Here is a 52,578-nt window from a genome sequence, read left to right on the forward strand (position 1 = left end):
TCGCTGGTCAAGGGCGGCCGTCCGCTGCTCTCGAAGGTGAAGATGGGCCTCGGCTGGGAGCCCGCCTACCGGGGCAAGGACATCGACCTCGACGCCTCGGTGATCGCCTACGGCCCGAACCGCAATCATCTGGACAGCTGCTACTTCGGCAAGCTGGCGATCCTGAACGGCTCGGTCAAGCACTCGGGCGACAATCTGACGGGTGAGGGCGCGGGCGACGACGAGGTGATCGTCGTCGATCTCGGCCGCCTTCCTGCCGAGGCCACCGGCCTGGTCTTCACGGTGAACTCGTTCTCGGGACAGAAGTTCACCGAGGTCGCCAAGGCGTACTGCCGGCTGATGGACGCGGCCACCGGCGAGGAACTGGTCCGCTTCGACCTCACCACCGCCGAGCCGCAGACCGGGGTGATGATGGCCAAGCTGATCAAGCAGTTCTCCGGGGAGTGGGAGATGACCGCCATGGGCGACTTCGTCAAGTCGCGGACCGTGCGCGGCATGGTGAAGCCCGCCGGTCAGGCGCTCTGACCAGTCGGTCCAGTCGGTGAAGACCCGGTCGAGAAGGTCGGGCCGGTCGGGCCTGTGAAACCGCCGGGGCCCGCTGCCGTCGTCATACGCGGCAGCGGGCCCCGGCGGAAGCGGACCTCAGAGCTTGGCCAGTTTGGCGAAGGGGCTGGCGATCCTGCCCCTTCGTCCGGAGAAATCGACGAGCACGGCGGCGTTGTCATGCTCCACCGCGATGATTCTTCCCAGGCCGAATTGATCGTGCGAGACCCGGTCGCCCACCGTGTACTGCTCGATCGGCGGGGCTGCCGGGGCGTTGCGGTTGAAGGGACTGGACGGCAGATGTCGCCGGGATCCGGCTGATTTCGTCATTACCGTGAGTATGACCTCTCCCGCCGCATGATGACAGCGCACAGGGGGGACCGTGGTCAGATCGCAACCGGATCCGCACCTCCATTTGCGGCTGAATGCCTGGTCAGCGACGCGCCAGGACCGGTTTCACGGAATCTCGGTCAGAACAGCGCGCTGTAGGCGTTGAGGGCGGGTTGCCCGCCGAGATGGGCGTAGAGCACGGTCGAGCCGGACCCGATCTCGCCCCGGCCGACAAGGTCGATCAAGGCCGCCATCGACTTGCCCTCGTACACCGGATCGGTGACCATGCCCTCCGTACGGGCCGCGAGCCGCATCGCCGCCAGGGTCCGCTCGTCCGGGATGCCGTACACCCCCGCGTGGTAGCGCTCGTCCAGCTCGATGTCCGTATCCCGCAGTTCGCGTTCCACCCCGATGAGGGACGCGGTGTTCCGCGCGATGCGGCTGATCTGCTCCCGGGTGCGCTCCGGCGCGGCGGACGCGTCGACGCCGAGGACGCGCCGGGGCCTGCCGCCCGCCTCCTCCAGCGCGGCGAACCCAGCGATCATCCCGGCCTGGGTGCTGCCGGTCACCGAACAGACCACGATCGTGTCGAAGAAGACCCCCAGTCGGTCCTCCTGCTCGGCCACCTCGTACGCCCAGCCGGCGAAGCCGAGCCCGCCCAGCGGATGGTCGGAGGCCCCGGCGGGAATGGCGTAGGGGCGACCGCCGCGCTCCTCGACCTCCCGGAGCGCCTGCTCCCAGCTCTCTTTGACTCCTATGCCGAAGCCCGCGCGCACCAGCCGGACGTCCGCGCCGGCGAGCCGGCTGATCAGGATGTTGCCGACCTTGTCGTAGACCGCGTCCGGCCAGTCCACCCAGCTCTCCTGGATCAGTACGCAGCCGAGCCCGGCGCGGGCGGCGACGGCGGCGACCTGACGGGTGTGGTTGGACTGGACCCCGCCGATGGAGACCAGGGTGTCGCAGCCCTGGGCGAGGGCGTCGGCGACGAGATACTCCAGCTTCCGCGTCTTGTTGCCGCCGTAGGCGATGGGCGAGTTGCAGTCCTCGCGCTTGGCCCAGAGCGCGGCGCCGCCGAGACGGTGGGTGAGCCGGTCGAGCCGGTGCACCGGGGAAGGACCGAACAGCAGCGGATACCGCTCGTACGACAGGATCGACACACTCAGCTCCTTCGGTTCGGATTCCGCCGTCGGGTGATCGGCGGAGCGTGATCGGCGGACGGTGATCGGCGACCGTGATCTGCGGGCCGTGCCCGCCGGACCCGCCGGCACAGCGGGGTCACCGCCGGGGCCGGACCCGCCGGCACGGCGAGGTCACCGCCAGGGCCAGTCCCCGTCCAGGCCGCTCTCCAGCAGCGGCACCATCCGGAAGGCCGCGTCCGTCAGCCCCCCGAAGGTGTGCCGGCCGGGCGTTCCCGAGGCCGAGTGGCCCGCCGGGTAGCCCGCCAGATTCCAGGTGTAGACGGGGACGTCCGCCGGGACCTGCTCCCCCGGGTCGCCATGGGCCCAGCCCGCCGCCTGCTCATCGGTGATGATCAGCACCCGGTCGTGATCGCGGTAGCGCTCGCCCACGGCCTCGGCGGTATGGGTGCCGCCGAGGCTGTCGAAGCGGCCCAGGACCTTCAGCACGGAGTCGCCCCGGCGGACCCTCACCCGGGCGCTGGACGAGCCGAACTGCACCAGATCGGCCTCCTGCGCCCGCATGGCGACCGCTATCCCGAACACGGCGGCGGCATCGGCCTTGTTGAGTGCGGAGCGGTCGGAGAGCGGCGACCACATCGAGCCCGAGCGGTCGACCAGGATCAGCGTCCGGCCGGGCAGCGCGGGCACATTGGCCAGCGAGTGGCCGAGCGCCGTCTCCAGCGCGTAGGACCAGCGCAGCGAGGGAGCGTGCTGGTACGCGGCGAGATAGCGGAAGGGGAACTGACGGGCGCGGGCGATCTCCCCGGGGTCCGCGATCCGCGCCCCGACCGCCGTGGCGACCTCGTCCGAGACGCCGGCCCGGTCGAAGTTGCGCAGATTGCGCAGCAGCGCCATCGGCCCCATGGACGGGATCATGGCCTCCCAGGCCGCCGCGTCCAGCGGCCCCTGGAGCCAGCCCGCGAGCGCCTCCCAGGTGATTCCGGCCTCGGCGAGCCGGTCGGCCCCGCCGGGCGAGGTGAGCACCGAGCGCCGTTCGGCGACGGGGAGCGCCATCAGCTCGCGGTGGGCGATCAGGGTGCGCTCGGCGATGGGCGGCACGGCGGCGTCGGGGTGATGGCGGCGGTCGAGCGCGTACCGGAACAGCTCGCCCTGCCATGGCTTGGCGGGGTGGGGCGGGGCGTGCACCAGATTGAGGATGTCGCCGAAGCGGTAGTGCTTGGCGGCGGTGTCGTACGTCAGCAGCGCCTTTCCGTTCCAGAGCCGGGCCACCGCGTCGGCGATTCCGCGTTTGACGGGCTTGGGCACATTCCGGCCGTACCGAGAAGTCCAGTAACCGAGCAGTTCACCCGGTTCATCCGGGCGGCGCAGTACCGAGTCGATGACGCTCCGGTTCGATGGCCCTATAGCCATGGACGCGTCAATACGCGCCTTCACATATTCGGCGGCGGCGACCAGCGACGCGGTTCGCATATTGCCCTCGGCACGCAGCCAGCCGATCAGTCCGGCGGTCCACTCCGGGTCTTCGAGGGCGAGTCTCCGCACCAGTCGGATGAATCGGTCGTCACGGTCGTTTCCGGATTCGTAAAACGTCTGCTGGGAGACGAAGTTGGCGACTGCCAGCAGAAACAGCTCGGAGCGCGCATCGCGCTCCCAACCAGGGCCGCCTTGGCGGTTGCGGAGCTCACAGCCGGTCGACAGCACAGGCGAGATGGACCGCGCTTTGCGTGCGCGGACATTGAAACGTGCCACTCAATTCCCCCCGTCACAGGGGACGCACAGCGCGAGGGCGCCCAAAGGCGCCCTCGCATTGAGCCTCCCGAGATCAAAGTAGCGGCGGCTTGATTCTTTGCAGGAAGTAGCCGCAGCCAGCGCACCGGGAGGTGCGCCCATCATAAGGCCAGGATCCAGAGAACACGTCCGGCGGAACCGAAGCCGCTGCCGGGACTCTAACCCTGTGACCGCCGCGTCTCGAATGACGGCTGGTCATACCTTCACATCCGGGTGGGAATCGCTGCCGGGAAATCCCGGATCAGTCGCGGTGGGAGTGCCGCCGCCATGGCCCGGTGATCGCGAACATGATCCCCGGGGCCTGCATGCTCGCGTACAGCGTCCGCCCGTCGGGGGAGAAGACGACTCCGGCGAACTCGCTGTAATCCGGCTTCTCCTCGGTGCCTATGTTCCGCTCGTTGCGGGCGATGGGGTAGATACGGCCCCGGTCGGTCGCGCCGAAGAGATGCTGGGCCCCGGCGCCGTCCTCGGCGACGACCAGCCCGCCGTACGGCGACACGGTGATGTTGTCGGGTCCGTCGTAGCCGTCGTCGACGCCGAGGATCACCTTCAGGGTGAGGGTGCGGCGCCGGGGGTCGTAGAACCAGACCTGGCCGTTGTGCTGGGCGGGGCTGTCGGCACGGGCGTAGGAGGAGACGAAGTACGCGCCCCCGTCGCCCCACCACATGCCTTCGAGCTTGCGGCCCCGGGTGATCGCGCTGTCGGCGAACTGCTGCCGTACGGGGGTGGTGCGGGCGTCCCGGTCGGGTACGTCGGTCCAGTCCACGCCGTAGACGGTGCCGGCCCTGGTGGCGCGGGAGAGGTCGTCGACGAGCCGGCCCCGGGAGTCGAAACAGCGGGGGGCCTGGAGCACCCCGGCGTCGTCCGCGAGGCCGCGCAGCCTGCCGCGCCCGTGCCGGAAGCCCTGGGGCGGCACCCAGCGGTAGAAGAAGCCGTTGGGTTCGTCGGCGTCCTCGGTGAGATACGCGTGACCGCGCCGGGGGTCGATGACGACGGCCTCATGGGCGTACCGGCCGAGGGCCTTGACCGGCCGGGGGTCGCGGTTGGCCCGGCGGTCGTAGGGGTCGACCTCGAAGACATAGCCGTGGTCCCGGGTCATGCCGTTCTGGCCCGCGAGCTCCTCGCTCTCCTCGCAGGTGAGCCAGGTGCCCCAGGGGGTGCCGCCGCCGGCGCAGTTGGTGGAGGTCCCGGCGACGCCGACCCACTGGGCGACCTCGCCGTGCGGGCGGACCTCCACCACGGTGCAGCCGCCGGACGCGGCCGGGTCGTAGACCAGTCCCTCGGTCAGCGGGACCGGGTGGCGCCAGCGGGAACGGACGCCGCGCAGCTCATGGTTGACGACGAGGAGGGTGACGCCCCGGGGGCCGGCGAAGGCTGCGGCGCCATCGTGGTTCGAGGGGGTGAACTCGCCCGACTCCAGGCGGGTGACCCCGCTGTGGGTGAGGACCCGGTAGGAGAAGCCCTGGGGGAGGGCGAGCAGCCCATCGGGGTCGGGGAGCAGCGGACCGTAGCCGGGCCCGTCGTCGTCCGTGCCCGCCGGGTCCTCGGCGGCGAGGGCGCCGGGGGCGGTGGCGAGTGCGGCGACGCTGCCGGTGAGGGCGAGGCCGGCGCCGGTGAGGGCGGAGTGTCTGCTGAATTCTCGGCGGGTGAGGGTCATCGGCTGTCTCCTGAGGGGGCCTGATCGTCCTGAGGGAGTTCTTTCCCGTGCTGCCGAAGGCGAGCACACGATTCCTCCCTCGCGGGACGGTGGTTTGAACACCGGACGGCCCGGGACTTGGGAAACCGGCCATTCCTATGGCCGACTTACCATGGGGTCGCCCAGCCGCGCCCACCAGGGAACCCTCGCCGTCGGACCGCGGCGAGGGCCTTCCGCGCCCCCGGGGTACGGGAGCGGGGTACAGGAGCCCGGGGTACGGGACCGGCTCCGGGAGCCCGGGGTACGGGACCGGGCCCGTGAGCCCGGGCCCCGTGCCCCGCGAGCGCTCAGGACATACCGGCGCCGCTCTGTCCGCCCTGCCGGGAGCGGGCCTTGAACGCCGCCTTGCGGGCCTCCTTCGCCGACTTCTTGTCGGGGTGGATGCGGCCCATCGCCTCCAGAACGTCCGCCGTCGCCGGGTGGTCCACCCGCCACGCCGCCTCGAAGAAGCCGCTGTGCTGTCCGGTCAGCCCCGCCACCAGGCTCCGCAGCTCCTCCGACTCCCCGTCCGCGTCGAGCTGCGCCGCGATCGTGTCCACCGAGAGCCAGAAGACCATCGACTCGGGCGGTGCGGGCACCTCCGCCGCTCCCCGCTCCGCCAGCCAGACCCGCGCGAGACCGCCCAGCTCCAGATCGTCGAGGACCGCCCGGACCTCCGGCTCCGCCTGCGCGCCCACCAGCGTCAGCGCCTGCTGGCAGTGCAGCCGCCGCAGCGGCCCGCCCTGGTCCGCGCCCCGCGCCGCGGCGAGCAGCTCATGCGTCGCCGCCGCGGGCTCGCGCCGGGCCAGCCACTGCTCGGTCTCGGCGCGGGCGGCGGCCTCGGGGTAGTGGGCGAGCCCGTCGAGCAGCGCGTCCGCGCCCTTGTCGGCCAGCTCCCCGACCGCGGGGGCGTCCACCCCCGCCTCCAGCATCCGCGCCCGGACCCCGTACAGACCGAGCGGGGTCAGCCTGACCAGCCCGTACCGGGAGACGTCGGTGTCGTCCACGGCGGTCTCGGCCTCGGTCCCGGTCTCGGCGGGCCCGTCGCCCTCCTCGAACATCAGCGACTCGTCCATCGGCAGATACTCGACGAGACCGATCGGCTCCAGCAGCCGGAACTGGTCGTCGAGCCGGACCATCGCGTCCGAGACCTGCTCCAGCACATCGTCGGTGGGCTCGGACATGTCATCGGGCACGATCATGGACGCGGCGAGCGCGGGCAGCGGCACCGGCTGATCGTCCGCGCCGCCGTCCGTGACGGTGAGCAGATACAGATTGCCGAGCACCCCGTCGAGGAATTCGGCCTCGCCGTCCGGGTCCCAGTCCAGCAGCCCGTAATCGATCTCGCCGTCCTCGCCGATCGCCTCGGCCAGATCGTCCAGCACCGGCGCGATCGCGTCGGCGTACACGGCTTCGAGGGCCTCCTGCCAGATGGCGAGGATGTCCTGCGGCCCCCCGGAGACGATCAGCGCGAGGCTCTCGCCCGCGCGGGCCGTGCCGTACTCGGCGTCGGCCGACTCCGGGTCCTCGATCTCGATCAGGCCCGCGTCCACCGCGGTGCGCCATGCCTCACTGGCGTACGCCGGTCCGTCGTCGTCCGCGCCCAGGCCCAGCGCCTCGGCCGCCTCGGGCAATTGCTCCTCGATCAGCTCACCGCCCGCGCCCACCCGGGTCTGCGGGCCCGCCCAGCGGGCGAGCCGTACGGCCCTGGTCAGCAGAGGGGCGGCGAGCGCCTCCCGCGCCAGCTCCGCGTCCGAGGGCAGCCGCACGGGCGGCAGGGTGGGACCGTCGTGGGACATCAGGCAGCTTCTCCTCGGGGGTGCGTACGGGGCCCGTGCATGGCCCCTGGGCGGCCTCCAGCGTAGACGTATATCACCGGGTTTCGCCGCCCGGTCGGCAGACTCCGGACACTCTCCGCACCGCTGTCCGGCCAGGGCGCGCGCCCCCGCCGGACCTGCCCGGGACGCCCCCTCGTGCCCCGGTTCATCCCCTCGTATATCTCCGTACATCCGGCGTGTCTTGACAAGGCCCCTGCCCAGCAAAGAGATTGACGCGCGTAGAGCACCCGCCGTGCCGAACCGGAGCACCCCCCACGGGCGCCCGCCGGGCACGCGTCCCTGCCGTCCCGTCCCGCACCCTCCTCGATCCCGGAGAACCCGATGTCTTCCTCCGTCGTACCGAGAACCGCCGCCCTCGCGGCGCTCGTCGCCGCCGCGCTCGCCGCCGGACTGCTGGCGGGGTCCGCCGCGTCGGCCGACCCCGCCACCGGCTCCGCCGCCGGCTCAGGCTCCGACTCCGCTGCCGCCGACCCCGCCGCCGCCGTCCGGATCCATGACATCCAGGGCGCCACCCGGATCTCCCCGCTGGTGGGCAAGCCGGTCGCCGAGGTCCCCGGCATCGTCACCGGCGTCCGGGCCTACGGCTCGTCGCGGGGCTTCTGGTTCCAGGACCCCCAGGCCGACGAGAACCCCGCCACCAGCGAGGGGATCTTCGTCTTCACCGGTCAGGGCTCCACCCCCACGGTGAAGACGGGCGACGAGGTGCGGGTCTCCGGCACGGTCGCCGAGTTCGTCCCCGGCGGCGCCTCCTCGGGCAATCAGTCCCTGACCCAGATCTCCCGCCCCACGGTCACGGTGGTCTCCTCCGGCCATGAGCCGCCCGCCCCGGTGACCGTCTCCGCCCGCTCCGTTCCCGACGCCTACGCCCCGGCGGGCGACCCCGCCGCGGGCGGCAGCGTCAACGCCCTCACGCTCCGCCCCCACGCGTACGCCCTCGACTACTACGAGTCCCTGGAGGGCAGCAACGTCCGCGTCGGCACCTCCAGGATCGTCGGCGCGACCGACCCGTTCTCCGAGCTGTGGGTGACCGTCAAGCCGTTCGAGAACCGGAGTGCGCGCGGGGGCGCTCTGTACAACTCGTACGCCTCCCAGAACACCGGACGGCTCCAGATCCAGTCGCTGATCCCGATCGCCGAACGGCCCTTCCCCAAGGCCGACGTGGGCGATGTGCTCACCGGCGGCGCGGAGGGCCCCCTCGACTTCAACCAGTTCGGCGGCTACACGCTGACCGCGCGGACCCTCGGCACGGTCACCAGCCGGGAGCTGGAGCGCGAGTCGACCCGCCCGCAGCGCCGTGGCGAGCTGGCCGTGGCCACGTACAACGTGGAGAACCTCGACCCGTCCGACCCGCAGGAGAAGTTCGACGCCCTCGGCCGGGCCGTGGTCGGGAATCTGGCCTCGCCCGACATCCTCGCCCTGGAGGAGATCCAGGACGACAGCGGCCCGAAGAACGACGGCACGGTCGACTCCGACGCCACCGTGCGGAAGTTCACCGAGGCGATCGTCGCGGCGGGCGGCCCGGCGTACGACTGGCGCTCCATCTCCCCGGAGAACAACAAGGACGGCGGCCAGCCCGGCGGCAACATCCGCCAGGTCTTCCTCTACAACCCGGAGCGGGTCTCGTTCACCGACCGGCCGGGCGGCGACGCCGTCACCGCGACCGGTGTCGCACGGGAGCACGGCCGGGCGGCGCTGACCCTGTCCCCCGGCCGGGTCGACCCGGCGAACAGCGCCTGGGAGTCCAGCCGCAAGCCGCTCGCGGGCGAGTTCGTCTTCCGGGGCCGGCCGGTCATCGTGATCGCCAACCACTTCGCGTCGAAGGGCGGCGACGAGGCCCTGACCTCCCACCGCCAGCCCCCGAACCGCTCGTCCGAGGTCCAGCGGCTGGCGCAGGCGCGGTCAGTGAACACCTTCGTGAAGGAGATCCTCCGCACCGACCGCCGCGCGGACGTCCTGGTCGTCGGCGATGTCAACGACTTCGAGTTCTCGGCGACGACCGAGGCGCTCACCGACGGCGGCGCGCTGTACCCGGCGGTGAAGTCGCTCCCGAAGAAGGACCGGTACTCCTATGTCTACCAGGGCAACAGCCAGGTGCTCGACCAGATCCTGACCAGCCCGTCCATCCGCGACTTCAGCTACGACAGCGTGCACATCAACGCGGAGTTCGCGGAGCAGAACAGCGACCACGACCCGCAGGTGCTGCGCTTCCGCCCGTAACGGCCGCCGGCCCTGCACGCCCGGGCTCAGCCGCCGCGCCGTCCGCCCGGGCTCAGCCGACGGGGCCCTGCACGCCCGGGCTCAGGCTCGGCCCGGGTGTGCAGGGCCCCGGCCGCCTCGGCTCAGTCCCCGTCCGTATGGCGCGAGAGCTGGGTCTGGAACCAGTCGAGCCGGGCCTGGAGCAGGGCCGCCTCGGCGACGAGCTCCGGCACGGACGGCGCGCGCGGCGCGAACCGCCGCCCGCCCGGCGCGGCGCGCGCCCGCAGCCCTTCGCCTGCGACTTCGGCGAACTCCGCGAGGGTCAGCGCCGTACGCCGCCGGACACAGCCGCCGCAGGCGGCCTCCAGCGCATGCCAGCCGGGACGGCCCCACCCCGCGTCGGCGAGCAGCACCGCCGGGACGGCGCAGGGGCAGTCGCCGACGGTCATGGCGCGCACCCGCTGGCGGGCGTAGCGGAAGCCCAGCTCGAAGCGGATGTACGCGCCGAGCACCGTCACTTCGAGCAGTACGGCTCTGCGGTGCTCGGCGGTGCAGGTCAGCCCGAGCGCCTCGGAGCGCTCGGCGAGCGCGTGGAAGCCGCAGTCGCAGAGCCGGGAGGGGACCCGGTGCCGCCGCCCATAGGCGCAGCGCGCGTCGTCGAGCACTCCGTACGGCTCCCGGCCGCCGAGGGAGACGCCGAGGAATCCGGCCCTGGCGCCGTCCCCCGAGAGCACGGGGTGGGCGATCTTGTAGCCGACGGGCGGCTCCACGGGGCGTTCCTCGGGGAGCCGCAGTCTCATCGGGCGGCGACCGCCGCTACGGGCGGCGCGGACGCGACGGTCCGCTCGGGCGCCGGGGCCGCTTCGGGTTCGGGCTGGGCGCGCTGTTCCTCGGCCAGGGGCTGTTCTTCGGCGAATCCGGTGGAGAGTGCTGTGCCGAGCCTCATGACGACCTCCGTCTGAGCGGATACCGGTTCTGCCATCGTGACGCATGGAATGCCGCCCGGCCAGACCGTATCCACGCACAACTCTCCAGAACTCCTTAACAAAAAGCTGAAGAACATCTAAGTAGACCTTGATGACGGCGGGGGCGGAGACTGGTGACCCATGACCACACCGCACCCTTTCGGCCGGGCGCTCTGCGCGATGATCACCCCCTTCACCCGGGACGGCGAGCTGGACGCCGAGGCGGCAGCGCGCCATGCCCTCAGGCTGACCGCCGACGGCTGCGACGGGCTGGTGCTCAACGGGACGACGGGCGAGTCCCCCACCACATCGGACGCCGAGAAGACGGCCCTGGTCCGGGCGGTGAGGGAAGCGGTCGGTCCGGATGTGCCCGTGGTGGCGGGGGTGGGCAGCTCCGACACCCGCCATACGGTGGAGCTCGCCCGCGCGGCCGAACGGGCGGGCGCGGACGGGGTGCTGGTGGTGAGCCCGTACTACAGCCGCCCGCCGGCGCGGGCGGTCGAGGCGCACTTCCGCAAGGTGGCGGACGCGGTCGGCGTGCCGCTGATGCTGTACGACATCCCGGGCCGCACCGGCGTCCGGATCGGCACGGAGAGCCTGCTCCGGCTGGCCGGGCATCCGCGGATCGTGGCGGTGAAGGACTGCGCCTACGACCTGCTGGGCTCCTCCAAGGTGATCGCGCGCACCCCGCTGGCGTACTACTCCGGCTGTGAGGAGCTGAACCTCCCGCTGTACGCGGTGGGCGGCGCGGGCTACGTCAGCACGGTCGCCAACGCGGCTCCGGGGCCGCTGCGCGCGGTGCTGGACGCCTTCGACGCGGGCGACACGGCCGAGGCGGCGCGGCTGAACGGGCTGCTGCTGCCGCTGACCGAGCTGATGATGGCGTCGGGGCTGCCGGGCACGGTGACGGCGAAGGCGCTGCTGGACGCGGGAGGGGTACGGGAGCCGCTGCTGCCCGCCGACCGGGAGACGGCCGGGCGGCTGCGCGAGGCGTACGAGACGCTGCTGGCCGCTGTCACCGCTCGGGGGCCCGCGGCTGCGGTGGGGCCCGTGCCCGCCGGGGCCCGGGTCGCGCCGTGACAGAGACAGAGACAGAGCCGTCCGCCCGGCCTGTGCTCCGGGCGGACGGCTCTGTCACGAGGGGAACTAGTTGTGGCTGTGGAGCACGTCGTTGAGACCGCCCCACACCGCGTTGTTCGGCCGCGCCTCGACCGCGCCGGTCACCGAGTTGCGGCGGAAGAGGATGTTGCTCGCGCCGGAGAGCTCGCGCGCCTTGACGATCTCTCCGTCCGGCATGGTGACCCGCGTGCCGGCGGTGACATACAGCCCGGCCTCGACCACGCACTCGTCGCCGAGGGGGATGCCGACGCCCGCCTCCGCGCCGACCAGGCAGCGCTCGCCGATCGAGATGATGACGTTCCCGCCGCCGGAGAGGGTGCCCATGGTGGAGGCGCCGCCGCCGATGTCGGAGCCGTCGCCGACGACGACCCCGGCGGAGATGCGTCCTTCGACCATCGAGGTGCCGAGCGTTCCGGCGTTGAAGTTGACGAAGCCCTCGTGCATCACGGTGGTGCCCTCGGAGAGATGCGCGCCGAGGCGGACGCGGTCGGCGTCGGCGATGCGCACGCCCTTGGGGGCGACGTAGTCCGTCATCCTCGGGAACTTGTCGATGCTGGTCACCTGGAGGTGCAGGCCCTCGGCACGGGCGTTGAGACGGACCTTCTCGACGTCGTCCACGGCGACCGGGCCGAGCGAGGTCCAGGCGACGTTGGCGAGCAGCCCGAAGACGCCGTCGAGGTTCTGGCCGTGCGGCTTGACGAGACGGTGGGAGAGCAGGTGGAGGCGGAGGTAGGCGTCGTGCGCGTCGAGCGGCTTCTCGCCGAGGGAGGAGATGACCGTGCGGACGGCGACGACCTCGACGCCACGGCGGGCGTCCGGGCCGATCGCCTTGGCGGCCCCCTCGCCGAGGAGTTCCACGACCCGCTCGGCGGAGAGCCGCTCGGTTCCGGCGGGCCCCGGGTCGGCGCTGAGCACGGGGGCGGGGAACCAGGTGTCGAGAACGGTCCCGTCGGCGGCGAGCGTGGCGAGGCCGGCGGCGACGGCGCCGGTGGTACGAGGAGCGGTGGTGTCGGTCATAAGGAGAACCTAACGCGGCCCCGGCCACCTGTGCGAACTGGTCTCTTCCTCCGGACGACGGACCCTGACCGCTCCCGCACCCGGGCCGGTCCGGCACCCCGAGCAGGGCCCCGCACCCCCGCCCGGCGGCGCCCCCGCCCGCCCGGCCTCACCCCAGGATCCGCGCCAGCATCTCCCTCGCGTACTCCTCGTCGTACGCCGTGTCCGTCAGCAGCACCTGGAGACAGATCCCGTCCATCATCGCCACCAGCGCCCGCGCGGTGACGACGTCGGTGTGGCGCGAGAGGGCGTCCATGACCCACTGGGTCCACTCGGCCGCGACGGGCCTGAGGGCGGGACGGCGCAGGGCGGCGAGATAGAGCTCGCACTCCAGCTCGGCCCTGGCCCGCTCCCCCGTCAGCCAGTGCCCCATCACCCGGGCCAGCTCGGCGGCGACGCCGGGCCCGGGGGCCGTGGGGGCCGTGGACGCGAGGGTGCCGCGTACCGCCGTCGCGAAGTTCTCATTGGCCTGCCGCAGCGCCGCGATCAACAGCTCGTCGAGGGAGGCGAAGTGATACGTCGTCGAGCCGAGCGGCACATCGGCCTCGGCGGCCACCGTGCGATGGCTGAGCCCGGCGATCCCGTCGCGCCCGACGATCCGGAAGGCCGCGTCGATGATGCGCTGCCGGCGCTCGGGGTCGTAGCGCCGGGCCATCAGTGCGCGCCGCCCATGTTGAGCACCACGACGCCCGCGATCACCAGCAGGATCCCGGCGAACTTCGCCGGACTGGCCGACTCGCCGAGGAAGAGCATCCCGATCGCGGCGACCGCCGCCGTGCCGACGCCCGCCCAGATGGCGTAGGCGGTCCCGACCGACATGGTCTTGAGCGTCTGCGCCAGCAGCGAGAACGCGAGCAGATAGCCGACCACGGTGAAGACCGAGGGCCAGAGCCGGGTGAACCCCTCGCTGTACTTCATGGCCGTGGTCCCGGCCACCTCGGCCGCTATGGCGGCGGCCAGCAGTCCATATCCCATGCGTACGAGTGTACATATCGCTGTGTACACCCGTACACATCGATGCGGTGATCGGTCCAGGAGTGTGGCCTTGGGCCGCAGTACGCGCAGTTCATCGCCCTTGGGATGGCTCTGGACCTCGCTGCCCGGAACTGTCTGTAGCTCGATCGGGCGGTTTGCTTCCCTTCTGAGGCCCGTCCCGTCACGGGGTGCGTAGAACGTGGTGGCATGGGACTCGGAGACCGGCATCAGAAGAAGGATGTTGAAGCGGCACTGAAACGCGCGGAGCGGGCGGGCCTCAAGGTGACGCATAAACAGAACGGCCACGACTGGGGTGCCGTGGTCTGCTGCCCCTGCAACGAACGTGTCGTGGTGCACTGCACGCCCCGGAGCCAGGGAAACGAGGCGAACAAGATTGACCGATTCACAGAGAGGCACCGGAACTGTGCGTAATTGGTACTTCAATCTCGTGCTGGACGCCCCGCTCACAGAGGATCAGTCCAACACTCTGGCCCATCTCGACCGCTTCAACGACGGGCGCATCGGCCTGGCGGTGCGACCGGGATACTCCCGGTTCATGTGCTCATTCGAGGCCGAGACACTCACGGAAGCCGTGGCGGAAGCGTTGGGATTCTTCGAGGAATTCCCCGGCGTGCTGATCCGCAGCGTGGAGATGGACCACTTCGACCTCCGCGACAACGGTATGGCGACCCCCGCCGTCGTCCCCACGCCACCCCCGGTGAAGGCAGCCCCGTAGGCACGATGCCGGCCGGTAGTGGTCGCGTAGTAAAAGGAAACGGTCATGCCGCCAGTCTCCACTGGCGGCATGACCGTTTCCCACTACCGCGAACCGCCTCAGACGTTGAAGCCCAGCGCGCGCAGCTGCTCACGCCCATCGTCCGTGATCTTGTCCGGACCCCACGGCGGCATCCAGACCCAGTTGATCTTCAGCTCGTTGACCAGGCCCTCCGTCGCGGACTTCGCCTGGTCCTCGATCACATCGGTGAGCGGACACGCCGCCGACGTCAGCGTCATGTCCAGCGTCGCGACATTCGAGTCGTCGATGTGGATGCCATAGATCAGTCCGAGGTTGACCACGTCGATCCCCAGCTCGGGGTCGACCACGTCGTACAGCGCCTCGCGGACTTCTTCCTCCGAGGCGGGCTTCAGCGCCGCCTCCACGTTCTCCGTCATGCCGTCTTCCTCTCGGGGCTCTCGCCCAGAGCCTGGGCGGTCGCGTCCTTCCACGCCATCCAGCTCAGCAGCGCGCACTTCACCCGCGCCGGGTACTTGGAGACGCCGGCGAACGCGACCGCGTCCTCCAGCACCTCCTCCATCGCGTCGTCCGGCACGACCTGGCCCTTGGACTGCATCAGCTCCAGGAACGTCTCCTGGATCTTCTGCGCCTCGGCCAGCTCCTTGCCGACCAGCAGATCGTTGAGCACGGACGCGCTGGCCTGGCTGATGGAGCAGCCCTGGCCCTCGTACGACACATCCGCGACCCGCGAGCCGTCGTACTTCACACGCAGGGTGATCTCGTCGCCACACGTCGGATTGACGTGGTGCACCTCGGCGTCGCCATCTCTCAGACCGCGCCCGTGCGGGTGCTTGTAGTGGTCGAGAATGACGTCCTGGTACATCGAATCAAGCTTCACTAGGGCTCCGCTCTACCCGAAGAAGTTACGGACGTGCTCCAGCCCGTCGATCAGCGCGTCCACCTCGCCGGGCGTGGAGTACAGATAGAACGACGCCCGCGTGGTCGCAGGAATTCCGTACCGCAGACAGACCGGCCGCGCGCAGTGGTGGCCGACCCGGACCGCTATGCCCTGTTCATCCAGGACCTGGCCCACGTCATGCGGGTGGATGTCGCCGAGCGTGAAGGAGATCGCGGCGCCACGGTCCTCTGCGGACACCGGGCCGATGATCCTCAGATCGGGGACCTCGATCAGCCGCTTCACCGCGTACTCGGTGATCGCGTGCTCATGGGCCGCGATCTTCTCCATGCCGATCGAGTTCAGATAGTCCACCGCGGCGCCGAGGCCGACGGCCTGGGCGATCGGGGGGGTGCCGGCCTCGAACTTGTGCGGCGCGGGCGCGTAGGTGGAGGAGTGCATCGAGACGGTCTCGATCATCTCGCCGCCGCCGAGGAACGGCGGGAGGTCCTCCAGCAGCTCCTGCCGGCCCCAGAGCACACCGATACCGGTGGGCCCGCACATCTTGTGGCCGGTGAAGGCCACGAAGTCGGCCTGGAGCGCCTGGACGTCCAGCGGGGCGTGCGGAGCGGCCTGGGAGGCGTCGATCAGGACCAGCGCGCCGACCTCCTGGGCGCGGCGCACGATGGCCTCGACCGGGTTGACCGTGCCCAGGATGTTGGAGACCAGCACAAAGGAGACGATCTTCGTCTTCTCGGTGATGACCTCCTCGATGTTGGACAGGTCGAGACGGCCGTCGTCGGTGAGACCGAACCACTTCAGCTTCGCGCCCGTGCGCTGCGCGAGCAGCTGCCAGGGAACGATGTTGGAGTGGTGCTCCATCTCGGTGATGACGATCTCGGTGTCACGGTCCACGCGGTAGGGCTCATCGGCCCAGCCGAGCATGTTGGCCACCAGGTTCAGCGACTCCGAGGCGTTCTTGGTGAAGATCACCTCGTCGCGGCTGGGCGCGTTGATGAACGCCGCGACCTTGTCCCGGGCGCCCTCGTACAGCGCTGTGGCCTCGTCGGCGAGCACATGGATGCCGCGGTGGACGTTGGCGTGGTGCCGCTCGTAGTAGTCGCTGAGCGCGTCGATGACCTGACGCGGCTTCTGCGAGCTGGCCGCGCTGTCCAGATAGACGAGCTTCTTGTCCCCGTGGATCACTCGGTCGAGGATCGGGAAGTCCTTGCGGATCGCCTCGGTGTCGAGGAGGCCCGGGAGCCCCTGGCGGGCGTCAGTCACGCGGATACGCCACCCTTCACATAGGACTCGTAGCCCTCCGCCTCCAGCTTGTCCGCGAGCTCCGGACCGCCGGACTCGGCGATACGGCCGCTCACGAAGACATGGACGTAGTCGGGCTTGATGTAACGGAGGATGCGGGTGTAGTGCGTGATCAGCAGGGTGCCGACCTCGCCCGTCTCGCGGACGCGGTTGACGCCCTCGGAGACGATCCGCAGCGCGTCCACGTCGAGGCCGGAGTCGGTCTCGTCCAGGATCGCGACCTTGGGCTTGGCCAGCTCCAGCTGAAGGATCTCGTGGCGCTTCTTCTCGCCGCCGGAGAAGCCCTCGTTGACATTGCGCTCGGCGAAGGCCGGGTCCATGTGAAGGCGCTCCATGGTCTCCCGGACCTCCTTCACCCAGGTGCGCAGCTTGGGGGCCTCGCCGCGGATGGCGGTGGCGGAGGTGCGCAGGAAGTTGGAGACCGAGACCCCGGGGACCTCGACCGGGTACTGCATGGCGAGGAAGAGGCCGGCGCGCGCGCGTTCGTCCACGCTCATCTCCAGGACGTCCTCACCGTCGAGGGTGACCGTGCCGCTGGTGATCGTGTACTTGGGGTGACCGGCGAGCGAGTACGCCAGGGTCGACTTGCCGGAGCCGTTGGGGCCCATGATGGCGTGGGTCTCGCCCTGCTTCACGGTCAGGTCGACGCCTTTGAGGATCTCCCGGGCGCCGTTCTCGGCTTCGACGGAGACGTGCAGGTCGCGGATTTCAAGCGTTGCCATGGGTGACTCAGGACTCCTGGGTGACGGAGACGAGCACATCGTCCCCTTCGATCTTTACGGGGTATACGGGGACGGGGCGCGTCGCGGGCAGTCCGGACGGCTTGCCGGTGCGGAGGTCGAACGAGGAGCCGTGCAGCCAGCACTCGATCTGGCAGTCCTCCACCTCGCCCTCGGACAGCGAGACGTTCGCGTGGGAGCAGATGTCGTGGATCGCGAAGACTTCGCCCTCGGTGCGCACGACCGAGACGGGGGTGCCGTCGAGTTCCACCCGCTTGGGGGTGTCCTCCGTCAGCTCGCTCAGCCCACAGACTCGGACGAAACTCATGCGACCGACGCCTCCAGCTCTTCCTCGATCTTGGAGAGCAGGCGCTCCTCGACGTCCGGCAGCCCGATCTGCTGGACCAGCTCGGCGAAGAAGCCGCGGACCACGAGACGGCGGGCCTCCTGCTCCGGGATGCCGCGGGCCATCAGATAGAAGAGCTGCTCGTCGTCGAAGCGACCGGTGGCGGAGGCGTGCCCGGCGCCGACGATCTCGCCGGTCTCGATCTCCAGGTTCGGCACCGAGTCGACCCGCGCGCCGTCCGTGAGGACGAGGTTGCGGTTCATCTCATAGGTGTCGGTGCCCTCGGCGTTCACCCGGATCAGCACATCCCCGATCCATACCGCGTGGGCGTTCTCCCCCTGGAGCGCGCCCTTGTAGACGGCGTTGGACTTGTTGTGCGGGTTGTTGTGGTCGACCAGGAGGCGGTGCTCCTGGTGCTGGCCCCGGTCGGTGAAGTAGAGCCCGAACAGCTCCGCCTCGCCGCCGGTGGCCGCGTAGGAGACCCGCGGGTGCAGCCGTACGAGATCGCCGCCGAAGGTGACGACGACGGACTTGAAGGAGGCGTCCCGCCCGACCAGCGCGTTGTGCTGGGCGACGTGGACGGCCTTGTCGTCCCAGTCCTGGACGGAGACGACGGTGAGCTTGGCGCCGTCGCCCAGGAGGTAGTCGACGTTGTCGGCGAGCACCGCGTCACCGGTGTGGTCGATGACCACGACGGCTTCGGCGAACGCGCCCAGCTCGATGACCTGGTGGGCGAAGGCGACCCCGCCCTCGCCGTGCACGGCGATGCGGATGGGCTCGGTGAGCACGGTCTCCTTCGGCACGGTGACGACCGACGCCTGCTCGAAGGAGGTGTACGCCTGGGCCGCGACCCGGTCCACGGGGGTGCCCGCCCGGCCGATGCGCGCGTCGTCGCGGCCGACGGTCTCGACGGTGACGCCCTCGGGCGCCTCGACGGCGATCTTGACGCCGTCGCCGGACGCGACGGCGCTGCCGTCGTGCAGACCGGCGAGCCGCTCCAGCGGAGTGAAGCGCCACTCCTCCTCACGGCCGTGCGGGACCGGGAAGTCCGCCACGTCGAAGGACGGGGGCGCACTCATACGGGTGGCGACGGTCGACTCGGCGGCCACCGCGATCGCGCCGGCGGTGGTGGATCCCGCCGGAATGTTCTGAGCCTCAGCCATGGCTGTCGTCGTGCTCTCTCTCTGCCTTCTGGGTCAAGAATTCAGTCGCTGGCGGGGCGGGCGGCTCGGGCCGCCCGTCCCGCGAAGGGGTCGCCGGGGTCAGCCGACCGAGCCCTCCATCTGGAGCTCGATCAGCCGGTTGAGCTCCAGCGCGTACTCCATCGGCAGTTCCTTGGCGATCGGCTCGACGAAGCCGCGCACGATCATCGCCATGGCCTCGAACTCGGTCATGCCGCGGCTCATCAGATAGAAGAGCTGGTCCTCGGAGACCTTGGAGACGGTCGCCTCGTGGCCCATGGAGACGTCGTCCTCGCGGACGTCGACATAGGGGTAGGTGTCCGAGCGGGAGATCGTGTCGACCAGCAGCGCGTCACAGAGCACATTGGACTTCGCGCCCGGCGCGCCCTCGCCGATCTCGATCAGACCGCGGTAGGAGGTACGGCCGCCGCCTCGCGCCACCGACTTGGAGACGATGTTGGAGGAGGTGTTGGGGGCCATGTGGACCATCTTGGCGCCCGCGTCCTGGTGCTGGCCCTCACCCGCGAAGGCGATGGAGAGCGTCTCGCCCTTGGCGTGCTCGCCCATCAGATAGACGGCCGGGTACTTCATGGTCACCTTGGAGCCGATGTTGCCGTCGACCCACTCCATGGTCGCGCCCTCGTAGGCGACGGCACGCTTGGTGACCAGGTTGTAGACGTTGTTCGACCAGTTCTGGATCGTCGTGTAGCGGCAGCGGCCGCCCTTCTTGACGATGATCTCGACGACGGCGCTGTGCAGCGAGTCGGAGGAATAGATCGGGGCGGTGCAGCCCTCGACGTAGTGGACGTAGGCGTCCTCGTCCACGATGATCAGCGTCCGCTCGAACTGGCCCATGTTCTCCGTGTTGATACGGAAGTAGGCCTGGAGCGGGATGTCCACCTGGACGCCCTTGGGCACGTAGATGAACGAGCCGCCGGACCAGACGGCGGAGTTCAGCGACGCGAACTTGTTGTCGCCGACCGGGATGACCGTGCCGAAGTACTCCTGGAAGAGCTCAGGGTGCTCCTTCAGCGCGGTGTCGGTGTCGAGGAAGATGACGCCCTGCTCCTCCAGGTCCTCACGGATCTGGTGGTAGACGACCTCCGACTCGTACTGGGCCGCGACGCCGGCGACGAGGCGCTGCTTCTCCGCCTCGGGGATGCCGAGCTTGTCGTATGTGTTCTTGATGTCCTCGGGGAGGTCCTCCCAGGACGCCGCCTGCTTCTCCGTGGAGCGTACGAAGTACTTGATGTTGTCGAAGTCGATGCCCGACAGATCCGAGCCCCAGCTGGGCATGGGCTTCTTGTCGAACAGCCGCAGACCCTTGAGGCGCAGCTTCAGCATCCACTCCGGCTCGTTCTTCTTCGCCGAGATGTCGCGGACGACGGCCTCGGAGAGGCCGCGCTTGGCCGCGGCGCCTGCCGCGTCGGAGTCGGCCCAGCCGAATTCGTACGTGCCCAGCCCCTCCAGTTCGGGGTGAGCAGTCTCCGTGGGGAGAGTCATTCGGGGTTCCTCCCGGCCGTGCTTGCAGATGCTGATGGTGTGGTGGTGGTGCTGCGCGGAATGAACGTCGTGCACACTCCGTCGCCGTGGGCGATGGTGGCCAGACGCTGCACATGCGTCCCGAGCAGACGGGAGAAGATCTCGGTCTCCGCCTCGCACAGCTGCGGGTACCGCTCGGCGACATGCGCGACCGGGCAGTGGTGCTGACAGAGCTGTTCGCCCTGCTGGGGGGTGGGCGCGCTACGCGCCGTAGCAGCGTACCCGTCGGCGCTCAGCGCTTTCGCCAGCGCTTCGGCACGCTCCTCGGGAGGCGCGGACTCGACGGCATCGCGGTACGGAGCGGCCTGCGCCTCGATCCGGGCGCGGGCGAAGGCGGCGACGGCCGTCTCGCCCCCGGCGTTCTGCTCGATCCAGCGGAGGGCGTCCACGGCCAGCGAGTCGTACGACTGGTCGAAGGCGTCCCGGCCGCAGGAGGTCAGCGCGAAGACCTTGGCGGGCCTGCCGCGGGTCCGAGCGCCGTAGATACGCTGTTCACGGGGCTCGACGACATTCTCGGCGACGAGGGTGTCGAGGTGGCGGCGGACGGCCGCCTGGGTGAGTCCGAGGCGGGACGCGAGGTCCGCCACGGTGGACGGGCCGTGATCCAGCACGGAGCGCGCGACCCGGTTGCGCGTGGAGTGATCGGTGCGCGTCCCGGTCGCGAGTTCCTCCTGCGAGGGCTCGCCGACGTTTTTCACAACGCCATTGTTGCGTAATTCGTTCGACCGTGACAACCGTCGCCGGGCCCGGGCGCGGTGCGCTTCGTCACTTAGGGTTACCTAAGAACCGGGGGGTCCGGTGCCCCGGGGCGGCCCTGAGCAGGGACGGAGCAGTGCTCACCGAACGGGCTGGCGCGGGGCGGAGCAGTGCTCACCGAACAGCCCGGCGCGGGGCGGGGGCGCGCTCGCGGGGGCGCGCGCTGATCACCCCGAGCGCCCGCCTAGACTTCCCGGCATGCGCAGCGAGCCCGTCGTCCAGATCCGGGGCCTGATCAAACAGTACGGATCCAAGACCGCCGTCGACGGCCTCGACCTCGACATCGGCCAGGGCCGGGTGACCGCCGTCCTCGGCCCCAACGGCGCCGGCAAGACCACCACCGTCGAGATCTGCGAGGGCTACCGCCGGGCCGACGGCGGCACCGTACGGGTCCTCGGGCTCGACCCGGTCGCCGACGCGGCACGGCTGCGCACCCGGATCGGGGTGATGCTCCAGTCGGGCGGCGTCTACTCCGGCGCACGCGCCGAGGAGATGCTGCGCCATATGGCGAAGCTGCACGCCCATCCGCTGGACGTGGACGCGCTGATCGAGCGGCTGGGCCTCGGCGGCTGCGGCCGGACCGCCTACCGCCGGCTCTCCGGCGGCCAGCAGCAGCGCCTCGCCCTCGCGATGGCCGTCGTGGGCCGCCCCGAGCTGATCTTCCTGGACGAGCCCACCGCCGGCCTGGACCCCCAGGCCCGGCACGCCACCTGGGAGCTGGTGCGCGAGCTCCGCGCCGACGGCGTCTCCACGGTCCTGACCACCCACTTCATGGACGAGGCCGAGGAGCTCGCGGACGAGGTCGCGATCATCGACGCGGGCCGGGTCATCGCCCGGGGCACCCCGGAGCAGCTCTGCCGCGGCGGAGCGGAGAACACCCTGCGCTTCACCGGCCGCCCCGGACTCGACGTCGCCTCACTCCTCAACGCCCTCCCGGACGGCACCGACGCCGCCGAGCTGACCCCGGGCGCGTACCGGATATCGGGCCAGGTGAATCCGCTGCTGCTGGCGACGGTCACCTCCTGGTGCGCCCAGCACGGGGTGATGCCGGACGGCATCTCCGTGGAGCGGCACACCCTGGAGGACGTCTTCCTCGAACTGACCGGCAAGGAGCTGCGCGGATGAGCCGGGACCACCGACAGCACGACGGGGAGCCGCGCCGATGAGCACCGGGACGTACGCACCGAAGCCGGGCGCGGCCCCGCTGGGCCGCATGATCGCGGCGCAGACCGCGTTCGAGACCAGGATGCTGCTGCGCAACGGCGAGCAACTGCTGCTCACCGTCGTCATTCCGTCACTTCTTCTGGTCCTCTTCTCCACCGTCGACATCATCGACACCGGGACCGGCCGGCCGGTGGACTTCCTCGCCCCCGGTGTGCTCGCCCTCGCCGTGATGTCCACCGCCTTCACCGGCCAGGCCATCGCCACCGGCTTCGAGCGGCGGTACGGAGTGCTCAAGCGGCTCGGGGCCTCCCCGCTCCCCCGCTGGGCCCTGATGTCCGCCAAGACGCTCTCCGTCCTGGTCACCGAGGTGCTCCAGATCGCCCTGCTGACCGCCATCGCCTTCGCGCTCGGCTGGTCCCCGGAGGGCGACCCCTTCTCCGTGCTGCTGCTGCTCGCCCTCGGCACCGCGGCCTTCAGCGGACTCGGGCTGCTGATGGCCGGGACGCTGCGCGCCGAGGCCACCCTCGCCGCCGCCAATCTGGTCTTTCTGCTGCTACTCATGGGCGGCGGCGTCATCGTGCCGCTGGAGCGGTTCCCCGACGGTGTGGAGTCGGTGCTCGCGCTGCTGCCGATCTCGGCGCTCTCGGACGGGCTGCGCGACGTCCTCCAGCACGGAGCGGCGCTGCCGTGGGGCTCCCTGGGCGTGCTGGCGGTCTGGGCGGTGCTCGGTCTGGGCGCCGCGAGCCGCTTCTTCCGCTGGGAGTAGTCCGCTTCTCTCCGGGCCGGGCCGGGCCGTTGTCGGCCGGTGTCTTCCCCCGGCCCCGGCCCGCACGCCAGTATGAGCCCTGCGCCGCATCGGTGTGATCAGCTGCCCGGTCGGCGTGCTCGGCGCGTGGGAGGGGCCCTTATGGAGCGGACTGCCGCACTCCGACTGGACGCGGAGTGGAGCAGGGTCAGATCCGGCAGAGCCGGATTCCCGACGGGTGAACGCGAACGGCTGCTCAGAGATCTGATCGCCGCCCTCACCCCGCACGCCGAGCAGGAGCTCCCGCTCGCCGCCAGACTGAGCCTGCGCTACGCCGACCTCGCCCGCCACCACTTCGACGCGGGCCGCCGCACGGAAGCGCTCACCGCCGCCCAGGAGGCCGTCCGGCGCTGCGCCGAGCCCGCGCGGCACGACCCGGAGCACGCCCGCTGGTACGCCAAGGCCCTGATCAGCCAGGCCGTCTATCTCGCCGAACCGCTCAGCGACGAGCTGGGCATGCCCCGGTACGCCTTCCAGCCCACGGGCGACCGCCCGTCCGCCGCCGTCCGCGCGGACGGGCTCGCGGCGCTGGCCGCCACCCGGCGCGCGATGGAGATCTGGGAGGGCCTGGACCGGCGCGATCCCCGCAACCGGAAGGGGCTCGCCCACTCCCGCGCCTTCCTCGGCGACCGGCTGGAGGAGCTGGGCGACCCCGTGGAGGCGGCGGCCTGGACGGTACGCGCCGAGCGGGAGTTCCATGAGCTGTACGCCTGTCCCGAGGCGCGTGAGTCGCTGCACACCATGGCGCTGGAGCACCTCGGCGATCAGCTCGAACGGAGACTGCGGCGCTGCCCCTTCGGCGGCGGGCTGACCCGGCTGCACGCGCAGGGGCTGATCCCGGAGCGGCTGCTGTCGCTGGCGGTGGTGGCCGCCCGGATCGAGGGGGTGGAGCCGGAGGCGATCGCCGGGGGGCTGCGCATGGACGTCGCCGAGGTGCGGCGGATTCTGCGGGCCCGCTCCTGGCGGGCGGTGTGGCGGTTCGACGTCCGGGAGGCGGCGGGCACGCCCTGGACCCCGATGGCGTATCCCTGGCGCGGGACGGACGCGGTCACCGATCGCAGCGCGGCGGCGGTGGCGGCCGATCTGACCGACGCCTTCCTCAACGCGCCGGACCGGCCGCCGGAGTCGGCGCACTGGCGGATCGCCGTGTGGTGGGAGGAGGAGGACCAGCTCGACGGCTCGCACTTCCGCCGCACCCACGCCCCGCCGGGGCTCTGAGCGCCGGGCGGAGAGCCGCGGGCCCCGGGCGCGGACCTTGAGCGAAGAGCCGCCGGCCCCGGGCGAAGGACCGCGAACCCCGACCGCCGACCCCTCGCCGGAGCCCTTTCCCACCCCCTAGTGAAAACATGCACAAGGCCCGTCCTACGATGGAGCCCGTGCAGACCCCCCTCGCTCTCATCGCCCAGCGCTGGACTCCCGCCCCCGGGACGCTCCGGCGAGCGGCGCTCTCCGCAGTGGTGATGAGCGTGCTCATCATCGTCACCGGCGGCGCGGTCCGGCTGACCGGCTCCGGCCTCGGCTGCGACACCTGGCCCAAGTGCACGGACGACAGTCTCTTCGCCACACCCGAGCAGGGACTGCACGGCGCCATCGAGTTCGGCAACCGGCTGCTGACCTACGTCCTGTCGGCCGCGGTCGGCTGGGCGATCATCGCGGCCCGCTCCACCAAGCCGCGCCGCCGGGGACTGACCCGGCTGGGCTGGGCGCAGTTCTGGATCGTGGTGAGCAACGCCGTGCTCGGCGGCATCACCGTCTGGGCGGGGCTCAACCCCTGGACCGTCGCGGGACACTTCATCGCCGCCAACGCGCTGCTCACGGTCGCCGTGATCACCTGGCACCGGACGGGCGAGGGCGATGAGCCGCCCCGTCCCCGGGTGCCGCGCCCGGTCCGCAGACTCGGCTGGGCGATCGTCGCCGTCTCCGGGGCGCTCATCGTCCTCGGCACGGGGGTGACCGGTTCGGGCAAGCACGCCGGTGACAGCAGCGATGTCCCCAGGATGCCGTGGGACTGGGCGAACGCCGCCCATCTGCATGCCGCGTCCGCCTGGGTCGTGTGCGCGCTCGCGCTCGCGATGTGGCTGGTGCTGCGGGTGGCCGACGCGCCGGACGACATCCGGGCCCGCGCCCGCGAGCTGCTGATCGTGCTGCTGGCGCAGGGCGGCATCGGCTATCTCCAGTACTTCACCGGGGTGCCGGAGATCCTGGTCGGCGCGCATATGCTCGGCTCCGCGCTGATGTGGATCGCGGTGGTACGGCTGGCGCTGAGCCTGCGCGAACGCCCGCTCGCCCCGGCCGCGGTCCCGGCTCCCGCCGGTCCCTCCCTCTCCCGGGTCTAGGTCCCGTCTGTCCGCCGTGTCCTAGGGAGTGTCTTCAAAGTAGCGTCGTCCGCCCGGAGGGCGGGTCTGGCGGGGTCTGGTGTCGTGCATCGCAAGGCGGAGGAGGGAGCCACTGCGGAGCATTGGCGACTGACGACAACGCGGCGAGGTGCGGTGCCAGGGCCCGGCGGACAGACGGGACTTTGAAGACACGACCTAGCCCACCGCCCGCCGGGGCCGGGCGGGCTCAGCCCTGGCCCGCCGACTCGGGCGGGCCGTCGCCCAGGCCGTAGATCCGCCGGGCGTTGCCCGCCGCGATCATCCCGGCGACCCGGTCCGCGTCCGCCCGCGCCCACGCGCCGTCGGCGACGAACCCGCCGAGCACCCGCGCCACCGCCTCCCGGAATATTCGCGCGGCCACCACATGGAGCTCCGGCAGCCCCCGTGCGCCGCTGGAGAACAGCAGCTTCCCGAACGGCGCGAGCTCCAGGGTCTCCGCGAGCACCGCCGCCGCCCGGGCCCCGGTGTGGACGAGGGCATGGCCCAGATCGGCGTACACATGGGGGAAGGCGCCCGCCAGCTGGGCCGCCCGGCGGTGGTGCGGATAGCCGTGCAGCAGCACCAGATCGGCGCCGAGGCCCATGGTCGCTGCGGCGAAGTCGGCGATCGGCAGCGGGTCCCCGTCGTCCAGCCGGAGCTGGACCGGCAGTCCGGTGGCGACGGCGATCCAGAGCACATGCCGGATGAGCACGGGGTCGGTGAGACGGTCACCCGTACGGCGGCCGGCCAGCCAGCGCCCGGCCGCGCCGCGCACCGTCCCGGGCCCCGGCGCCCTCGGGTCGAGGGCGAGCCCCTGGCGTACGGCCGCGGCCGAGGTGAACGCGACGGCGGAGGCGGCGGCGGTGTGCACGGCCTCGGCGAGGCCGGCGAGAAACTCCGCGACGGTGCCGGAGGCGTCGGCGGCCCGCTCGGCGAGGAGCTCCAGCGGGACGATCTCCCGGGCCTCGGCCGCTCCGGCGGCGGCGAGCTCCGACGGTTCGGTGAGCTCGGACGGTTCGGTGAGCGGGCCGCCTGATCCGGTGTGCACCAGATAGACGGAGATCCCGCTGCCCCGGAGCAGCCGTCTGCCCGCCTCCAGCGCGCCGAGCTCACGCCGCCGGGCGAGATAGCGGGCGGGCGGGCAGTGTGGTTCGAGTCCCAGCAGGGGCGGGCACCAGCGCCGTACCGCGAAACCCTTCTGGGTGTCGAAGAAGGTGGTGCCGGGGGCCGGCGGCCCCGCCGCGCCCCCGAGCCGGGCCTCGAAGGTGCCGATGCCCAGCTCGGTGCGGAGCACTCCATGGCAGTGCTGGTCCACCAGGGCGGGGACGTCGGTCATCGGGGCTCCCAGTCGCGGACAGCGCTTCCACAGTCCTAACGGGAGGTACCCCGGTGAGGTGTTGCTCAGCCGTTGGAGGGGCCGCCGAGCTGAATGCCGGCCATCCGGGTCCACTCGTAGGGGCCGGTGCGGACCCTGGCGGCGAACTCCCCGTCGAAGGACTCGTGCAGGGTGAGCCCGGCCCGCTCCGCCGCGGCGGCGGCGATGTCATGGCTGGGGGCGACGAGATCTCCCCAGTCGCCGTCCGCGCCGACCAGGACGATCCGGGTGCCGGCCTGGCCGAGATAGGCGAGCTGCCCCTCGGCGCCGCCGTGGGCCTTGGCGAAGGCGTCGATCTCCCGGGCGAGCTTGGCGGCCCTGCGCTGCTTGGTGTCTGCCATGATCGCGATGCTACTCGCGGGTACGGCGGGCGGACCATGGCCCGGACACGTGGTGTGGGCCACTGGGGGAAGCACGCCGGAGGCCGGGGCCGCTACTTCAGGAAGGAGGGCGGCTACTTCAGGAAGGGGTCCACCGCCACCGCCACGAAGAGCAGCGACACATAGGTGATCGACCAGTGGAAGAGCCGCATCTCCTTGAGCTTGCCGCCGGTCACGCCCGCCTTGGCGCGGGACTGGAGGGCGTGTGCCTCCCAGAGCCACCAGCCGCCGGTGGCCAGCGCCACCGTCGTGTAGAACCAGCCGGTGTAGCCGAGCGGGGTGAGCAGCAGCGATACGGCGACCATCACCCAGCTGTAGAGGACGATCTGGCGGGCCACCACCCGGTTGGACGCGACCACCGGCAGCATCGGGACGCCGACCCGGGCGTAGTCCTCCTTGACCTTCATCGACAGCGGCCAGTAGTGCGGCGGCGTCCAGAAGAAGATGACCAGGAAGAGGATGACCGCGGCCCACGACACCGAGTCGGTGACGGCGGACCAGCCGATGAGCACCGGCATACAGCCCGCGATGCCGCCCCACACGATGTTCTGCGAGGTGCGCCGCTTGAGGATCATCGTGTAGACGACGACGTAGAAGAGCAGCGCGCCGAGCGCGAGCCAGGCGGAGAGCCAGTTGACGAGCAGTCCGAACCAGAGCGTGGAGACCACCGCGAGGGTGATGCCGAAGACCAGGGCCTCACGCGGCGAGACCATCCCGGTGACCAGCGGTCGCTGGGAGGTGCGGTCCATCATCGCGTCGATGTCGCGGTCGATGTACATGTTGAGCGCGTTGGCGCCGCCGGCGGAGAGATAGCCGCCGAGGCAGGTGGCCAGCACCAGCCACAGATCGGGCACCCCTTGCGCGGCGAGGAACATCACCGGCACTGTAGTGATCAGCAGCAGTTCGATGATCCGCGGCTTGGTCAGCGCTACGAATGCCTTGACGCGGGCCCCGAACGGCCGGTTGACCGGGCTCGTCCCGAGCTCCCCCGGGACCCCAGGGGTGTGGGAGGTACCCCCACCCGCTGGACGGGATTCGACGGCCGTCACGCACACCCCTGACAGAGACTCCCAGCAAGCCCCGGGCACCTGCGGACATCCAGCCGACCCGGTGAAGACTTGCGCGTACGACGCCACTGTAGAGGCTGCCCGTGTGCCGCCCCGCACGGGGGTGGGTCGTGTTGAGCCGCGCTCCCCTCCCCCGCGCGTCAGCGCTTGGACAGGCCGCCGCCCCCGTCGCGGGTAGGCTCGACAGGGCCCGGTGCTTTCCGTGTTCACCGGGGCACGACATGGAGTATGTGGAGAGGAGCCCTGACCCAGGGTGAGCAGCAAGCCGACCACCACAGACCTTGAGTGGACCGATCTGGACCAGCGGGCCGTCGATACCGCCCGCGTCCTGGCCATGGATTCCGTACAGAAGGTCGGCAACGGCCACCCCGGTACGGCCATGAGTCTCGCGCCCGCCGCCTACGTTCTGTTCCAGAAGCTGATGCGCCATGATCCCGCGGACGCGGACTGGACCGGCCGTGACCGGTTCGTCCTGTCGGCGGGGCACTCGTCGCTGACCCTCTACATCCAGCTCTACCTGGCCGGGTACGGCCTGGAGCTGGATGATCTGAAGGCGTTCCGCACCTGGGGCTCCAAGACCCCCGGCCACCCGGAGTACGGGCACACCGTGGGCGTCGAGACGACGACCGGGCCGCTGGGCCAGGGTGTCGCCAACGCCGTGGGCATGGCGATGGCCGCCCGCTACGAGCGCGGTCTGTTCGACCCGGACGCCGCGCCCGGCGCGTCGCCGTTCGACCACACGGTGTGGGCCATCGCGGGCGACGGCTGCCTCCAGGAGGGCATCTCGGCCGAGGCGTCCTCGCTGGCCGGCCACCAGAAGCTGGGCAATCTGGTGCTGCTCTGGGACGACAACCACATCTCCATCGAGGGCGACACCGAGACCGCGGTCTCCGAGGACACCCTCAAGCGGTACGAGGCGTACGGCTGGCATGTCCAGCGGGTGGCGCAGCTCCCGAACGGCGATCTGGACCCGGCGGGTCTGTACCGCGCGCTGAAGGCGGCGCAGGCCGAGACCGGGCGTCCGTCGTTCATCGCGGCGCGCTCGATCATCGCCTGGCCCGCCCCGCACGCGCAGAACACCGAGGCCGCGCACGGCTCGGCGCTGGGCGAGGAGGAGGTCGCGGCCACCAAGCGGGTCCTCGGCTTCGACCCGGAGCAGAGCTTCGAGGTCTCGGACGAGGTCATCGGGCACACCCGTGAGGCGCTGGACCGCGGCCGTGAGGTCCGGGGCGAGTGGGAGAAGACCTTCGCCGCCTGGCGCACCGCCAACCCGGAGCGGGCCGCGGAGTTCGACCGGATCCGCGCGGGCGAGCTGCCCGAGGGCTGGGAGGAGGCGCTCCCGGAGTTCGAGACCGGCAAGGGCGTGGCCACCCGTGCCGCCTCGGGCAGGGTGCTCCAGGCGCTGGGCGCGATCGTGCCCGAGCTGTGGGGCGGCTCCGCCGACCTGGCCGGCTCCAACAACACGACCATCGACAAGACGTCGTCGTTCCTGCCGGTGGGCAATCCGCTGCCGGAGGCCGACCCGTACGGCCGCACCATTCACTACGGCATCCGCGAGCACTCGATGGCGGCCGTGATGAACGGCATCGCGCTGCACGGCAACACCCGTGTCTACGGCGGCACCTTCCTGGTGTTCTCCGACTACATGCGGAACGCGGTGCGGCTCTCGGCGCTGATGCATCTGCCGGTGACCTATGTCTGGACGCATGACTCGGTCGGTCTGGGCGAGGACGGCCCGACCCATCAGCCGGTGGAGCACCTGGCGTCGCTGCGGGCCATTCCGGGGCTGAACATCGTCCGTCCGGCGGACGCCAACGAGACGGCGGTGGCCTGGCGCGAGATCCTCAAGCGGTACACCAAGGAGTTCGGTGTGGGCGCTCCGCACGGTCTGGCGCTGACCCGTCAGGGCGTGCCGACGTACGCGCGGAACGAGGACGCGGCGCGCGGCGGATATGTGCTGTTCGAGGCCGAGGGCGGTGAGGCGCAGGTCGTGCTGATCGGCACCGGTTCCGAGGTGCAGCTCGCGGTCGGGGCGCGGGAGCAGCTCCAGGCCGCCGGGGTGCCGACCCGGGTGGTCTCCATGCCGTCGGTGGAGTGGTTCGAGGAGCAGGACCAGCAGTACCGGGACTCGGTGCTGCCGCCCGCCGTGAAGGCGCGGGTCGCGGTCGAGGCGGGCATCGGGCTGACCTGGCACCGCTATGTGGGCGACGCGGGACGCATCGTGTCGCTGGAGCACTTCGGCGCTTCGGCGGACGGCAAGGTCCTGTTCCGCGAGTTCGGTTTCACGGCCGACGCGGTCGCCGCCGCCGCCCGGGAATCTCTCGAAGCCGCCGCGCGCTGACGCCGGTATACGACTGACTACGCAGGAGATGCAATTCTCATGACAGACGCACTCAAGCGCCTCTCCGACGAAGGCGTGGCGATCTGGCTCGACGATCTTTCGCGCAAGCGGATCACCTCGGGCAATCTCGCCGAGCTGATCGATCAGCAGCATGTGGTGGGTGTGACCACCAATCCGTCGATCTTCCAGAAGGCGATCAGCGGCGGCGACGGCTATGAGCAGCAGCTCGCCGAGCTGGCCGCGCGGAAGGTGACCGTCGACGAGGCCATTCGCATGATCACGACGGCGGACGTCCGGGACGCCGCCGACATTCTGCGCCCGGTCTTCGACGCCACCGGGGGCCAGGACGGCCGGGTCTCCATCGAGGTCGACCCGCGGCTGGCCCACAACACCACGGCGACCGTGGCCGAGGCCAAGCAGCTGGCCTGGCTGGTGGACCGCCCCAACACCCTGATCAAGATCCCGGCCACCAGGGCCGGTCTCCCCGCGATCACCGAGACCATCGGCCTGGGCATCAGCGTCAATGTGACGCTGATCTTCTCGCTGGAGCGCTACCGCGCGGTCATGGACGCGTATCTGGCCGGCCTGGAGAAGGCCAAGGAGCGCGGTCTCGACCTCTCGCTGATCCATTCCGTGGCGTCGTTCTTCGTCTCCCGGGTGGACGCCGAGATCGACCGGCGCATCGACGCGCTGGGCACCCCGGAGGCCAAGGCGGCGCGCGGCAAGGCCGGTCTGGCCAATGCCCGGCTGGCGTACGAGGCGTACGAGGAGGTCTTCGGCTCCGAGCGCTGGGCGGCGCTGGACCGGGCGCGGGCCAATAGGCAGCGTCCGCTCTGGGCCTCGACCGGTGTGAAGGACAAGGCGTACAAGGACACGCTGTACGTGGACGAGCTGGTCGCCCCGGGCACGGTGAACACCATGCCGGAGGCCACCATGGAGGCCACCGCCGACCATGGGCAGATCACCGGCGACACGGTGCGCGGCACCTATGACCGGTCGCGGGCCGAGCTGGCGGCCGTCGAGGCGCTCGGCATCTCGTACGACGAGGTCGTGCAGCTGCTGGAGGACGAGGGCGTCGACAAGTTCGAGTCGGCCTGGAACGACCTGCTCACCTCGACCGAGGCGGAGCTCAAGCGCCTCGCCCCCTCGGAAGGCTGACCACCGTGTCCGGTACTGGCGAAGCCAATCCGCTTCGTGACGCCGCCGACCGACGGCTCCCGCGCATCGCGGGGCCGTCGGGCCTGGTGATCTTCGGTGTCACCGGCGATTTGTCCCGTAAAAAGCTGATGCCTGCCGTCTATGACCTCGCCAACCGGGGGCTGCTGCCGCCGGGCTTCTCCCTGGTCGGGTTCGCCCGCCGGGAGTGGCAGGACGAGGACTTCGCGCAGGAGGTCTACGACGCCGTCAAGGAGCATGCCCGTACCCCCTTCCGCGAGGAGGTCTGGCAGCAGCTCAATCAGGGGATGCGTTTCGTCCAGGGCGACTTCGACGACGACGACGCCTTCGAGACCCTGAAGAAGACCATCACCGAGCTCGACCAGGCACAGGGCACGGGAGGCAACTTCGCCTTCTATCTCTCCGTGCCGCCGAAATTCTTCCCCAAGGTCGTCCAGCAGCTGAAGAAGCACGGGCTGGCCGACCAGACGGAGGGCTCCTGGCGCCGGGCGGTCATCGAGAAGCCCTTCGGGCACGATCTGGCCTCCGCCAAGGAGCTCAACCAGGTGGTGCACGAGGTCTTCCCGTCGAACGAGGTCTTCCGTATCGACCACTACCTCGGCAAGGAGACCGTTCAGAACATTCTGGCGCTCCGGTTCGCCAACACCCTCTTCGAGCCGATCTGGAACCGGTCGTATGTCGACCATGTCCAGATCACCATGGCCGAGGACATCGGCATCGGCGGCCGGGCCGGTTACTACGACGGCATCGGCGCGGCCCGTGACGTCATCCAGAACCATCTGCTCCAGCTGCTGGCGCTGACCGCGATGGAGGAGCCCGCCTCCTTCGACGCGGACGCGCTCGCGGCGGAGAAGACCAAGGTGCTGGGCGCGGTGCGGCTGCCGAAGGATCTCGGCGAGAGCACCGTGCGCGGTCAGTACGCGGCGGGCTGGCAGGGCGGCGAGAAGGCCGTCGGCTATCTCCAGGAGGACGGCATCGACCCGTCCTCGAAGACCGACACCTATGCGGCCATAAAGCTGGCGATCGACAACCGCCGCTGGGCCGGGGTGCCGTTCTATCTGCGGACGGGCAAGCGCCTCGGCCGCCGGGTGACCGAGATCGCGGTGGTCTTCCAGCGCGCTCCGCACTCCCCCTTCGACCACACCGCCACCGAGGAGCTGGGGCAGAACGCCCTGGTCATCCGCGTCCAGCCGGACGAGGGCGTGACCTTGCGCTTCGGCTCCAAGGTGCCGGGGACCTCGATGGAGGTCCGGGATGTGTCGATGGACTTCGCCTATGGCGAGTCCTTCACGGAGTCCAGCCCCGAGGCGTACGAGCGGCTCATCCTCGATGTGCTGCTCGGTGACTCCAACCTCTTCCCGCGGGTCGAGGAGGTCGAGCTCTCCTGGAAGATCCTCGACCCGATCGAGCAGTTCTGGGAGAAGAACGGCCAGCCCGCCCAGTACCCGTCGGGTACCTGGGGTCCGGTCGAGGCGGACGAAATGCTCGCACGAGACGGACGGAGCTGGCGTCGGCCATGAAGATCGACCTTACGGACACCACATCCAGCAAGATCAACAAGGCGCTGGTGCAGGGGCGCAGGGCGATCGGCACCCCCGCGGTCGGCATGGTGCTCACCCTCGTGATCGTCACCGACGAGGAGAACGCCTATGACGCGCTGAGGGCCGCCAACGAGGCGTCGCGGGAGCACCCCTCCCGCACCCTGGTGGTCATCAAGCGGGTCTCGCGCACCCCGCGCGCCCGGGCGCACGCCCGGCTGGACGCGGAGGTACGCGTCGGCGCGGAGGCGGGCACCGGTGAGACCGTGATCCTGCGGCTGTACGGCGAGGTCAGCGAGCACGCCCCGTCGGTGGTGCTGCCGCTGCTGCTGCCGGACGCCCCGGTCGTGGTCTGGTGGCCGGTGAACGCCCCGCTCGACCCGGCGAAGGACCCGCTGGGCGCGCTGGCCCAGCGCCGGGTGACGGACACCTACGCCTCCGAGCAGCCGATCCAGGAGCTGGGGGCGCGCGCCGAGGCGTACACCCCCGGCGACACGGATCTGTCGTGGACGCGGATCACCCCCTGGCGCTCGATGCTCGCCGCCGCGCTGGACCAGGTGACCTGCGAGGTCACCTCGGTCGAGGTGGAGGGCGAGGAGTTCAACCCGAGCGTGGAGCTGCTGGCCATGTGGCTGGCGGACCGGCTGAACGTGCCGGTCAACCGGGCGCTGTCGTCCGGTCCCGGTCTCACGGCGGTGCGGATGGCGACGACCTGCGGCCCGATCGTGCTGGACCGGGCGGACGGCGGGCTGGCGAATCTGTCCATCCAGGGGCAGCCGGACCGGGCGGTGGCGCTGAAGCGGCGGGAGACCGCCGAGCTGATCGCGGAGGAGCTGCGCCGGCTGGACCCGGACGACACCTACGCGTCGGCGCTGCGGTACGGCGTGGACCGGCTGGGCGACGATCACGCACCGGCGCATCACTCGCCGGCCGTGGCGGCTGGGGCGGCTGGGGCGGCTGGGGCGGAGACCCCGGCCGCCGCGAAGGCTCCGGCCGAGAAGGCCCCGGACGGCAAGCCCGCCGCGAAGAAGGCCCCCGCCAAGAAGGCGGCGGCCAAGTGAACACTCCGCAGCTGGTCGTCCACCGGGACAAGGAGCTGATGGCGCAGGCCGCGGCGGCCCGGCTGATCACCAGGATCGTGGACGCCCAGGCCGCTCGCGGCTCGGCGTCCGTGGTGCTGACCGGCGGCCGGAACGGCAATGCCCTGCTCACCGCGCTCGGGGCCTCCCCGGCCCGGGACGCGATCGACTGGGCACGCCTCGATCTGTGGTGGGGCGATGAGCGGTTCCTCCCGGAGGGCGACCCGGAGCGCAATGTGACGCAGGCCCGTGCGGCCCTGCTCGACAGCGTTCCGGTGGATCCGGCGCGGGTGCGTCCGATGCCTCCTTCGGACGGTGTGCACGGCAGTGACGCGGACGCCGCAGCCGCCGCGTACGCCGCCGAGCTCGCCGCGGCGGCGGGCCCGGAGGACCACGGTCCGGTGCCGACGTTCGATGTGCTGATGCTGGGCGTCGGTCCGGACACCCATGTGGCCTCCCTCTTCCCCGAGCTGCCCGCGGTGCGGGAGACCGACCGCATGGTCGTCGGGGTGCACGGGGCGCCGAAGCCGCCGCCCACCCGTATCTCGCTCACGCTCCCGGCGATCCGGGCGGCGCGCGAGGTGTGGCTGCTGGCGGCGGGCGAGGACAAGGCGAAGGCGGCGGCGATAGCGCTCTCGGGCGCGGGCGAGATCCAGGCGCCGGCGGCCGGGGCGTACGGCCGCAGCCGGACGCTCTGGCTGCTGGACGCGGCGGCGGCCTCCGAGCTGCCGCGCGATCTGTATCCTCCGTCGCTGGCCTGAGCGATGACATGAGAGTGGGGCCCTGGGAGCCGTACGGCTTCCCGGGCCCCTCGCTCATGTCAGCGGATATGCTGCTCGGGCATGATGCCCCGTCACCCTATGACGTGATATCACGCTCCGGCACCGGTTCCAGAAACGGCGTCAGCAGTCCGGGAACCGCCTCCACCGCGAAGACGAGCCCCTCGCGGTCATCGGCGTCGTACACCGAGTACGCCCCCGCTCCCGCCGCCGTCGTCGCGGTCAGGGTCAGCACCCCGGCCCTCCGCTGGAAGACGGACTGTTCGATCACCCAGCCGATGACCCCGCCGCGCTGGAGCGCCACGGTGGCCCGGCGGACGGTGCCGGAGCGGGTGACGAGATAGCCGCCGCTGACGGCATGGCCGAGGGCCCGGTACGCGTCCAGGGCGAGGAGCACCGCCGCCGGAAGCGCCGCCGCCGCGTAACCGGCGGCGATCGTGAGCAGTACGGGCGTCAGCAGCAGCCCCAGCACGGTGAGCACCGCGAGCGGGACCAGCGCGGACAGCAGCGCCCAGCGCAGCCGGCGGGTGCGGGCGGCGCGCGGATGCGGGGTCAGGGGCGCGTCGGTCGGGGTGACCGGCTCGCGCAGCACCTGGGCCGCCGTGGCCGACGTGACGGCGCGCGGCGCGGGCGGCAGCAGCACCTTGAGATCGGCGTGCGCGTCGCCGTCGTCGTGGCCGATGCCGGTGGCGACCGCGTCCAGCCGGGCCGCGCCCGCCAGCCGGACGCCGAGGGGCTCGACCAGCTCCACCCCGCGCAGCCGCCGCTCCTCCACCGAGACCGAGCGGGCCGTGAGCAGTCCGCGCCGTACCCGCAGAGTGCCGCCGGGCTCGCGCTCCAGCCGGTGGTTCCACCACATCTCCGCCCAGAGGCCGAGGGAGCCGACGACCCCGGCGACCAGAGCGGCCAGGGCCAGCACCGCGATCATCGCGGCGACGGAGGTGTTCTCGAAGCGGTCGGCCACCCAGCCGATGACCTCGCCCTGCACCCCGAACCAGTCGCTGGCCTGCATCACCGCACCGGCAGCCGCGCCGCCGAGGGCGGGAGCCACAAAGGACAGCGGGGCGTAGCGGATCCAGGAGGGATCGACGGAGGCGAGGACTCCGTCACGGTGGGAGCGGGACTCGGGGCGGGCGGCCCGGGCGAGGAGTTCGGCGCGCAGCCGCTCGCCCTCCGCCCTGGACACCGGGTTCAGCTCCAGCGTGGACTCCTTGCCGCCGCTCTGCTCGCCGGTGCCGATGCGCACCTTCACCAGATCGAGTATCCGCAGCAGCGGGTTGGCGGTGAGATCGACGCTGCGGATGCGTTCGCGGGCGAGGGAGCGCTGGGTGACGAGGACGACGCCGGAGTGGAGTTCGACGCGCTCGGGGCCTATTCGATAGCGGGTCCTGCACCAGGTGAGATGTTCGCCGTAGACCGCGAGCAGGATCAGCAGGGCCGCTCCGGCGAGCAGCAGGGTGAGGGCCGTGCCCCGGCGGGGGCCCTCGCCGAACCAGGCGCCGCCGGAGATCCCCAGCAGTACGGGGAGGCAGAGGCCGGCCAGGACGGACGCGGTGACGGCACCGGTGACGAGCAGGGCCTTCCGGTCGAGCCTGCGCCACTCCCCGCCGGGGTCGCCTGCCGGGGGCGGCGTGCTCATGCCGGGTGTCCGGGGGTCGGCTCTGGGCGGTGGCACTCTCATGTCGGGTGCCTGGGGGTCGACCTTGGGCGGTGGCACTCTCATGCCGGGTCCCCGAAGGCCGTCCGTCGGCCGCGTGCTCACATCGCGTCCCCCGAGGCCGTCCGGCGGCGTGCTCACGTCGCGTCCCCCGAGGCCGTCCGGCCGCGTGCTCACGTCGCGTCCCCCGGGGTCGCCTGGGTGATCAGGGTCAGCCGTTCCGCGAGCCGCGCCGCCAGTTCGTGGTCGAGGCCCTCGATCTCGATCTCCCCCTTGGACGAGGCCGTGGTTACCGTGACCGTGGCGAGCCCGAAGGCCCGCTCCAGCGGGCCCCGCCGGGTGTCCACCGTCTGGATCCTGGACATCGGCGCGATCCGCCACTGCTGCTGGAACGCGCCGGTGCGGACATAGACCGCCTGGTCCGTGATCTCCCAGCGGTGCACCCGGAACCGCCAGCCGGGGAAGACGGCGGCCTCGGCCAGCCCCAGCACGGCGACCACGGCGGCGGCGGCCAGCAACCAGCCGCGCGCCGGGGCGATCAGCAGCCCCGGCACGGCGAGGACGGCCGTGCCCCCGGCCGTGACGATCAGGGACTGCGTCCGCCACCAGCGCACGGCCCGCTCATCGAGCCGGTTGTTCGGCGGCCTCAGCCGGACCGCCGTGCCCTCTCCCTCCAGCGACGTCATACGGCGGGGCGCCCTCTCAGGGCGCGGTAGGCGGCGGTGAGCGCCGCGGTGGAGCTGTCGAGCCCCTCCCCCGGGCCGCCCCCGGTCAGCACCGGCTCGATCTCTCTGGCGAGGACCTTGCCCAGCTCGACGCCCCACTGGTCGAAGGAGTCGATGTGCCAGATCGCGCCCTGGACGAACACCTTGTGCTCGTACAGTGCGATCAGCTGTCCGAGCACGGAGGGGGTGAGCTCATCGGCGAGGATCGTGGTGGTGGGGTGGTTGCCCCGGAAGGTCTTGTGCGGCACCAGCTCCTCGGGCACCCCCTCCGCCCGTACCTCCTCGGCGGTCTTGCCGAAGGCGAGGGCCTGGGTCTGGGCGAAGAAGTTGGCCATCAGCAGATCGTGCTGTGCGGCAGGCCCCGGGGGCAGCTCGCCGACCGGCCGGGCGAAGCCGATGAAGTCGGCCGGAATCGTCTTCGTACCCTGGTGGATCAGCTGGTAGTACGCGTGCTGGCCATTGGTGCCGGGGGTCCCCCACACCACGGGTCCGGTCTGCCACTCCACTTGGTTGCCGTCGCGGTCGACGGACTTGCCGTTGGACTCCATGTCGAGCTGCTGGAGATAGGCGGTGAACTTGCTCAGATAGTGGGAGTAGGGCAGCACCGCATGGGACTGCGCGTCGAAGAACGCCCCGTACCAGACCCCCAGCAGACCGAGCAGCAGCGGCGCGTTGGCCTCCGCCGGGGCGGTGCGGAAGTGCTCGTCGACCAGATGGAAGCCGTCCAGCATCTCCCGGAACCGCTCGGGGCCGATCGCGATCATCAGCGAGAGCCCGATGGCGGAGTCATAGGAGTAACGGCCGCCGACCCAGTCCCAGAACTCGAACATGTTCGCGGTGTCGATGCCGAAGTCCGCGACCTTCCCGGCGTTGGTCGACAGCGCCACGAAGTGCTTGGCGACGGCCTCCTGACCGGCGCTCAACCCGGTGAGCAGCCACTCCCGGGCGGAGGTGGCGTTGGTGATGGTCTCGATGGTGGTGAAGGTCTTGGACGCGATGATGAAGAGCGTCTCGGCCGGGTCCAGATCCCGCAGCGCCTCATGGAGATCGGCCCCGTCCACATTGGAGACGAAGCGGAAGGTGAGATCGCGCGCGGTGTAGGAGCGGAGCGCCTCGTACGCCATCGCCGGACCGAGGTCCGATCCGCCGATGCCGACGTTGACGATGTTCCTGACCCGTCTGCCGGTGTGCCCGGTCCACTCCCCGGAGCGGACCTTCTCGGAGAACGCGGCCATGGTGTCGAGCACCGCGTGCACCCCGGGGACCACGTTCTCGCCGTCGACCTCGATGACGGCGTCCCGGGGCGCGCGCAGCGCCGTATGGAGCACGGCGCGGTCCTCGGTGGTGTTGATCTTCTCGCCGCGGAACATCGCGTCCCGCAGTCCGGCCACGTCCCTCGCCGCCGCCAGCTCGCGCAGCAGGGTCAGCGTCTCCTCGGTGACCAGATGCTTGGAGTAGTCGAGATGGAGATCGCCGACGCGCAGGGCGTGAGTGGTGCCGCGTGCCGCGTCGGCCGCGAACAGCTCACGCAGATGGGTCTGCCCCAGCTGCTCGCGGTGCTTGCCCAGAGCAGTCCACTCGGGCATCTGGTGGAGCCTGCTACGGCCAGTTGCGTTCACTCGGACATCAGCTCACTTCGTCTCGTACCTGCCTGCGCTCGCGCCGGCTCCAACCTAATTGATCAGGCCGGGTACGCGGTGAACGCGAGGCGGCGCCGCCCGGGGCGGCACCGGCCCGGCCGATGCCCGTCATCGGCCGTCACCGCCCGGCGGCGACGGCCGCGACGGAAGGCGGCATCAGGGTGAACGCGGCGGGTGAAGCAGAAAGTCCGGCCGGTCACCCGAAGGTGTCCGGCCGGACCGCAAGTCCTAGATCTCGCCGCGCAGTTTGGCAAGCGCCTCGGCGAGGATCGCCTCTCCGTCCGCGTCGCTGCGCCGTTCCCGTACATAGGCGAGATGCGTCTTGTACGGCTCCGTGCGCGGCGGGTCCGGCGGATGATCCTGGTCCTGGCCGGCCGGAAACCCGCAGCGCGGGCAGTCCCAGGTGTCAGGGACCTGCGCGTCGCTGGCGAAGCTCGGCTGTGTCTCGTGCCCGTTGGAGCACCAGAAGGAGATGCGCAGACGTGGCGCGGACTCGCCACGCTCGGCCTCGCCCATCGGCCCCGCCCCGACCCGGCTTCCCCGGATCGCGTTGCCACTTGCCACGGTCGTAACTCCCTGCGTGATGGTGCTGTACAGCGTCTCACAGCGGCTGCGCCGCGGTGCCCCAGTCTACGTAAGGCCCAACGCTCGTCCAGGGATTGGAGTTACCTCCCGGCCCCGAACGGAAAGCCTGAAGTCACTTGTCCAACTTCATCAGCAGACCAAGTACGACAATGGACGCGAACCACAGGAGACCGACCACGACGGTGATCCGGTCGAGGTTGCGCTCGGCAACCGAGGAGCCGCCTACGGAGGACTGCATACCGCCGCCGAACATATCGGAGAGGCCGCCGCCCTTCCCCTTGTGCATCAGCACGAGCAGCATCAGCAGCAGGCTGAAGACGATCAGGGCGATCGAGAACCCCATAACCACGGCTGGACCCTACTTCCTGGCAATTCTCTCGAAAACATCTCTGGACGACGGGGGCCGGGTGGCGAACCACTCCGGCCCCCGCAAGGGTACGACGATTCCGCTCTACCGCATACTCACTGATCGCGGAAGCGGACGATCTTGACGAACTCGTCGGAGTCCAGTGCCGCGCCGCCGACCAGCGCGCCGTCCACATCCGGCTGCGCCATGATCGCGGCGACGTTTCCGGCCTTCACCGAGCCGCCGTACTGGATGCGGACCTTATCGGCCAGCTCCTGCGAGTACAGCTCGGCGAGCCGTCCGCGGATCGCGCCGCAGACCTCCTGCGCGTCCGCCGGGGTGGCCACCTCGCCGGTGCCGATGGCCCAGACCGGCTCGTACGCGATCACGATCGTCTCGGCCTGCTCGGCCGGCACGTCCTTGAGGCCGCCGTCGAGCTGGGCGAGGGTGTACTCCACCTGCTGGCCGGCCTTGCGGATGTCCAGACCCTCGCCGACGCAGAGGATCGGGGTGATCCCGTGCCGGAAAGCGGCCTTGACCTTGGCGTTGCAGACGTCGTCGGTCTCGTTGTGGTACTGGCGGCGCTCCGAATGGCCGACGGCCACATAGGCGCACTTCAGCTTGGACAGCATCAGGCCGGAGATCTCTCCGGTGTACGCGCCCGAGTCCTGCGCCGAGATGTCCTGGGCACCGTACTTGATCTTCAGCTTGTCGCCGTCGACCAGGGTCTGCACGGACCGCAGATCGGTGAAGGGCGGCAGTACGGCGACCTCGACGGCGTCGTAGTCCTTGTCCGCCAGGGCGAAGGAGAGCTTCTGGACGTGCGCGATGGCCTCAAGGTGGTTGAGGTTCATCTTCCAGTTGCCCGCCATGAGCGGGGTGCGAGTGGTCATGAAGTGTCAGTCCTCCAGTGCGGCGAGGCCGGGGAGCGTCTTGCCTTCGAGATATTCGAGGCTCGCTCCGCCGCCGGTCGAAATATGGCCGAATGCGTTCTCGTCGAAACCCAGGGTCCGCACCGCGGCGGCGGAGTCTCCGCCGCCGACCACCGTGAAGGCCGGGGAATCGACCAGCGCCTGGGCGACGGCCTTGGTGCCCTCGGCGTAGTCGGGGTGCTCGAAGACGCCCATCGGGCCGTTCCAGAAGACGGTGGCCGTGTCGGCGAGCTTGGAAGCGTACAGCTTGCGGGACTCGGGGCCGATGTCCAGCCCCATCTGGCCGGCCGGGATCGCGTCCACGGCGACGGCGGTCGGGTGGGCCGGAGCCTTGGTCTTCAGATCGGGGAAGCCGGCGGCCACCAGGACGTCGACGGGGAGCACGAACTCCACGCCCTTCTTCCCGGCGCGCTCCAGATACTCCCTGACCACCGGGATCTGGTCCTCCTGGAGCAGCGAGGCGCCGACCTCATGGCCCTGCGCCTTGAGGAAGGTGTACGCCATGCCGCCGCCGATCAGGATGCGGTCGGCCCTCTCCAGCAGATGGTCGATCACTCCGAGCTTGTCGGAGACCTTGGCCCCGCCGAGGACGACGGCGTACGGCCGCTTGGCGTCCTCGGTGAGCTTCTTCAGCACGCCGACCTCGCCCGCGATCAGATAGCCGGCCGCGTGCGGCAGCCGGGCGGGAAGATCGTAGACGGAGGCGTGCTTGCGGTGCACGGCCCCGAAGCCGTCGCCGACGTACAGATCCGCGAGCGAGGCGAGCTGATCGGCGAAGGCGGCGCGCTCGGCGTCGTCCTTGCTGGTCTCGCCCGGGTTGAAGCGCAGGTTCTCGATCACGGCGACCTGGCCGTCGGCGAGGCCCGCGACGACGGCCCGGGCCGAGTCGCCGACCGTGTCGGCGGCGAAGGCGACCTCGGTCCCGAGCAGCTCGCCGAGGCGCGCGGCGGCGGGGGCCAGCGAGAAGGCGGGGTCCGGAGCGCCCTTGGGGCGGCCCAGATGCGAGGCGACGACGACGCGCGCGCCCGCCTCGGCGAGCTTGGCGACGGTCGGCAGAACGGCCCGGATGCGGCCGTCGTCGGTGATGGCGGTGCCGGCGAGCGGCACATTGAGGTCGGCGCGGACGAATACCCGCTTGCCCGCGACCCCTTCGGCAAGAAGCTGGTCGATCGTCTTCATGGACGGGACTCCTCGGAGAGCTGAGCTGAGACGCGCGAGGGGGCCCGGACCGCGCTGCTTCGCGCCGCCCGGGCCCCATCGCTCACATCACTGAGCTGATCAGAACCGTACTGTTCAGAACTGTGCAGGTCAGAGCCGTACTGGTCAGAGCTGCTCGCCGACGAAGACCGTGAGGTCCACGAGCCGGTTGGAGTAGCCCCACTCATTGTCGTACCAGCCGAGGATCTTCACCGAGGTGCCCTCCTGGACCATGGTCAGGGAGGAGTCGAAGGTGCAGGAGGCCGGGTCGCTGACGATGTCCGAGGACACGATCGGGTCCTCGGTGTCGTACAGGATGCCCTTGAGGTCGCCGTCCTCGGAGGCCTTCTTGAACGCGGAGTTGACCTCGTCCTTGGTGACCTCGCGGGAGAGCTCTACGACCAGGTCCGTGGCCGAGCCGGTGGGGACCGGGACGCGCATGGCGATGCCGTCCAGCTTGCCCTTGAGCTGCGGAAGGACCAGCGCGGTGGCCTTGGCGGCACCCGTGGTGGTCGGAATGATGTTCTCGGCGGCGGCGCGGGCGCGGCGCAGGTCCGAGTGGGGGAAGTCCAGGATCCGCTGGTCGTTGGTGTACGCGTGGACCGTGGTCATCAGGCCCCGGACGATGCCGAAGTTCTCGTCGAGAACCTTGGCCATCGGCGCCACACAGTTGGTGGTGCAGGACGCGTTCGAGATGACGTGGTGGTTCGCCGGCTCGTACTTGTCCTGGTTGACGCCCATCACGATGGTGATGTCCTCGTCCTTGGCCGGAGCCGAGATGAGGACCTTCTTGGCGCCACCGGCGATGTGCTTCTCGGCGTCGGCCTTCTTGGTGAAGATGCCGGTCGACTCGATGACGATGTCGACGCCCAGCTCGCCCCACGGGATGTCGGCGGGGTTGCGCTCGGAGAGCACCTTGATGGTGTGGCCGTCCACCGTGATCGTGTCGGCGGTGTGGGACACCTCGGCCTTCAGGCGGCCCAGGATGGTGTCGTACTTCAGCAGGTGGGCCGTGGTCGCAGTGTCACCAAGGTCGTTGACAGCCACGATCTCGATGTCTGCACCCTGCTCCAGCAGCGCGCGGAAGTAGTTACGACCGATGCGGCCAAAGCCGTTGATGCCTACGCGGATCGTCACGTACCGATCTCCTCGTTGGTACGCCGGGTTTCGACGCCGGCGAGTTGTATGGGATGTCCCCGACCGCTTACGACCCTACCTCCCTGAAGGCCCCGAGGTGACATCGGAGGGCCCGTACGAGGCAACGGCGGCCCGGCCCCCCGACCAGGGGCACGAACCGCCGTTCACCTGCGCGGAAGCCGCTCCAGATGAGCGGTTTCCGCCTACCGTCCGTCAGTGTTCGAGCGCGCTCAGCACCTTTCCGATGAGGGCCTTGCGGCCGGCCGCTGTAGTCACGTGTTCGAGGCCGAAGCCGATGAGCACGGTGTCATCGGTGGTGACGGCTGCGGCCGAGGGATACAGGTCCTGGCTGCGGACCCACGTCCCGCGCGGCGCCGGGCTGCCGGGCGGGGAGTCCGCCGTGGTCCAGGGGCCGAGGGAGGTCTCGAAGCCCTCGGCGTCGCCCGCGCCGCCGCCGCCGGTCACCAGCCTGGTGTCGTCCAGGAAGATCCCGCGTCCGCCGTCGCTGGGGTCGGTGATGTACGAGACGGAGACCTCGATCCGCTGACCCGCGTAGGCGCTCAGATCGAAGGAGGCGTCCCGCCAGCCGTCGGAGGCCCCGGTGAAGGAGTTCCAGCTGCCGGTGGAGCCGGTCGCGGTGCAGCCCTGCTCACCGGAGGTGAGATAGCGCTTGAGGAACGGATGCTGGTTGAGGTAGAAGCCGGCCTCGCACTCGGCGGGGACCGTGGTCCTGGTGCCGCCATTGGCGTCCGGCAGGGTCGTCCAGTCGTCCTGCCCCACGGTGTGGACCTCGACCACGGCGTGGTCGTAGCCGGACTCGGTGTTGAAGCTGAGCCGCAGATCCAGCTCGGGCCGGTCGGCGGCGGCGGTCGCGGTCAGATCGATCGGGCGGGTCAGCCGCTGCCAGCTGGAGTTGCGGTGCCGGGCCGCCGCGTACCACTCGCCCTCGTACGGCGAGAACGGCATCCGGACGCCCGGATAGTCGCCCGCCGCCTCGCTGCGGAACTGCGGGAACCGGTCGGGCGGCAGGGTGTCCGAGGTGACGGTGTACGCCCCCGAGGCGTCCAGCGGATTGCCCTCGGCGCCCGAGAGCCCGGCGGCGGCGCCCGAGAGGCGTCCCGAGCCGAGGAAGGAGGAGGTGCCGGCGAGCGAGGCGCGGCCAGAGGCGCCCAGGTAATACTGGGAGAAGTCGTCGCTCACCGCGCGTCCGAGGTTGGCGTTGCCGCCGGCCCGTTCACCCGTGGTGATGAGCTTGCCGCCCTCGTTGAGATAGGCCCGTACCGCCTGGGTGGTGGACCAGGAGGGCGCCGCCGCGCCGGTGTACCAGACGGCGGTGGAGAAGTGGCTCAGCACGCCCAGCGGGTGCGGGCGGCCCTGGGCGGCGACGTCCCAGACCGCGGCCCGCCGGCCGTTCTGGGCGAGTGCCTCGGTGTACGCGGCGGTGTGCCGGGCCGCCGTGGCGCCCCCTTCCTCGGCGATCACCAGGGTGCGGGCGCGGGGCCGCTCGGCGACCTTGTAGGAGAAGGGCTCGCCGGCGGTGGCCTTCCCGTCCCTGGTGCGGCCGGTGAACCAGACCTCGACCTCGTCGCCCGGCTCCGCGTCCTCGACCTCGGCGCGATACTCGTCGAAGAGGACGTTGTCCTCGCCGCCGAAGGTCTCGCCGCCCTTCCAGGGCTTGAGATCCTCGTCATGGACCCGGCCGCCGTCGATCCGGTACTTCAGCTCCTTGTGGCGGACCGACTTGCGCGCGACGACGGAGACCTCCTGGTCACCGCCGCGGGCGTAGGAGACGGTGAAGGGATCGGGGGTGAAGTCGGGGGCCTTCAGACCGACCGGGGAGGCCGGATCATCGGGGGTGCGGGCCGACTCGGCGACGGAGAGCGCGAAGGGGATGTTCTTGGCGAACTCCTGCTGGATCAGCTTCTCGTCGTCGGGGAAGGTGAAGACGGAGGCGCAGTCGGCCGCGTTCCACTGGTCGTTCGGGTCGATCCGGGAGGCGGTGGCGCAGGTCGACATCTCCGGGGTGTACATCAGGGTGCCGTTGACATTGGCCGAGTGGCCGTCGGTCTCGCCGTTGGTGATGTACAGCTCGGAGGCGATCTGGGGCCGGTAGCCGGGGATCGCCGGTTTGGCGGGGGTGCCCGCCAGGGCCTGGTAGGCGATGTCGTCGGGGCTGGCGGTGGCGACCTGCCAGCCGACGCCGTAGAGGATCAGCTCGGCCGCGGAGTGGTAGTTGATGCCGTACGCGAAGCCGATGCGCTTCTGGAAGGCGTCCAGGGCCCTGGTCTCGGGCTCGGAGGCGGGTCCGGCGCCACGGAAGGTCTCGTCGAGCGGGTCGGGGGACGAGCCCTCGTTGTCGTAACCCCACTTGTAGGGGAAATTACGGTTGAGGTCGACGCCGTCGCCGGGGGTGAGCCGTCCGTCGCCGTCGTTGTCCCGCAGATTCTTGCGCCACTGGCGCTCGGTCGTGCCCGTGAAACTGTAGTCGTAGCCATCGGGGTTGGCGGAGAGCACGAACCACAGTTCGGTGGTGTCGATGATCTTGGTGATGCGCGCGTCCTTGCCGTAATTGGCGAGATAGTGGTGCATCAGCCGCCGGGTCATCTCCGGGGTGATCCACTCGCGTGCGTGCTGGTTGGACATGTACAGGGTGGCGGGCTTGGCGCCGTCCCGGTGCTTCTTGGCACCCTTGCTGATCTTGAGGGCGAGGATGTCCTGGCCCTTGACCGTCTTGCCGATGCTGACGGCCTTGGTGAGCTGGGGGTTGGCCTGGGCGGCGGCGAGAATCTCGCTCTTGAGGCCGTTCTCGCCGCCGTACGGCCGGTAGACGCCGTCACCGGCGGCCTCGACACGCTCACGGGCCGCGGCGGAGAGGGTGTGCTCGGTGATGCTGACGCCCTGGTCCCGCAGCTCACCGGCCTGCGCCCCGGTGAGATACAGCTCAACGGTGGCGGCGCCCTTCTCGGGCACCCGCTCACTGAGCTCGTGCCCATCGGCCCCCGCCGCGAGAATCAGGGGCACCTGTGCCTTGGTGACCTCCGCGTGCCACACGGAGAGGGCGTCACCGCCCCCGCCACTGTCGCTGTCGCTGGGTCTGGCCTGGGCGAATGGAGCGGCCGCCAGTGTGGCGGTCAGTAGTGAAGCCGCGGCGAGGATCGCTCTCGCTCTGCGTCTCATGAACCCCCCTTGCCTCTGTCTGCGGTGCTGGACGTCTGCCGGGAAATGAATAGACGCCAGACTGATCAGGCCACATGACCATGTCAATACGATGGCGGTCGTATATGAGGGAGGGGGGCGGGATTGCGGGGGTTCCTGGGGTTGGGGCTGGGGCTGGGGGCCTTGCCGGGTGTGGGGCTGGGCGCGGTGGGGTGGGGTGGGGTCCCCGGGGTCCGCTCCGGGTGGGGTGCGGTGTGCTGGGGTGCGGGGGCCGCTCCGGGTGCTTCGGTGTGGGCTGGGTGCGGTGTGCTGGGGTCCGGGGTCCGCTCCGGGGTGGTGCCGGGACTCATGATTTACGGCGCGTTTCCAGTCCCTGTTTAATGACGGGCCTCCTCCGCGCCACAAATCACGCTTTACGTCCCGGCACCACCCCTGCGCGGCCCCCTCCCATGAGACCTCAACCGCCCGCCCGCCGTCTATCCCGAGTGCCGGGGAGCGCAGACCCCTCCCGTGAGACTCGACCGCCGCCTATCCCGGGTGCCGGGCAACCCCGGCAAACCCAGCCCCTTGGGGGTCGGGGAAATTGAGGCGAGCAAAATCCAGCCCCTCCGGCGTTTGAGGAGCGGGGGCCAAAATCCAGCCCCTTGGGGGTTCCCCCGGACGGAGTCTGGGGGAGATTGAGGCGAGGGGAGCCAAAATCAGCCTCGCCGGCGTTTGAGGCGCGGGGGTTCGGGGGCTGGCCCCCGACAAGGGCCCGCGCAGGGCGGGGTGGCTCGCACACAAGATCCAGCCCCGCCGGCGATTGAGGCGCAGGGGTTCGGGGGCTGGCCCCCGACAAGGGCCCGCGCCGGGCGGGGTCAGCCGACCAGGCCGTCCGCCATCTCCTCGGTCAGATTCGACTCCGTCCCCGGAATCCCGAGATCCTGCGCCCTCTTGTCCGCCATCGCCAGCAAGCGCCTGATCCTCCCCGCCACCGCGTCCTTCGTCAGCGGCGGGTCCGCCAGCGCCCCCAGCTCCTCCAGCGACGCCTGCTTGTGCTCCATCCGCAGCCGCCCCGCCGCCGCGAGATGCTCCGGGACCTCCTCGCCGAGGATCTCCAGCGCCCGCTGCACCCGGGCCCCGGCGGCCACCGCCGCCCGCGCCGAGCGCCGCAGGTTCGCGTCGTCGAAGTTGGCGAGCCGGTTGGCGGTGGCGCGCACCTCGCGCCGCATTCGCCGTTCCTCCCAGGCGAGCACCGACTCATGCGCACCGAGCCGCGTCAGCAGCGCCCCGATCGCGTCTCCGTCGCGGACCACGACCCGGTCCACCCCGCGCACCTCGCGCGCCTTCGCCGCGATGGAGAGCCGCCGCGCGGCTCCGACCAGCGCGAGCGCCGCCTCCGGCCCCGGGCAGGTGACCTCCAGGGAGGACGAGCGTCCGGGCTCGGTCAGCGAGCCATGGGCCAGGAAGGCGCCGCGCCAGGCCGCCTCCGCGTCGCAGGTCGCGCCGGAGACGACCTGCGGGGGCAGCCCCCGGATCGGCCGCCCCCGGCCGTCCACCAGACCGGGCTGCCGGGCGAGCTGATCCCCGCCCGCCACCACGCGCACCACATAGCGGGAGCCGCGGCGCAGCCCGCCGGGGGCCATGACCATCAGCTCCGAGGTATGGCCGAAGATCTCCAGGATGTCGCGCTTCAGCCGGCGCGCGGCGATCCCGGTGTCGAGCTCCGCTTCGATCACGATGCGCCCGCTCACCAGATGCAGCCCGCCGGCGAACCGGAGGATCGCCGAGACCTCTGCCTTTCTGCAGCAGGTCCGGGTGACGGGGAGCCGGGAGATCTCGTCCTTCACCGCTGCCGTCATCGCCATGGGCCGATCCTTCCATGCATCCGAAAAATACGGTCGTACGCGGCGGCCAACAGCTCGGGGTCGTGCTTGCAAGCGCTGTCGGGCGAGGCCACGGGGGCCAGCTCGACCGCGGCGCCGAGGCTCTGGGCGGCCTCGGCGAGGGAATCGCGGTCGGGCACGGCGGCCTCGTCGGCCAGCACCACGTCCAGGGCGAGTTTAGGCGCGTGTCGTCCCAAAACCTCCAAATGACGCTGCGGGGAGAAACCTTCTGTCTCCCCCGGCTGGGGGGCGAGATTGAGCGAGAGAACCCGGCGGGCCTTGGTCTCCACCAGCGCGTCGAGCAGCTCGGGCACCAGCAGATGGGGGATCACCGAGGAGAACCAGGATCCGGGTCCCAGAACCACCCAGTCGGCGTCAAGAACGGCGGCGACGGCCTCCGGAACGGCCGGCGGATCGTTCGGGACCAGGTGCACGGACTGCACATCCCCCGGGGTGAGCGCCACGGTCGCCTGACCGCACACGGTCCCCAGCTCGTCCGGGCGGGCCGGGTCATGCCCCCGTACCAGCGCCTGGAGCTCCAGCGGCACGGCGGACATCGGCAGCACCCGGCCGTGCGCGCCGAGCAGCCTGCCCACCAGGTCCAGGGCCTGCACATGGTCGCCGAGCTGCTCCCAGAGGGCCACGATCAGCAGATTGCCGACCGCGTGCTCATGGAGGTCGCCCTGCGACTGGAAACGGTGCTGGATCACCCGCGACCAGGTCTGCCCCCAGTCGTCGTCCCCGCAGAGCGCCGCGAGCGCCTTGCGCAGATCGCCCGGGGGCAGCACCCCCAGCTCCTCCCGGAGCCGGCCGCTGGAGCCGCCGTCGTCGGCGACGGTAACGACGGCGGTGAGATCCCCGGTGATCCTGCGCAGGGCGGCGAGCGACGCGGACAGGCCCCGCCCGCCGCCGAGGGCGACCACCTTGGGCTGCGCGCCGCGGCGGCGGCCGTCCAGGGGCGTGTTGTACGCGGACCTGCGCAGCCGCCGCAGCCGCAGGGAACGTGCGGTCACTCGCGCCCCATGTCCCGGTGGACGACGACGGTCTCGATGCCCGCGGAGGAGAGCCGGGCGGCGAGCTTCTCGGAGGTCGCGACGGAGCGGTGCTTGCCGCCCGTACAGCCGACGGCGATGGTCACATACCGCTTGCCCTCACGGCGGTATCCGGCGGCGATCAGCTGGAGCAGCTCGGTGTAGCGGTCGAGGAACTCCTTGGAGCCGGGCTGGTTGAAGACGTAGTTCGACACCTCCTCGTTGAGCCCGTTGAACGGGCGCAGCTCGGGGACCCAGTGCGGATTGGGCAGGAAGCGCATGTCCACGACCAGGTCGGCGTCGACGGGCAGCCCGTACTTGAACCCGAAGGACATGACGGTGGCCCGCAGCTCCGGCTCCTCGTCGCCCGCGAACTGGGCGTCCATCTTGGCGCGCAGCTCGTGGACGTTGAGGCTGGAGGTGTCGATGACGAGGTCGGCGTCGCCGCGCAGCTCGCGCAGCAGATCGCGCTCGGCGGCAATGCCGTCGACGATCCGGCCGTCGCCCTGGAGCGGGTGCGGTCTGCGGACCGACTCGAAGCGCCGGACCAGGGCGTCGTCCGAGGACTCCAGGAAGACGATCCGCCGGGTGACCTGCTTGGCGTCCAGGTCGGCGAGGGATTCGCGGAGGTTGTCGAAGAACCGCCGGCCCCGGACGTCCACGACCACGGCGATCCGGGCGACATTGCCCTGGGAGCGCGCGCCGAGCTCCACCATGGTGGGGATCAGCGCGGGCGGCAGGTTGTCGACCACGAACCAGCCGAGGTCCTCAAGACATTTGGCGGCGGTGCTCCGTCCGGCTCCGGACATGCCGGAGATGATCACCAGCTCAGGGATGGCCGCCTCGGCCCCGGCGGGCTCGTTGGTGGTGCCCGTACTCACGTCTGTCGCTCCGTCTGTGTGGTGCTCGCTCATGTGGTGCTTCCCCCGTCGTTCTCTTCAATGATCTCTCCTGTTGCCGTATTCACGGCAGGGGCGGCCGGAGCCGCCTGGGCGAGGGCCGCGACCACGGACTCCGCGGTCTTGCGGCCCATGCCGGGTACTTCGCAGATCTGCTCGATTGTGGCCTGTCGCAGCCGTTTGACCGAGCCGAAATGCTTGATCAGCGACTGTTTGCGGGTTTCGCCGAGGCCGGGGACCGCGTCGAGGGGGCTGGTGCGGATCCGTTTGGCGCGCTTGGAGCGCTGGTAGCGGATGGCGAAGTCGTGCGCGGTGTCCCGGACTCTCTGCAGGAGATACAGCCCCTCGCTGGAGCGCGGCAGGACGACCGGGTCGCTCTCGCCTGGCAGCCAGACCTCTTCGAGTCGTTTGGCCAGTCCGCAGACGGCGACGTCGTCGATGCCGAGCTCGTCCAGGGCGCGGCGGGCGGCGGCGACCTGGGGCGCTCCGCCGTCGACCACGACCAGCTGGGGCGGGTAGGCGAAGCGCCGGGGGCGGCCGTCGTCCTCGGGCCGGCCGGCCGCCGGGGGCTCACCGGCGGCGGCGGTATCGTCACCGGGGGTGTCCGCGCCGATCCACTCCCCCGTGCGGTCCTTCTCGGCGAGATAGCGGCGGAAGCGGCGGCTGATCACCTCGTGCATCGAGCGGACGTCGTCCTGGCCCGCGAAGCTCTTGATCTGGAAGCGGCGGTACTCGCTCTTGCGTGCCAGGCCGTCCTCGAAGACCACCATCGACGCCACGACGTCCTCGCCCTGGAGGTGCGAGATGTCGAAGCACTCGATCCGCAGCGGCGCGGAGTCGAGCCCGAGGGCCTCGGCGATCTCCTCCAGGGCCCGCGAGCGGGTGGTGAGGTCGCTGGCGCGCTTGGTCTTGTGGAGCGCGAGCGCCTGCTGGGCATTGCGCTCGACGGTCGCCATCAGGTCCTTCTTGTCGCCGCGCCGCGGGATGCGCAGGGACACCAGCGAGCCGCGCCGGGCTCCGAGCCACTGGCTGACCGCCTCGGGGTGCTCGGGCAGGGCCGGGACCAGGACCTCTTTGGGGACGGCGTCGCCGCTCTCCTCCCCGTAGAGCTGCTGGAGGGCGTGTTCGACGAGCCCGGGGGTGTCGACGGCCTCGACCTTGTCGGTGACCCAGCCGCGCTGTCCGCGCACCCGTCCGCCCCGGACGTGGAAGATCTGCACGGCGGCTTCGAGCTCGTCCTCGGCGACGGCGATCAGATCGGCGTCGGTGGCGTCGGCGAGGACGACCGCGTTCTTCTCCAGGGCGCGCTTGAGCGCCTCTATGTCGTCGCGGAGCCGGGCGGCCCGTTCGTACTCCATCTCCTCGGCCGCCGCCGTCATCTGCTTCTCCAGCCGGCGGATGTAGGCGCCGGTGCGGCCGGCCATGAAGTCGCAGAACTCCTCGGCCAGTTCCCGGTGCTCCTCGGGGGTCACCCGGCCCACACAGGGCGCGGAGCACTTGCCGATGTAGCCGAGGAGGCAGGGGCGGCCCTTCTGCCGGTGGTTCTTGAAGACGCCGGCGGAGCAGGTGCGGACGGGGAAGACCCGCAGCATCAGATCGACGGTCTCGCGGATCGCCCACGCATGGCCGTAGGGGCCGAAGTAGCGCACGCCCTTGCGCTTGGCGCCGCGCAGCACCTGGACGCGGGGGAACTCCTCGTTGAGCGTGACGGCGAGGTAGGGATAGCTCTTGTCGTCGCGGTACTTGACGTTGAACCGGGGGTCGAACTCCTTGATCCAGGAGTACTCCAGCTGAAGCGCCTCGACCTCGGTCGCGACGACCGTCCACTCCACCGAGGCGGCGGTGGTGACCATGGTGGCGGTCCGCGGGTGCAGGCTCGACAGGTCCTGGAAGTAGCTCGCGAGCCGCTGGCGCAGGCTTTTCGCCTTGCCCACGTAGATCACCCGGCGGTGCTCGTCCCGGAATTTATAGACCCCCGGCGAGTCGGGGATCTCTCCCGGCTTGGGTCGGTAGCTGGAGGGGTCTGCCATGTCGTCCACCCTACTGGCGGTGACTGACAGTCCGGTCGTCTCACTCCCCGGTACGGGTGCCGCACCCCCGCCCGTCCCCTGCGCGAGTGCCCGCCGCCGGGGAAGGGCGGCGGGCGCTCGGGCCGCCGGGAGCGGGTCCGGCCACGGGGGCTCCCGGCCCGCTCTCAGGCCCGGCGGCGCAGCCGCAGAGCCGTCACC

At 70.8% G+C, this 52,578-nt stretch carries 48 protein-coding genes; 14 read left to right on the forward strand and 34 right to left on the reverse strand.

Annotated elements, in window-relative coordinates; translation table 11 throughout:
• Window positions 1-525 (forward strand): TerD family protein (locus FF041_RS33395; protein ID WP_194292281.1); only part of this gene is annotated, 525 nt, incomplete at its 5' end.
• Window positions 526-642: 117 nt separating this feature from the next.
• Here the strand turns inward: FF041_RS33395 and FF041_RS33400 are convergent.
• The 5 genes from FF041_RS33400 to FF041_RS33420 all read right to left on the reverse strand — a co-directional run bounded on the left by FF041_RS33400 (window position 643) and on the right by FF041_RS33420 (window position 7,274).
• Window positions 643-873: a hypothetical protein gene (locus FF041_RS33400; RefSeq protein ID WP_153526218.1), complete on the reverse strand. Its 231-nt coding sequence runs from the start codon at window positions 871-873 to the stop codon at window positions 643-645.
• 140 nt (window positions 874-1,013) lie between these two features.
• A complete protein-coding gene (locus FF041_RS33405) occupies window positions 1,014-2,030 on the reverse strand; it encodes a 1-aminocyclopropane-1-carboxylate deaminase (protein ID WP_323393440.1) in 1,017 nt (338 codons plus the stop codon).
• Between the two features lie 153 nt (window positions 2,031-2,183).
• Window positions 2,184-3,761, reverse strand: coding sequence for a TROVE domain-containing protein (locus tag FF041_RS33410; RefSeq protein WP_323393442.1), 1,578 nt, complete (start codon window positions 3,759-3,761; stop codon window positions 2,184-2,186).
• Between the two features lie 280 nt (window positions 3,762-4,041).
• Window positions 4,042-5,457 (reverse strand): alkaline phosphatase PhoX, encoded by a 1,416-nt coding sequence (locus FF041_RS33415; protein ID WP_153526219.1) that lies wholly within the window; start codon window positions 5,455-5,457, stop codon window positions 4,042-4,044.
• A 326-nt stretch (window positions 5,458-5,783) separates the two neighbouring features.
• Window positions 5,784-7,274: a hypothetical protein gene (locus tag FF041_RS33420; protein ID WP_153526220.1), complete on the reverse strand. Its 1,491-nt coding sequence runs from the start codon at window positions 7,272-7,274 to the stop codon at window positions 5,784-5,786.
• 360 nt (window positions 7,275-7,634) lie between these two features.
• Between FF041_RS33420 and FF041_RS33425 the strand changes: the two genes are divergently transcribed.
• A complete protein-coding gene (locus tag FF041_RS33425) occupies window positions 7,635-9,530 on the forward strand; it encodes an endonuclease/exonuclease/phosphatase family protein (RefSeq protein WP_153526221.1) in 1,896 nt (631 codons plus the stop codon).
• 122 nt (window positions 9,531-9,652) lie between these two features.
• On the opposite strand, the gene FF041_RS33430 is transcribed toward FF041_RS33425, so the two are convergent.
• Together FF041_RS33430 and FF041_RS33435 are read right to left on the reverse strand one after the other, a co-directional pair.
• Complete coding sequence (locus FF041_RS33430; RefSeq protein ID WP_153480397.1) at window positions 9,653-10,309, reverse strand: hypothetical protein; 657 nt, start codon at window positions 10,307-10,309, stop codon at window positions 9,653-9,655.
• Complete coding sequence (locus FF041_RS33435) at window positions 10,306-10,455, reverse strand: hypothetical protein (protein WP_153526222.1); 150 nt, start codon at window positions 10,453-10,455, stop codon at window positions 10,306-10,308. The genes FF041_RS33430 and FF041_RS33435 overlap by 4 nt, the downstream gene beginning before the upstream one ends.
• Window positions 10,456-10,615: 160 nt before the next feature.
• On the opposite strand from FF041_RS33435, the gene dapA reads away from it, so the two are divergent.
• On the forward strand, window positions 10,616-11,554 hold the full coding sequence (gene dapA, locus FF041_RS33440) for a 4-hydroxy-tetrahydrodipicolinate synthase (protein WP_153526223.1): 939 nt from the start codon (window positions 10,616-10,618) through the stop codon (window positions 11,552-11,554).
• A gap of 66 nt (window positions 11,555-11,620) precedes the next feature.
• On the opposite strand, the gene dapD is transcribed toward dapA, so the two are convergent.
• The 3 genes from dapD to FF041_RS33455 form a co-directional block, all read right to left on the reverse strand.
• Window positions 11,621-12,610 carry a 2,3,4,5-tetrahydropyridine-2,6-dicarboxylate N-succinyltransferase gene (dapD, locus tag FF041_RS33445; protein WP_153526224.1) on the reverse strand — a complete coding sequence of 330 codons (990 nt, stop codon included), beginning with the start codon at window positions 12,608-12,610 and terminating at the stop codon, window positions 11,621-11,623.
• A 148-nt stretch (window positions 12,611-12,758) separates the two neighbouring features.
• On the reverse strand, window positions 12,759-13,304 hold the full coding sequence (locus FF041_RS33450; RefSeq protein ID WP_153526225.1) for a TetR/AcrR family transcriptional regulator: 546 nt from the start codon (window positions 13,302-13,304) through the stop codon (window positions 12,759-12,761).
• Window positions 13,304-13,624 carry a DMT family transporter gene (locus FF041_RS33455; protein WP_153526226.1) on the reverse strand — a complete coding sequence of 107 codons (321 nt, stop codon included), beginning with the start codon at window positions 13,622-13,624 and terminating at the stop codon, window positions 13,304-13,306. Before FF041_RS33455 ends, FF041_RS33450 begins: the two co-directional genes overlap by 1 nt.
• Before the next feature lie 207 nt (window positions 13,625-13,831).
• Here FF041_RS33455 and FF041_RS39720 point away from each other — a divergent pair, with 207 nt between their 5' ends.
• Complete coding sequence (locus tag FF041_RS39720) at window positions 13,832-14,056, forward strand: hypothetical protein (protein WP_228388812.1); 225 nt, start codon at window positions 13,832-13,834, stop codon at window positions 14,054-14,056.
• Window positions 14,049-14,360, forward strand: coding sequence for a hypothetical protein (locus FF041_RS33460; protein ID WP_323393445.1), 312 nt, complete (start codon window positions 14,049-14,051; stop codon window positions 14,358-14,360). Before FF041_RS39720 ends, FF041_RS33460 begins: the two co-directional genes overlap by 8 nt.
• Before the next feature lie 98 nt (window positions 14,361-14,458).
• On the opposite strand, the gene FF041_RS33465 is transcribed toward FF041_RS33460, so the two are convergent.
• From FF041_RS33465 to FF041_RS33500, 8 genes are all read right to left on the reverse strand, one after another.
• The gene (locus FF041_RS33465) at window positions 14,459-14,797 is read right to left on the reverse strand and encodes a metal-sulfur cluster assembly factor (RefSeq protein ID WP_153526228.1); all 339 of its coding nucleotides are present in this window, start codon (window positions 14,795-14,797) and stop codon (window positions 14,459-14,461) included.
• Window positions 14,794-15,258 carry a Fe-S cluster assembly sulfur transfer protein SufU gene (sufU, locus tag FF041_RS33470; RefSeq protein WP_323393448.1) on the reverse strand — a complete coding sequence of 155 codons (465 nt, stop codon included), beginning with the start codon at window positions 15,256-15,258 and terminating at the stop codon, window positions 14,794-14,796. The genes FF041_RS33465 and sufU overlap by 4 nt, the downstream gene beginning before the upstream one ends.
• A gap of 12 nt (window positions 15,259-15,270) precedes the next feature.
• On the reverse strand, window positions 15,271-16,539 hold the full coding sequence (locus FF041_RS33475) for a cysteine desulfurase (protein WP_323393450.1): 1,269 nt from the start codon (window positions 16,537-16,539) through the stop codon (window positions 15,271-15,273).
• Window positions 16,536-17,300 carry a Fe-S cluster assembly ATPase SufC gene (gene sufC / locus FF041_RS33480; protein WP_153480383.1) on the reverse strand — a complete coding sequence of 255 codons (765 nt, stop codon included), beginning with the start codon at window positions 17,298-17,300 and terminating at the stop codon, window positions 16,536-16,538. The genes FF041_RS33475 and sufC overlap by 4 nt, the downstream gene beginning before the upstream one ends.
• Before the next feature lie 7 nt (window positions 17,301-17,307).
• A complete protein-coding gene (locus FF041_RS33485; RefSeq protein WP_153480382.1) occupies window positions 17,308-17,625 on the reverse strand; it encodes a bifunctional 3-phenylpropionate/cinnamic acid dioxygenase ferredoxin subunit in 318 nt (105 codons plus the stop codon).
• Window positions 17,622-18,806: a Fe-S cluster assembly protein SufD gene (gene sufD / locus FF041_RS33490; protein WP_153526230.1), complete on the reverse strand. Its 1,185-nt coding sequence runs from the start codon at window positions 18,804-18,806 to the stop codon at window positions 17,622-17,624. Before sufD ends, FF041_RS33485 begins: the two co-directional genes overlap by 4 nt.
• A gap of 99 nt (window positions 18,807-18,905) precedes the next feature.
• Window positions 18,906-20,327 carry a Fe-S cluster assembly protein SufB gene (gene sufB, locus FF041_RS33495; protein ID WP_153526231.1) on the reverse strand — a complete coding sequence of 474 codons (1,422 nt, stop codon included), beginning with the start codon at window positions 20,325-20,327 and terminating at the stop codon, window positions 18,906-18,908.
• Window positions 20,324-21,064 carry a helix-turn-helix transcriptional regulator gene (locus FF041_RS33500; protein WP_323393454.1) on the reverse strand — a complete coding sequence of 247 codons (741 nt, stop codon included), beginning with the start codon at window positions 21,062-21,064 and terminating at the stop codon, window positions 20,324-20,326. Before FF041_RS33500 ends, sufB begins: the two co-directional genes overlap by 4 nt.
• Before the next feature lie 256 nt (window positions 21,065-21,320).
• Here FF041_RS33500 and FF041_RS33505 point away from each other — a divergent pair, with 256 nt between their 5' ends.
• The 4 genes from FF041_RS33505 to FF041_RS33520 all read left to right on the forward strand — a co-directional run bounded on the left by FF041_RS33505 (window position 21,321) and on the right by FF041_RS33520 (window position 25,427).
• Entirely contained in the window at window positions 21,321-22,247 is a 927-nt protein-coding gene (locus tag FF041_RS33505; RefSeq protein ID WP_153526233.1) for an ABC transporter ATP-binding protein, read from the forward strand.
• Window positions 22,248-22,284: 37 nt separating this feature from the next.
• On the forward strand, window positions 22,285-23,052 hold the full coding sequence (locus tag FF041_RS33510) for an ABC transporter permease (protein WP_153526234.1): 768 nt from the start codon (window positions 22,285-22,287) through the stop codon (window positions 23,050-23,052).
• A gap of 141 nt (window positions 23,053-23,193) precedes the next feature.
• A complete protein-coding gene (locus tag FF041_RS33515) occupies window positions 23,194-24,309 on the forward strand; it encodes a hypothetical protein (protein WP_153526235.1) in 1,116 nt (371 codons plus the stop codon).
• Window positions 24,310-24,458: 149 nt separating this feature from the next.
• Window positions 24,459-25,427: a COX15/CtaA family protein gene (locus tag FF041_RS33520; protein WP_228388813.1), complete on the forward strand. Its 969-nt coding sequence runs from the start codon at window positions 24,459-24,461 to the stop codon at window positions 25,425-25,427.
• Between the two features lie 226 nt (window positions 25,428-25,653).
• On the opposite strand, the gene FF041_RS33525 is transcribed toward FF041_RS33520, so the two are convergent.
• From FF041_RS33525 to FF041_RS33535, 3 genes are all read right to left on the reverse strand, one after another.
• A complete protein-coding gene (locus tag FF041_RS33525) occupies window positions 25,654-26,781 on the reverse strand; it encodes an amidohydrolase family protein (RefSeq protein ID WP_153526237.1) in 1,128 nt (375 codons plus the stop codon).
• Window positions 26,782-26,846: 65 nt separating this feature from the next.
• A complete protein-coding gene (locus FF041_RS33530) occupies window positions 26,847-27,161 on the reverse strand; it encodes a hypothetical protein (protein ID WP_153480371.1) in 315 nt (104 codons plus the stop codon).
• A gap of 113 nt (window positions 27,162-27,274) precedes the next feature.
• A complete protein-coding gene (locus tag FF041_RS33535) occupies window positions 27,275-28,249 on the reverse strand; it encodes a heme o synthase (protein ID WP_323393457.1) in 975 nt (324 codons plus the stop codon).
• A 271-nt stretch (window positions 28,250-28,520) separates the two neighbouring features.
• On the opposite strand from FF041_RS33535, the gene tkt reads away from it, so the two are divergent.
• From tkt to pgl, 5 genes are read left to right on the forward strand one after another with little or no spacing between them, the layout of a single operon-like run.
• Window positions 28,521-30,608 carry a transketolase gene (tkt, locus tag FF041_RS33540; protein WP_323393459.1) on the forward strand — a complete coding sequence of 696 codons (2,088 nt, stop codon included), beginning with the start codon at window positions 28,521-28,523 and terminating at the stop codon, window positions 30,606-30,608.
• Between the two features lie 39 nt (window positions 30,609-30,647).
• Entirely contained in the window at window positions 30,648-31,766 is a 1,119-nt protein-coding gene (gene tal / locus FF041_RS33545) for a transaldolase (RefSeq protein ID WP_153526238.1), read from the forward strand.
• Between the two features lie 5 nt (window positions 31,767-31,771).
• Window positions 31,772-33,304: a glucose-6-phosphate dehydrogenase gene (gene zwf, locus FF041_RS33550; RefSeq protein WP_323371014.1), complete on the forward strand. Its 1,533-nt coding sequence runs from the start codon at window positions 31,772-31,774 to the stop codon at window positions 33,302-33,304.
• Window positions 33,301-34,383, forward strand: a complete 1,083-nt coding sequence (gene opcA, locus FF041_RS33555; RefSeq protein ID WP_153526239.1) for a glucose-6-phosphate dehydrogenase assembly protein OpcA — start codon at window positions 33,301-33,303, stop codon at window positions 34,381-34,383. The genes zwf and opcA overlap by 4 nt, the downstream gene beginning before the upstream one ends.
• Complete coding sequence (pgl, locus tag FF041_RS33560; RefSeq protein WP_323393463.1) at window positions 34,380-35,162, forward strand: 6-phosphogluconolactonase; 783 nt, start codon at window positions 34,380-34,382, stop codon at window positions 35,160-35,162. The genes opcA and pgl overlap by 4 nt, the downstream gene beginning before the upstream one ends.
• A gap of 97 nt (window positions 35,163-35,259) precedes the next feature.
• On the opposite strand, the gene FF041_RS33565 is transcribed toward pgl, so the two are convergent.
• From FF041_RS33565 to uvrC, 13 genes are all read right to left on the reverse strand, one after another.
• Window positions 35,260-36,819 (reverse strand): PH domain-containing protein, encoded by a 1,560-nt coding sequence (locus FF041_RS33565; RefSeq protein WP_153526240.1) that lies wholly within the window; start codon window positions 36,817-36,819, stop codon window positions 35,260-35,262.
• Between the two features lie 191 nt (window positions 36,820-37,010).
• A complete protein-coding gene (locus FF041_RS33570) occupies window positions 37,011-37,523 on the reverse strand; it encodes a PH domain-containing protein (protein ID WP_153526241.1) in 513 nt (170 codons plus the stop codon).
• Window positions 37,520-39,148 carry a glucose-6-phosphate isomerase gene (gene pgi / locus FF041_RS33575; protein WP_153526242.1) on the reverse strand — a complete coding sequence of 543 codons (1,629 nt, stop codon included), beginning with the start codon at window positions 39,146-39,148 and terminating at the stop codon, window positions 37,520-37,522. The genes FF041_RS33570 and pgi overlap by 4 nt, the downstream gene beginning before the upstream one ends.
• 282 nt (window positions 39,149-39,430) lie before the next feature.
• A complete protein-coding gene (locus FF041_RS33580) occupies window positions 39,431-39,766 on the reverse strand; it encodes an RNA polymerase-binding protein RbpA (protein ID WP_323371011.1) in 336 nt (111 codons plus the stop codon).
• A 133-nt stretch (window positions 39,767-39,899) separates the two neighbouring features.
• Entirely contained in the window at window positions 39,900-40,130 is a 231-nt protein-coding gene (gene secG / locus FF041_RS33585; protein ID WP_153480405.1) for a preprotein translocase subunit SecG, read from the reverse strand.
• Between the two features lie 119 nt (window positions 40,131-40,249).
• A complete protein-coding gene (gene tpiA / locus FF041_RS33590; RefSeq protein WP_153526243.1) occupies window positions 40,250-41,026 on the reverse strand; it encodes a triose-phosphate isomerase in 777 nt (258 codons plus the stop codon).
• Between the two features lie 6 nt (window positions 41,027-41,032).
• Window positions 41,033-42,244, reverse strand: a complete 1,212-nt coding sequence (locus tag FF041_RS33595; RefSeq protein ID WP_153526244.1) for a phosphoglycerate kinase — start codon at window positions 42,242-42,244, stop codon at window positions 41,033-41,035.
• Window positions 42,245-42,388: 144 nt separating this feature from the next.
• A complete protein-coding gene (gene gap, locus FF041_RS33600) occupies window positions 42,389-43,399 on the reverse strand; it encodes a type I glyceraldehyde-3-phosphate dehydrogenase (protein ID WP_323393468.1) in 1,011 nt (336 codons plus the stop codon).
• A gap of 213 nt (window positions 43,400-43,612) precedes the next feature.
• Window positions 43,613-46,576: a M14 family metallopeptidase gene (locus FF041_RS33605; protein WP_153526245.1), complete on the reverse strand. Its 2,964-nt coding sequence runs from the start codon at window positions 46,574-46,576 to the stop codon at window positions 43,613-43,615.
• 836 nt (window positions 46,577-47,412) lie between these two features.
• On the reverse strand, window positions 47,413-48,402 hold the full coding sequence (gene whiA / locus FF041_RS33610; RefSeq protein ID WP_153526246.1) for a DNA-binding protein WhiA: 990 nt from the start codon (window positions 48,400-48,402) through the stop codon (window positions 47,413-47,415).
• Window positions 48,393-49,433, reverse strand: a complete 1,041-nt coding sequence (locus tag FF041_RS33615) for a gluconeogenesis factor YvcK family protein (protein ID WP_323372517.1) — start codon at window positions 49,431-49,433, stop codon at window positions 48,393-48,395. Before FF041_RS33615 ends, whiA begins: the two co-directional genes overlap by 10 nt.
• Window positions 49,430-50,365: an RNase adapter RapZ gene (gene rapZ / locus FF041_RS33620; protein WP_153487705.1), complete on the reverse strand. Its 936-nt coding sequence runs from the start codon at window positions 50,363-50,365 to the stop codon at window positions 49,430-49,432. Before rapZ ends, FF041_RS33615 begins: the two co-directional genes overlap by 4 nt.
• Window positions 50,362-52,380 (reverse strand): excinuclease ABC subunit UvrC, encoded by a 2,019-nt coding sequence (uvrC, locus tag FF041_RS33625; protein ID WP_153526247.1) that lies wholly within the window; start codon window positions 52,378-52,380, stop codon window positions 50,362-50,364. Before uvrC ends, rapZ begins: the two co-directional genes overlap by 4 nt.
• Between the last annotated feature and the right edge of the window lie 198 nt (window positions 52,381-52,578).

Source organism: Streptomyces jumonjinensis (genome assembly GCF_009600885.1).
GTDB classification, from domain to species: Bacteria; Actinomycetota; Actinomycetes; order Streptomycetales; family Streptomycetaceae; genus Streptomyces; species Streptomyces jumonjinensis.

Coding starts and splice junctions, on each gene's coding strand:
- FF041_RS33400 (WP_153526218.1), bottom strand. CDS start 873: ATGACGAAATCAGCCGGATCCCGGCGACATCTGCCGTCCAGTCCCTTC.
- FF041_RS33415 (WP_153526219.1), bottom strand. CDS start 5,457: ATGACCCTCACCCGCCGAGAATTCAGCAGACACTCCGCCCTCACCGGC.
- FF041_RS33420 (WP_153526220.1), bottom strand. CDS start 7,274: ATGTCCCACGACGGTCCCACCCTGCCGCCCGTGCGGCTGCCCTCGGAC.
- FF041_RS33425 (WP_153526221.1), top strand. CDS start 7,635: ATGTCTTCCTCCGTCGTACCGAGAACCGCCGCCCTCGCGGCGCTCGTC.
- FF041_RS33430 (WP_153480397.1), bottom strand. CDS start 10,309: ATGAGACTGCGGCTCCCCGAGGAACGCCCCGTGGAGCCGCCCGTCGGC.
- FF041_RS33435 (WP_153526222.1), bottom strand. CDS start 10,455: ATGAGGCTCGGCACAGCACTCTCCACCGGATTCGCCGAAGAACAGCCC.
- dapA (WP_153526223.1), top strand. CDS start 10,616: ATGACCACACCGCACCCTTTCGGCCGGGCGCTCTGCGCGATGATCACC.
- dapD (WP_153526224.1), bottom strand. CDS start 12,610: ATGACCGACACCACCGCTCCTCGTACCACCGGCGCCGTCGCCGCCGGC.
- FF041_RS33450 (WP_153526225.1), bottom strand. CDS start 13,304: ATGGCCCGGCGCTACGACCCCGAGCGCCGGCAGCGCATCATCGACGCG.
- FF041_RS33455 (WP_153526226.1), bottom strand. CDS start 13,624: ATGGGATATGGACTGCTGGCCGCCGCCATAGCGGCCGAGGTGGCCGGG.
- FF041_RS39720 (WP_228388812.1), top strand. CDS start 13,832: ATGGGACTCGGAGACCGGCATCAGAAGAAGGATGTTGAAGCGGCACTG.
- FF041_RS33465 (WP_153526228.1), bottom strand. CDS start 14,797: ATGACGGAGAACGTGGAGGCGGCGCTGAAGCCCGCCTCGGAGGAAGAA.
- sufC (WP_153480383.1), bottom strand. CDS start 17,300: ATGGCAACGCTTGAAATCCGCGACCTGCACGTCTCCGTCGAAGCCGAG.
- FF041_RS33485 (WP_153480382.1), bottom strand. CDS start 17,625: ATGAGTTTCGTCCGAGTCTGTGGGCTGAGCGAGCTGACGGAGGACACC.
- sufD (WP_153526230.1), bottom strand. CDS start 18,806: ATGGCTGAGGCTCAGAACATTCCGGCGGGATCCACCACCGCCGGCGCG.
- sufB (WP_153526231.1), bottom strand. CDS start 20,327: ATGACTCTCCCCACGGAGACTGCTCACCCCGAACTGGAGGGGCTGGGC.
- FF041_RS33505 (WP_153526233.1), top strand. CDS start 21,321: ATGCGCAGCGAGCCCGTCGTCCAGATCCGGGGCCTGATCAAACAGTAC.
- FF041_RS33510 (WP_153526234.1), top strand. CDS start 22,285: ATGAGCACCGGGACGTACGCACCGAAGCCGGGCGCGGCCCCGCTGGGC.
- FF041_RS33515 (WP_153526235.1), top strand. CDS start 23,194: ATGGAGCGGACTGCCGCACTCCGACTGGACGCGGAGTGGAGCAGGGTC.
- FF041_RS33520 (WP_228388813.1), top strand. CDS start 24,459: ATGGAGCCCGTGCAGACCCCCCTCGCTCTCATCGCCCAGCGCTGGACT.
- FF041_RS33525 (WP_153526237.1), bottom strand. CDS start 26,781: ATGACCGACGTCCCCGCCCTGGTGGACCAGCACTGCCATGGAGTGCTC.
- FF041_RS33530 (WP_153480371.1), bottom strand. CDS start 27,161: ATGGCAGACACCAAGCAGCGCAGGGCCGCCAAGCTCGCCCGGGAGATC.
- tal (WP_153526238.1), top strand. CDS start 30,648: ATGACAGACGCACTCAAGCGCCTCTCCGACGAAGGCGTGGCGATCTGG.
- opcA (WP_153526239.1), top strand. CDS start 33,301: ATGAAGATCGACCTTACGGACACCACATCCAGCAAGATCAACAAGGCG.
- FF041_RS33565 (WP_153526240.1), bottom strand. CDS start 36,819: ATGAGCACGCCGCCCCCGGCAGGCGACCCCGGCGGGGAGTGGCGCAGG.
- FF041_RS33570 (WP_153526241.1), bottom strand. CDS start 37,523: ATGACGTCGCTGGAGGGAGAGGGCACGGCGGTCCGGCTGAGGCCGCCG.
- pgi (WP_153526242.1), bottom strand. CDS start 39,148: ATGCCCGAGTGGACTGCTCTGGGCAAGCACCGCGAGCAGCTGGGGCAG.
- secG (WP_153480405.1), bottom strand. CDS start 40,130: ATGGGGTTCTCGATCGCCCTGATCGTCTTCAGCCTGCTGCTGATGCTG.
- tpiA (WP_153526243.1), bottom strand. CDS start 41,026: ATGACCACTCGCACCCCGCTCATGGCGGGCAACTGGAAGATGAACCTC.
- FF041_RS33595 (WP_153526244.1), bottom strand. CDS start 42,244: ATGAAGACGATCGACCAGCTTCTTGCCGAAGGGGTCGCGGGCAAGCGG.
- FF041_RS33605 (WP_153526245.1), bottom strand. CDS start 46,576: ATGAGACGCAGAGCGAGAGCGATCCTCGCCGCGGCTTCACTACTGACC.
- whiA (WP_153526246.1), bottom strand. CDS start 48,402: ATGGCGATGACGGCAGCGGTGAAGGACGAGATCTCCCGGCTCCCCGTC.
- rapZ (WP_153487705.1), bottom strand. CDS start 50,365: ATGAGCGAGCACCACACAGACGGAGCGACAGACGTGAGTACGGGCACC.
- uvrC (WP_153526247.1), bottom strand. CDS start 52,380: ATGGCAGACCCCTCCAGCTACCGACCCAAGCCGGGAGAGATCCCCGAC.